This window comes from Pseudoalteromonas sp. SWYJZ12, assembly GCF_015864395.1.
Taxonomy (GTDB): Bacteria; Pseudomonadota; Gammaproteobacteria; order Enterobacterales; family Alteromonadaceae; genus Pseudoalteromonas; species Pseudoalteromonas arctica.
The window spans coordinates 1-57,671 of sequence record NZ_JADYXH010000019.1; the positions used below are offsets into that span (position 1 = coordinate 1).

Sequence of the window (57,671 nt, forward strand, 5' to 3'; positions counted from 1 at the left end):
TGGAAAGATACCAAGCGCACAGGGCGTGCATCTGTGAAAGTGTTATGGCAAGGATGGCTTAAGTTACAAGCCATCCTGGAAGGCTACGATTTAGCAAAATCTCTTGAGTCAGACTTGTGATCAAGAGACAGCTTTAAAAGCGCCTTTCTTTATGAGCTAAAATTAATTATTCAACAGTTTGTGTAGCCGTTGGTAAGTTAAGTTCAGCATTGGCTTTAAGCGCTTCAATAAATACCATGTAGTTTTTATTAGCTTGCGCCATAGTAATGCTTTGTTTTGCTTGAGGATCAATATTAGCTGCAACTTGTGCATCTGTTACCGACTTAAGCGCAACAATTGCTGCATCACCATTATTTAAATTAACAAGCTCAACTACCGCAGAATCTGCTGGGTGAGCCATTTTAAATGCTTGAGTCACAATAGCAGGTGAAACAGTGTAGCTTTGACGTGTTAACTGCGCTTCTTGACGAACCGTCAAGCTTTGCTCGTTTGCTACATCGTTTAAGCTCTTACCTGCTTGTACTTCTGCAAATAAGCTACGCGCTTTTTCTTTAGCAAGCTCAGACGATTTTTCATTAACTAAACGCGCTTTAATTTGCTCGCTTACTTCATCCAGCGCTTTAGTAGCAGCAGGTTTATGCTCGTTAATACGAACAATAATTGCATGCTCCTCACCAAGCTCAATCACTTCAGAGTTTACTTTATCTTCAAGTAAATCAACTGATGTTAGTGCTGTTACAACTGCAGGGCTGTTTAAAGGCTCTGGTAGAGCATTAAGTGCTAAAAGAGGTGTAGATTTAACTTCCACTTCAGCAACTTCTGCAGCGTCGTCTAAGCGGTCTGAAATTTCAAATGCAAGTGCGCCCATTTCTGTTTGCTTTTCGTAAAACGCATCTACTTTTTCAGCTTGTTCTAATTCAGCACGTAAGTCAGCTTTAACATCGTCATACGCTTTAACTTGTTGTGGTTGAATGTCTGTAAGTTTAATTATGTGATAACCAAACTCAGAAGCAACAACCTCAGAAATGTCACCTTTGTTTTGCAGTGCGAAAGTCGCATCTTCAAATGCAGGGTCCATTACGTCACGTTCAATCCATTCAAGGTCGCCGCCCATTTCGCCACTAACGATATCGTCAGATGATGATTGTGCTAACTCAGCAAAGTCTGCACCTTGCTCTAGTTGTGCATGAAGTGCATTGGCTTTTTCTTTTGCTGCATCATCGTCTTCACTGTTATCAATTAAGATATGTGATACGCGACGCTTTTCAGGTTCTATGTACTGCGCTTTGTTTTGCTCGTAATACGCTTTAACGTCATCCTCGGTTACCGATTCAACATTAATATCTGCTGCTTTAAGCTCAATATAACTTACTGAAATAAGCTCTGGAGATAAAAATTGTGATGCGTTTAGCTCGTAGTAATCAGACACTTCTTGCTCTGATACTTCTACGTCCGCGGCAAGCGCTTCTTTATTAATGACTAAGTAGTCAATACTACGAGTTTGCTGCTGCAGAGCAATTGCGCTTTTAAGCTCGCTCTCTAGGGCAAAGTCTGTACCTGCAACAGCAGATACTACCTGACTACGTGTCATATCTTTACGTAAGTATTCACGAAAAGCATCTGGTTGAAAGTTCATTTGACGAATTACTTGTAAGTAACGATCGTTATTAAACTTTTCACCAATTTGAAAGTACGGTAGTTCTAAAATTGTTTTACGTACACTTTCGTCGCTTACGCGAAGGCCTAAATCAGCCGCTAGCTGTGATTGCAATTCTTGTTGTACTAAGCGGTCAACTACACCTTGGCGAATTTGCGCCATGTAATTTGGATCAGCGGCAATTTGTGTGAAATATTCACCAAATTGTTGCTCTAAACGGCTACGTTCATTTTGGTAAGCACGGTTAAAATCGGTTTGACTAATTTTAATTCCATTTACTTCAGCAACGGGTTGTTCTGTGGTTTGACCTAAGTAACTACCGATCCCTGCTAAGGCAAAAGATAAAATCACCGCGCCTAAAATTATTTTGGCTACAGGTCCTTGCGAACCTTCTCTGATTTTCTCAAGCATTTGTTTATCTCTTTTTGATCAAGGTATTTTACCTTGTCACATGTAAAAAAAGCGTATCTTACCAGATACGCTTTTTCACTTGAAGTAACTGGCGGTAAAGTTACTTAATTCATCTGTTGTGGTGAATCAGTAACTTTACACTCGCCATAACTAATGTGTTTAAAACAGTGATTAGTTTACTGCGTCTTTAAGCGCTTTACCGGCTTTAAAAGCAGGAATAGTTGCAGCAGCAATTTGGATTGTTTCACCAGTTTGCGGGTTACGGCCTGAACGTGCAGCACGGTCACGTACTGAGAAAGTACCAAAACCAACAAGTGCAACTGAGTCGCCTTCTTTTAGCGCGCCAGATACAGATTCGATGAATGAATCTAGTGCACGACCTGCAGCCGCTTTAGAAATGTCAGCATCAGCTGCGATTTGATCGATTAATTGAGATTTATTCACAATATCATCCTCTTTCATTGTTATTATCAAGAGCGATGGTTTTTTAAACTAACATCACTTTTTTGAAAATTGTAGAGCAAACTTTTAATGCTCACATGATTATATTTTTCTTAAGCCTACGCCCCATAAGGGCTAGGCTTGAAAACCAGTGCTTAACTTATCATACCGTTTAGATTTGAAAAGCCCTAAAAAGCACTTTTTTTAGCTTTTTTCTTGGTTTTTAGGTGTTTCGACCGAAAAACTCTCAACAGGATGCACTAAAGCAAGCTTTAACACCTCGTCAATCCAAGTAACTGGGTGAATATCAAGACCTGCCAGCACGTTCTCTGGAATCTCTTTTAAGTCACGTTCGTTAATTTTTGGAATGATGACTGTTTTAATTCCACCACGATGCGCCGCCAATAATTTCTCTTTTAAGCCACCAATAGGAAGTACTTCACCACGTAGCGTAATTTCACCGGTCATTGCAACATCTGCTCGTACAGGGTTACCCGTTAAGCTAGATACAAGACCTGTTACCATTGCTGCGCCCGCACTAGGACCATCTTTCGGTGTTGCGCCCTCTGGTACGTGAACGTGAATATCACGTTTTTCGTAAAAGTCGCTATTAATACGAAATGTATCTGCGCGATTACGTACTACCGTCATTGCCGCTTGAATCGACTCTTGCATCACATCGCCCAGTGAACCGGTATAAGTAAGTTTACCTTTACCTGGTACAGCCGCACATTCGATTGTTAGCAAATCACCGCCAACTTCTGTCCATGCTAAACCTGTAACTTGACCAATACGGTCGCCATCTTCAGCTTTACCATAATCAAAGCGTTGCACACCTAAAAAGTCTTCTAGGTTATCTTGATTGATAGTCACTGTTTTAGTGTCTTTTTCAAGTAAGATATTTTTAACTGCTTTACGGCATAGTTTTGAAATTTCGCGCTCTAGGTTACGTACACCCGCTTCACGTGTGTAGTAACGAATAATGCCAATAATTGCACTATCTTCGATAACTATTTCAGACTCTTTTAAGCCGTTACGTTTTACTTGTTTAGTAATTAAGTGCTCTTTTGCAATGTTTAGCTTTTCATCTTCGGTGTAACCCGATAAACGAATAACTTCCATACGGTCCAATAATGGGCCAGGAATGTTAAAGCTGTTTGATGTTGCTACAAACATAACATCAGATAAATCGTAATCTACTTCAAGGTAATGATCGGCAAAGTGGCTGTTTTGCTCAGGATCAAGCACTTCTAATAGTGCTGATGCTGGGTCGCCACGCATGTCTGATGACATTTTATCGATTTCATCTAACAAAAATAATGGATTTTTAACGCCCACTTTTGTCATGTTTTGAATTAGCTTACCTGGCATTGAACCAATGTATGTACGACGATGACCACGGATCTCAGCTTCATCACGTACGCCGCCAAGCGCCATACGAACATACTTACGACCAGTTGAACGCGCTATAGATTGCCCAAGCGATGTTTTACCAACACCTGGTGGCCCAACTAAACATAAAATTGGCCCTTTAAGCTTATTAGTACGCTGTTGTACTGCGAGATACTCAATAATGCGTTCTTTTACTTTATCTAAGCCGTGGTGATCGCTATCAAGAATTTTTTGCGCGCCCGCTAAGTCTTTTTTCACTTTAGAGCGTTTTTTCCATGGCACATTAATTAATGTGTCAATGTATGAACGCACTACAGTCGCTTCTGCAGACATTGGCGACATCATCTTAAGCTTATTAAGCTCTGTCGTCGCTTTGTCTTGTGCCTCTGCTGGCATACCCGATTCTTCGATGCGTTTTTTAAGTGCTTCAAATTCATCAGGTACATCGTCAAGCTCACCCAGCTCTTTTTGAATGGCTTTCATTTGTTCATTGAGGTAATACTCGCGCTGAGACTTTTCCATCTGCTTTTTAACGCGAGTACGAATTTTCTTCTCAACTTGCAGTAAGTCTATTTCGCCTTCCATTAATGCCATTAAATATTCAAGACGTTCTGTAACGCTTGAAATTTCGAGCACTTTTTGCTTTTCAGGTACTTTAAGCGGCATATGGGCTGCCATTGTGTCGGCAAGGCGTGCTGGCTCATCAATACCTGAAACTGAAGTTAGTACTTCAGGTGGAATTTTTTTGTTTAGCTTTACATAGCCTTCAAACTGGCTAATTGCGCTACGAATAAAAATATCTTGTTCTTTATCATCTACCGAATCAGATTCAATAAATTGAGCATTAGCAACAAAAAAGTCATCGTTATCTACAAATTCTTCAATTTGTGCGCGCTGTGTACCTTCAACTAAAACTTTAACTGTACCGTCTGGTAATTTTAATAACTGAAGTACAGTGGCAATAGTACCGATACGATAAATATCATCTTGCTCTGGTTCATCTACAGTTGCATCTTTTTGTGCAACCAAGAAAATTTGTTTGTCTTTGTCCATTGCCGCTTCTAGGCATTTTATTGATTTTTCACGGCCAACAAAAAGCGGGATCACCATGTGCGGGTATACCACAACATCGCGCAGTGCAAGGACTGGGATTTCGACTCGGTCGGTTCTCTCAAGCGTCATTATAGTTTCTCTTCGCACTTCATTTATTTTAAAGATTACTCAAGTATATGGGGATAACCTAATTAAAGTTCAACAATTTTCCCATACTCGATTAAATTAATTATAAAAAAAGGAGCCTAAGGCTCCTTTTTTCATTCAAATAGCTTAAAAACTATTCTGATGCAGCTTTATCTTGTTTATTATTTTCATAAATCAAGATTGGGTCTGACTCACCTTTAATAACGGTTTCATCAATAACCACTTTGCTTACGTCATCCATTGAAGGAAGTTCGTACATAGTATCAAGTAACACACCTTCAACGATTGAACGAAGACCACGTGCACCTGTTTTACGCTCCATTGCTTTATGGGCAATTGCAGCTAAGGCATCATCGCGAAACTCAAGTTCAACGTCTTCCATACCAAACAATACTGAGAACTGTTTAGTAATCGCGTTTTTAGGTTCACTCAATATTTGCACAAGAGCAGCTTCGTCAAGTTCTGTTAACGTAGCAACTACTGGCAAACGACCTATAAACTCAGGAATTAAGCCGTATTTAACTAAATCTTCTGGTTCTACGTCTTTAAAAGTTTCACTTAAAGAACGACTCGCCGCAGATTCTTTTACGCTAACGCCAAAACCGATACCGGTATTTTTATGGCTACGTTGCTCAATTACTTTATCTAGGCCTGAAAATGCACCACCACAAATAAACAAGATTTTAGATGTATCTACTTGTAAAAACTCTTGTTGTGGATGTTTACGACCACCTTGCGGTGGAACAGAAGCAACGGTGCCTTCAATCAGTTTAAGTAGCGCCTGTTGAACGCCCTCGCCCGATACATCACGTGTAATTGACGGGTTATCTGATTTACGAGAAATTTTGTCAATTTCATCAATGTAAACAATGCCACGTTGCGCTTTTTCAACATCGTAATCGCATTTTTGTAAAAGCTTTTGAATGATGTTTTCAACATCTTCACCTACATAACCTGCTTCGGTTAATGTAGTGGCATCGGCCATAGTAAACGGCACATCAAGTAGACGCGCTAATGTTTCTGCAAGTAATGTTTTACCACTACCTGTTGGGCCGATAAGCAAAATATTACTTTTACTTAATTCAATGTCTTGCTTAGTCGATTGGTTACGTAGGCGTTTATAATGGTTATAAACGGCAACAGACAATACTTTTTTAGCATGATCTTGACCAATAACATAATCGTCTAAGTGTTTACGAATTTCTTTTGGTACAGGTAGTTTGTCAGACGTATCATGCTTAGGAGCAATGTCTTTGATCTCTTCCCTGATAATATCGTTACACAACTCTACACATTCATCACAAACGTATACTGAAGGGCCTGCAATTAATTTACGCACTTCATGTTGGCTTTTGCCACAAAAAGAGCAGTATAACAATTTATTACTTTTGTCGCCGTCTGTAGGAGTGTCAGACATTCAGCTACCTCATTTTATTACGTTGGCCACCAAAACTGTTGGCGGCTATTTCAATACGCTTTAACTATACCAAAATTTATTGGTTTTCGCATAGTAACTCAAAGTGGCAAACAGGCAATCCTGCTCGCCAAGCGCTTACTTTTTGTCGCGATTTGTAAACACAGAGTCTACCAAGCCGTAATCTACAGCTTGCGTGGCACTCATAAAGTTATCACGATCTGTGTCTTTAGAGATAATATCTAATGGTTGGCCTGTATGCTCAGCCATTAAGCGGTTAAGCTTATCTTTAATAGACAGAATTTCTTTAGCATGTATTTCAAAGTCAGATGCTTGACCTTGGAAACCACCTAATGGTTGGTGAATCATCACACGTGAGTTTGGTAGGCAAAAACGCTTACCTTTAGCGCCAGCAGTAAGTAAAAAAGCACCCATGCTTGCAGCTTGACCTACACATATTGTACTTACATCTGGTTTGATGAAGTTCATTGTGTCGTAAATAGCCATACCCGCAGTTACTGAACCACCTGGTGAGTTGATGTATAAAAAGATATCTTTATCAGGATTTTCTGATTCTAAAAATAGCATTTGCGCTAAAATCAGATTTGCCATGTTGTCTTCAACTTGACCTGTTAAAAAGATAATACGCTCTTTTAATAATCTCGAATAAATATCATACGAGCGCTCGCCTTTCGGTGTTTGTTCAACAACCATTGGGACCAATGCATTTAGGGGATCTGTAATACCAGTATTCATACTTATTTAATTCCTTATGCGCTTATACTTATCCTTATTATAAGGAAGCATAGTTATCGTTTTTCGCAAATTTAGAGCCAAAAACTAAAATGGCCCGGGCACGCTGTATAAACAGAGTAGCACGAGCCATTTAATCGTTAGCGAGAGCTTAAGTCAATGACTTATTAAGCACCTTGCTGTGGATTCATGATGTCATCAAATGCTTTTTCAACATCAGTAACAACTGCTTTAGCTAAAATAGCTTCAACAGCTTGCTCTTCCATTGCTACATTACGCATTTGCTGCATAAGTTGATCATTACCTTTGTAGTATTCTACTACTTCAGTTGGATCTTCGTATGCAGAAGCTACCGTTGCGATTAATGCTTCAACTTTAGCGTCATCAACTTTAATCTCGTTAGCTTTAATCACTTCACCTAATAAAAGGCCAGTTTTAACACGTGTTACAGCTTGCTCGTGGAACAATTCAGCTGGAAGCTCTGGCATGTTTTGAGCGTCGCCGCCAAAACGTTGAGCTGCTTGCTGACGTAGAGCATCAACTTCTTGATCAACAAGTGCTTTAGGCACTTCGATTTCGTTGTTAGCTAAAAGACCTTTGATTGCTTGGTCTTTAACGCTTGCTTTAACCGCTTGGTCTAGCTCACGTGTCATGTTCTTTTTAACTTCTTCTTTAAGCGCGTCTACGCCGCCTTCGGTAACACCGAATTTAGTTGCAAACTCTTCGCTTAATTCTGGTAATTCTTGCGCTTCAACTTTTTTCACTGTGATAGTGAATTGAGCCGCTTTACCTTTTAAGTTTTCAGCGTGGTAATCATCAGGGAAAGTTACATCAGCAACTACTTCTTCGCCTGCTTTTTTACCTACGATGTTATCTTCAAAACCTGGGATCATACGACCTTGGCCAAGTTCTAATGGGAAGTCTTCAGCTTTGCCGCCTTCAAATACTTCACCGTCGATAGTACCTACGAAATCAACTGTTACACGGTCGTTTTCGCCAGCAGCTGCATCAACATCAGCCCAAGCTGCGTGTTGCTTACGAAGTGTTTCTAGCATGTTAGCTAAATCTTCGTCAGTCACTGTTACCGCTGGTTTCTCAACAGTAATTTTATCTAAACCTTGAACTTCAACTTCAGGGTAAACTTCAAACGTTGCTGAGAATTCTAAATCTTTACCTGCTTCAAGTGATTTAGGTGCGAATGTAGGCGCGCCAGCTGGATTGATTTTTTCAGAAACGATTGCTTCAATGTAATTACGTTGCATTACTTCGCCAGCAACTTCTTGACGAACTGCAGGGCCAAAACGCTTGTTAATTACAGATACTGGAACTTTACCAGCACGGAAACCATCTATACGCTGTGTTTTTGACAGTTGTTGTAGGCGTTTTTTTACTTCGGTCTCAACGTTCTCTGAAGGAACGGTGATAGTTATACGGCGCTCAAGGCCTTGGGTCGTCTCAACAGAAACTTGCATGATTTACCTCAATATTCAATTTTGGCGACTGTTCGCCTTCCTTTACAAACAAAGTGATCTGCATGAGTCTTGATAAAGTTTAAGCGGTTTTTCACACTTAAAAGCATCCGTCGCTACCATGAGATACCATTGCTGCTTTGCCCTTCGGGCACTATGTTAAACAATAGACGCGGCATTATAACCTAATATTTATGATAGTCGAGTATAGGGGGCAATTATTTGGACTAGATAAGGGACTATAGAGACTAACTGAATAAAAAACAGGCTAACTAGGCATTGAATGGATTAAAGTAGAAATTATTTAATAGAATTATAGGCTAACAGATTTAGATTTATAACTTAGAGGAATTTACTTATTATTCTTATTAGATAAGAAAATGGTCGGCGATGCAGGATTTGAACCTGCGACCCCTTGGACCCAAACCAAGTGCGCTACCAAACTGCGCTAATCGCCGACATTGAAGAGTTAACTTCTTTTTTCATACTGAACACTTAAACTGAGAGTTTAAGACCATTTTAAGAAAATGGTCGGCGATGCAGGATTTGAACCTGCGACCCCTTGGACCCAAACCAAGTGCGCTACCAAACTGCGCTAATCGCCGAAACTTATTATTGTTAGCGAGTGACCTCGTTGACAACGGGGTGCATAATAGTGATTTGACGGGGTTAGGTCAAACGTTTTTTTAATAAAACCAATCAAGTGCTCATTTTTAGTGCACAATGGTTAAATATTACAATAGTAGGCTGAAATTTAAACTATTTAATAACTCAAATGTTATATACATTAAAAGCAACTTGGCGCTGCTATGCTTTTCTGCGAAAATAGTAGGCACATTATAAAACGAGTTAAATAAAGAGTATGTTTTCTTTATTAGCATTTTTACCCCTATTTTATTATGCATTCGTTTTTAGAGTATCGGTATCTAGTTAATTAACCCCAATTAAAGGTCACCCATGACGGCAAACATCATTGATGGTAAGGCAATCGCAAAACAAGTACGTAGCGCTGTAGCAGAACGCGTAAGTGAACGTGTAGCAAATGGTTTACGTGCACCAGGACTTGCAGTAGTACTTGTAGGACTTGATCCAGCAAGCCAAGTTTATGTTGGTTCAAAACGTAAAGCCTGTGAAGAAGTAGGTTTTATCTCCAAATCATTTGATTTACCAGCAGACACGCAAGAGCAAACTCTTTTAGATTTAATTGACGAGCTAAATAATGATGCCGAAGTTGATGGAATTTTAGTGCAGTTACCACTGCCAAAAGGTCTTGATGCTGAAAAGATTTTAGAACGCATTACCCCACATAAAGATGTTGATGGATTTCATCCATATAACATTGGTCGATTAGCACAGCGTATGCCTGCCCTTCGTCCATGTACCCCTAAAGGTATTATTACATTACTTGATTCAACGGGTGTACGTTATAAAGGGATGCATGCAGTTGTCGTTGGCGCGTCAAATATTGTTGGTCGTCCAATGTCGCTAGAGCTTTTATTAGCGGGTTGTACTACCACAGTATGCCATAAGTTTACTCAAGACTTAGAAACGCATGTTCGCCGCGCTGACTTATTAGTTGTGGCTGTAGGTAAACCTGAATTTATACCTGGAGATTGGATAAAAGAAGGCGCTATAGTCATCGATGTAGGCATTAACCGTTTAGACACGGGTAAATTAGTTGGTGATGTTCAATACAGTGTGGCTGAACAAAAAGCGCATTTTATTACACCTGTACCAGGTGGCGTTGGCCCGATGACGGTCGCGAGCTTAATTGAAAACACACTTGAAGCGTGTGAGAAATATCACAGCTAAGCTGTTAAAAAACAAAAAAAGGGTTGCCATTTGGCAACCCTTTTTTTGTTTAACGTGTATTACTTTAAACGCTTACGCTTTACGCCACGTTGTTTTACCGGCTGAATCTTCAAGTATTACACCTAACGCATTAAGCGCATCACGTGCTTCATCAGCAGCAGCCCAGTTTTTACTCGTACGTGCTTCATTACGTTTTACAATTAATGCTTCAATTGTCGCAACTTCGTCGTCATCTTGCCCGCCTTGTAAAAAAGCTTCTGGTGCTTGTTGAGCAACCCCTAAAACGTTACCAATACTGCGTAATATAAACGCAAGTTGCCCAGCTTGAACTGCGTCACTTTCTTTTACGCGGTTTAATTCTTTAGCAAGTTCGAACAACACAGGTAGTGCTTCTGGTGTATTAAAGTCGTCATTCATTGCTTTTCTAAATTTAGCAACAAACTCATTACCTTCTAAATCGCACTCTACCGGTTCGACATCACGAAGCGCTGTATAAATGCGCTCAAGTGATGAACGCGCTTGGTCTAAATTTTCTTGTGAATAATTAAGTTGGCTGCGGTAATGACCTGAAATTAAAAAGTAACGAACAGATTCAGGATCGTATGCTTTTAAAACTTCACGCACTGTAAAGAAGTTATCTAACGACTTAGACATTTTTTCTTTGTTTACTTGAACCATGCCAGTATGTATCCATGTATTTACATACTTGCCGTTGTTTGCACAGCACGATTGGGCAATTTCGTTTTCATGATGTGGGAACTGTAAATCAGACCCCCCACCGTGAATATCAAAATGCTCACCTAAGTGCTTTGAGCTCATTGCCGAACATTCAATATGCCAACCCGGACGCCCTTCACCCCAAGGTGATGACCATGATGGTTCACCTGCTTTTGCTTTTTTCCATAACACAAAATCAAGTGGATCGTCTTTATCTTGCGCCACTTCAACGCGAGAACCTGATTGCAGCATAGTTAAATCTTGCTGAGAAAGTGCACCGTATTGCTCAAACGTTGATACATCAAACAAAACATCGCCGTCGGCTGCAACATAGGCATGGCCTTTTTCAATCAAGCGCTTAACCATAACGATAATTTCATCCATATGGCTTGTAACTGTTGGCTCAATATCTGGGCGTAGCATATTTAGGCTATCAAAATCTTCATGCATCGCTTTAGTCATGCGCACAGTTAAGTCGTTTATTGACTCACCATTTTCGTTCGCACGTTTAATTATTTTATCGTCGATATCTGTAATGTTACGTACATATTTTAAATCGTAACCAATATGGCGTAAGTAGCGCACAATTACGTCAAAACCTACAAAAGTACGAGCGTGTCCAATATGGCAGTAATCATAAATGGTGATACCACACACATACATGTCGATTTTTCCTTCGACCATAGGTTTAAATTGCTCTTTTTGTCGCGTGAGTGTGTTGTATATATTTACCATTTACTTTGAGTCCTTGACTATTTACTTGAACAGTTATGTTACCACTTGAAAAGCCCCTGCTCTAGCGCTTTATAACAAACCAAACATCTACTTTGTTAATCTTAGCCAACTACGATAAAATAGCGCCAATATTTAAACCGGATATAGGAAAACACATGGTTGTTCTACACACTAATTTTGGTGATATCACCATTAAAATGTTTGAGCAAGAAGCTCCAAACACAGTTAAAAACTTTTTAGAGTATGCAAATGCTGATTTTTTCAACGGCACTATCTTTCATCGTGTAATCGATGGTTTTATGGTTCAAGGCGGTGGTTTTGTTCCAGGTATGGAACAAAAAGAAGTAAACGACCCAATTCAGAATGAAGCTAATAATGGCCTGTCTAATAAAGTAGGCACTTTAGCTATGGCACGTACACCTGATCCTCATTCAGCTACAGCACAGTTTTTCATTAACGTGAACAACAACGACTTTTTAAACCACAGCAGCGAAACATCGCAAGGTTGGGGTTATTGTGTTTTTGCTGAAGTAGTAGAAGGCATGGACGTAGTAAATAAGATTAAAGCAGTTGCAACAGGTAGTACTGGTTTTCACCAAGACGTACCTCTTGAAGATGTGATTATCGAAAGCGTTACTGTTAACTAGTAACGTTTACTCATATTATGTGAGTATATAAGCGGGTGTATACTATTAGTATATGCCCGTTTTTTTAAAACTAGAATAGACTGACCTATGACTCGCCAAACTTACTTTATTGCAGATTTACACCTAAGCGAAAACCGCCCCGACATTAGCGCTGCATTTTTTGACTTTTTAAAAACACATATATTAAATAAAGATGTAGATGCACTTTATATTTTGGGTGATTTTTTTGAAGTATGGGTTGGAGATGACTACATTACTGCACTGAGTGCCGATGTAGCAAAACATTTAAACGCCGTTAATGATGGTGGCACACCTGTTTATTTTATACATGGCAATCGTGATTTCATTATGCGCAAGCAATATGCCGACATGGCCGCAATGACATTACTCGATGAACAAACAGTCATTGATTTATATGGCACGCCTACCGTTATTTTACATGGCGACGAAATGTGCACTCAAGACACTGAATATCAAAACTTTCGTAAAAAGAGCCGTGGTTGGTGGTGGCCAAAGTTGATGCTTGCAATGCCGCTTTGGTATCGTAAAAAAATAGCGCGTAATGCCCGCGAAAAAAGTAAGTTAAGCCAAGCTGATAAACCTATCGAAATTTTAGACGTTGTCGATGAGGCTGTACTTGCCACCTTTGCCAAACATAACGTTACAAATATGATTCATGGTCATACTCACCGCCCTAATGTTCATACGTATAAAGTTAATGAACAAACACTTACTCGCACAGTGCTAGGTGACTGGTATACCCAAGGCTCTTATTTAGTCGTTACCCCTCAATCACAAGAATTAATTAGCACGCCTTTCGCATAATTTAAAATTCTGACTATTATTTATCTATATATATGAATAATAGTGAGAGGTTGAATGATTAAGCTGTTAATTTTCATCGTAGTAATTGCCATTCCTACACAAGTATTTAGCAAGCAAACATGGCAAATTGTTACAGAAAACTATCCTCCCTATTTTAGCGAAAACCTACCTAGTAATGGCTGGCTATATGAAATAGCCGAATCAGCTCTTAAAACGCAAGGTATTAATAGCGAACCAGAATTCACGACATGGGATCGCGCTTTAAAGCTATTAGAAAAAAACAGAAAAACCGCTATTTTAGGTGCTTTTTATTCATTAAAAAGAAATGAAGTTTTTTACTACTCTCGTCCACTTGCAGTTGCTCACTCAGGAGTTTTCAAACGAAAAGAGAGTGTTATTAATTTCGACGGTACAGTTCAATCATTAACACCTTATAGTATTGGCACAGAAGACAATGCCTTTGTAAGCCAAGAGTTTGCTAGAAATAGGGAGCTGGCAATAACGTCCACTAAAAGCCTTCCTACAAGCTTATATTTACTACAACAAGGGCGTATTGATTTAGTCGCGGGTACTAAAGAGGTTGGAAATTATTGGCTTGAACACACTAAAACCGAAGATTCAGATGATAATAATATTGAGTACTTATCGCCAGATCTTGCTTCTCATAAACTATATTTAGTTGTCTCTAAATCAAATTATAGAGCCAAAGAATACTTACAAAAATTTAATAGAGGAATTGATATAATAACTAAAAATGGACGCATTGCTAAAATTATGAAAAAACATAATTTCAGCAATCAGAAAATAGCAGAGTATATTAATTTCTTAAAAGAAAATTAGCTTTGCGCTATTGGAACACCGCTGTGAAATTTAAAATCAGTATCGGTTGTAGAAATTAGCTCTTTTTCTTTTTCACCAAAAAAGTTTACGCGTTCGGTAATATCAAAATCAGCAATTTCTTGCGCTAAAGTTAAATAATCTTGGTAATGACGCGCTTCTGAACGTAACAACGAAATATAAAAATCACCTAAACGTTTGTCAACATGCGGTGCAAGCTTTGCAAAACGCTCACACGAACGCGCCTCAATATAAGCGCCTACTATTAGCTTATCGACTAATGCATCGGGCTCGAACGTTTTAACATGACGAAGCATGCCTTTTGCGTAACGACATGGTGTAATACTTTGATACTCAACACCGTACTCGTCCATAATTTCGAGCACTTGATAAAAATGATGCAGCTCTTCTTTTATCAGCAAAACCATTTTATCGATTAGACCTTGCCCGTATGGAGAACTCGATTTAGGAATTATTGATTTAGTGAGTTTATTTTTAGCAGCCAGATCGCGCCAATTCCCTTCTCGTTTATAAATAAGCGTTTCAAATGGCTTTAGCCACTCGAGTAATGCATCACTACCCTCTTTATCTACCGCGTATTTACGTATTAAAAACATCGCACTTTGAGCTGCTTTCAATTCACAAATTAAGTGATCTATTAAAATGACTGATAAGTTTTCTTTTTTAATTGCTTGCTCCACCCATTGCTCTGGGGTGGTACACAATAAAAAGTTATTAATCGGCTCTAAAAGTTGGCTATGTGGCACGTTGACTGCTCATTACTAAATAAATTTGATAGACCGTTATTTTAACACGAAATTTTGCTTGGGATAAATCAAAGCCCTTATCTGCGTCTAAATGTTAATAACGAGTTAACTTGACTTTGCAAAATAAGTGAACCATAACTGTACATAGACTGTATAAAAATAAACCAACCAAAACAATAATACGTTCCTTTTATGGAGTAAGTACTATGATACTAAATCACCTCTGGGGCATCTATGCTCACCCACTTGAAGAATGGCAAACAATAGATAATCGCCATGAAAGTTTAACCTATAGTTTGTCGCATATTTTACTGATTGCTTTATTTCCTTCAATAATGGGCTACTACTCATCTGTTTATTTAGGATGGAGTATAGGTGCAGGCAATCCCGTATTTTTAACGCACGATAGTGCACTGCTAATTGCAGGTGCAATGTATTTTGCTTTAATAGCGGGTGTTTTTGCATTGGCGTATTTAGCCCATTGGATGGCGGTTACATTTGGCTCTAAACCTACATTTACACAAACACTTGAACTTGCAGCATATACTGCAACACCAGTGTTTATGTCGGCACTCGCCGCTTTTTGGCCTGTACTTTGGTTTGTAGTGTGTATTGGAATTATTGCACTGGCTTACTCGGTTTATTTACTCTACACCGGCGTACCAATACTTATGCATATCCCAGAAGAGCGTGGCTTTATTTACGCCAGCTCGGTGGTAACGTGTGGATTAATATTACTGGTTATTATTTTAGCTGTAACAGCTATGCTTTGGACAAATGGGATTGTTAGCCCAATGTTTACTTAATAAATTTCACCTAAAAAAAGAGTCATGTTTGATAGAAATGTTCCCTTTCTTTCCTTCGCAAAAAAGGAGCTAATTAGCTCCTTTTTTTTGTGTAACGACTTTTTATTAACTAATCATTAATCAGCTTCATTTTCGTCTTGGTTGTGTATTTCTAAACCTGAAGACATCGCACTTTCGCGGGTGCTTTTTGCTGAATCGTTACGTAGCTTATCAATACGATTTAAATAGTTTTGATCAATATCGCCTGTAATATATTGGCCATCAAATACTGAAGTTTCAAACTTAGTAATTTCAGGATTTTCTTGGCTAACCGCAGCAATTAAATCTTTTAACGATTGAAAGATTAAACCGTCAGAACCAATACTTGCATTAATATCTTCTACTTCACGTCCGTGAGCAATAAGCTCAGCTGCTGAAGGCATATCAATACCGTACACATTAGGGAAGCGTATTTCAGGTGCCGCTGATGCAAAGTAAACGTTTTTAGCGCCAGACTCTCGGGCCATTTCAACAATTTGTGCTGATGTTGTACCACGAACAATTGAGTCATCAACCAATAATACGTTTTTACCTTTAAACTCGCGATCAATTGCGTTTAGCTTTTGACGCACTGATTTTTTACGCATCTCTTGGCCAGGCATGATAAATGTACGACCAATATAACGGTTTTTAACAAAACCTTGGCGATACGGTAAATCAAGTACACGTGCGATTTCCAGTGCTACATCACATGAAGTTTCTGGGATTGGGATAACTACATCAATATCTTTGTCAGCCCATTCACGTGCAATTTTTTCGCCTAGTTTAGTCCCCATGTTTACGCGTGTTGCGTACACAGACATACGGTCTATTGTTGAGTCAGGGCGAGCAAAATAAACAAATTCAAAAATACACGGCGAGTAAGATGCCTTATCAGCACAACTAAGTGAATGGAATTCACCTTCTTCTGTAACATATATAGCTTCACCAGGGGCTACATCACGTACAAACTCAAAACCGTCCGGTTTCAACGCAACGCTTTCTGAGGCAAACATGTACTCAGTACCTTTTTCGGTTTCGCGTTTACCAAATACAAGTGGGCGAATACCATTAGGGTCGCGAAAAGCAACAATGCCGTGGCCGATAATCATAGCAATAGTTGCATAACCACCGCTTACTTTATTGTTTACTTCGGTTACCGCAGTAAAAATATCTTCAGGGTCTAAATGCAACTTATCAGATTTGCTTAATTCATGTGCCATGATATTAAGTAAAATTTCAGAGTCTGATGTTGTATTAACGTGACGACGTGCTTCTGAGAATAACTGCTCTTTTAAAGCTTCTGCATTAGTAAGGTTGCCATTATGGGCAAGTGCTATACCAAACGGTGAGTTAACATAAAAAGGCTGTGCTTCAGATGAGCTTGAAGATCCTGCTGTAGGATAGCGCACATGGCCAAGACCAATTGTACCTTGTAGTCGTTTCATATGACGTGTGTGAAAGGCATCTTTCACTAAGCCATTTGCTTTGCGTAAGCTAAACGTATTATTCTCAATGGTAATGATACCCGCGGCATCTTGACCACGGTGCTGCAAAACAGTTAAGCCATCATAAATCGCCTGATTCACAGGGGATGTTCCGACTATTCCAACGATACCACACATGTAATTTATCCTCGCCGATTAACGGTTTACTGAATTTAAAAAGCTCGAGTTGTTTTCTAGGTACGAAAAGAACCATTCAACAACAAAGCCAAATTCTGGAATCAAAATAGAATTGCCCCACCAGTGCGTATTGGGTGCACCAGTAAAAGCATCAAGAAAGAAGAGTAACGCGCTCACGACCAACACGCCTCGTAGAGCACCAAACACTATGCCAAAGACACGGTCGGTACCCGATAAACCAGTACGATGTACAAGCTCACCTAAAATATAGTTTAGTAAACCGCCTAACAGTAGCGTCGCAAAGAATAATATGGCTATGGCCGCAGCATTTCTTAAAAGGGGTTCAGAAATGGTTGTTAGGAAGGAAGCTAAATATTGGTAAAATAAGCTAGAGATGATAAAGGCGCCAGCCCATACCGCTAATGACATTGCTTCTTTTACAAAGCCGCGTATTAAACCGATGATGGTAGACAATGCAATGATGCCAATAATGGCGTAATCAACCCAGATCATAAGAACCAATTAGTCGCTAATTTGGGGCGCATTCTATACCCAAACATCGTTAGTATGCAAGTTTAAACGGGAGATTACTGGGTTGTAGTCAATACAAAAAATTAACATTATAGAATGGGTATTGTGAGATAAAGATAATGATAAAAACAAATATAAATAAATAAAAAAAGGCTTGTGATACAAGCCTTTTATAATTATTTTGTTACTTCGTATTGCGTAACTTTACCATTTAATTTAGTAAGCTCTTTCAGCTGGGGAAGCTGCTTTTGTAATTCATTTTTATCAAGCGAAGGACCAACAAATACCTTGGTTAACGTCCCATTTGGGGTTTTAATCGGTTTAGTAAACGTTTTAAACCCTTCAACTTTTAATTTAGCCTGTAATGCTTTTACATTTGCAACATGTGAAAAACTACCTAATTGAATAACGTAAGCCATACTTGTTAGGTTTTCATCACTTTTACGAGGCGCAATAGGTTTTGGTTTAGCCTGAACCGGTGCCTTAGTGATCGGTGTAGCTTTGGGTTCAATAGTCGCTTCAACAACTTTATTCTCTACAGCGTAGTCACTCTCATCCATAGCGTTTTGCTGCTCAAAAGCTTCATCGTCAGCTTGAATATCTTCAATTTCATCTTGTTTTAGTGGCTCAGCATTAGCCATGTTTTCATCAATTGACTCTTGAAGATCGATTGTTTTGAACTCAGGGCGATCAGGTATCGCTTTAAAGCCTTCTTTATAATGCACTTTTTCGCCATCGAGTATATTAGGGATAAACACAATTGCTGCGATCACTACTATACTTGTTCCGACTAAGCGATTAATAAAACTTGAGTTCACCGACATCCTCTCTATTTTTTAAAGTAATTAATAGCGCCGGCCACTGTAAAAAATGAACCAAATACAATCAACATAGTATCACTTTGTTGTTTTGGTAAAATTACACTCAGTGCCTGTGCCACACTATCATAGCTATTGATAGTATTATGATGAGATATACCCTGCAGCGCATTTTGTAAATTACTTGCAGTGTCGCCTCGCGGACCACTTAAGTTCGCTAATGACCACTCATCGACCAAGTGACTTACTTCTTTAAGTACACCCACTTTATCTTTATCAGCAAGCATAGCGGCTAATGCATGAATTTTAAAGCCTTTATCTTTATAGCTTGATAACTTATTGGCTAAATAACGCGCCGACTCAGGGTTATGTGCTACATCGGTAAAGACTAAAGGCTCAGCGCTTAACTGCTGAAACCGCCCTTCTACAACTAAATTAGCGAGGCAACTTCGTATGACTTGCTCACTTGGTAATAAGCTTAAAACACTTAGCGCAGTTAACGCCGTTGCTGCATTTTGACACGGTATTGCTGGCTTATCTATTACAAGATTATGCTCTTTATATTGCCAATTAAAGCTCTCAGCATTCTCTTTGAAAATAAAGTCACTGCCCGACAACGTCATATTGGCATTAATTTCTTTGCCGTAATCAGTCATTGTGTGAGGAATATTTAAATCCCCTATAATAGCAGGCGTGTTTTCACGAAAAATACCGGCTTTATCATAAGCCACTAACTCTCGTGTATCACCTAGGTACTCTTTATGATCTAAATCGATAGTGGTGATCACGCTTGCAAAGGGAGTTACTATATTTGTAGCATCAAAGCGCCCGCCTAGACCAACCTCTAGTAATACATAATCGACCTTACAGCGTTTAAAAATTGCCAACGCACCCAAAGTACCATATTCAAAATAAGTCAAAGGAGTGTCTTTACGGCCTTGCTCAAGCTGGTGAAAAGCATCTATATGAAATTGGTCTGCCAGTTCTTCGCCATTAACTCGTACACGCTCGTTATAACGAATTAAATGAGGAGATGCGTAAGTACCCACGCTAAAACCTTGCGCTAGCAATAGCGACTCTAAGCAACGTGCAGTGGTGCCCTTACCGTTTGTACCGGCAATAAGAATAATTTTACTTGGAGTGTTTAAAAGGCCAATATTGTTGGCAACATTAGCAACTCGTTCTAGGCCCATTGCAATGTTAGCGGGGTGAACACTTTCTAAATAAAAAAGCCAATCATCAAGGCTTGATGATTGGCTAGGAATTGTTTTTGTCATAGCGTGTAATCAGTAAAGCTGAAATTTACGCTACTCTATGCTCTTGTTCCGTAGAAGGCAAGTTCATAAATTTAGCTAAAATGCGTGCAAGGGTATCGCGCATTTCACGGCGGTCAATAATCATGTCAATTGCACCATGTTCTAGCAAAAATTCACTACGCTGAAAACCTTCAGGTAATGTTTCGCGAACAGTCTGCTCAATAACACGAGGACCTGCAAAACCAATTAACGCTTTAGGTTCAGCAACGTTAATATCACCCAGCATAGCAAGTGATGCAGATACACCACCCATTGTCGGGTCGGTCATTACTGAAATAAATGGAAGACCTTTTTCCGTCATTTTTGCAAGTGCAGCACTTGTTTTAGCCATTTGCATAAGCGACATAAGCGCTTCTTGCATACGTGCTCCGCCTGATGCAGAAAAACAAATAAGCGGCATGTTATGCTCTAAACATTGATCAACAGCATCAACAAAGCGAGCGCCAACAACAGAAGCCATTGAACCACCCATAAATGAGAACTCAAATGCTACCGCTGCCACTGGAATACCTTTTAATCGGCCTTTCATAGCTACAAGTGCATCTTTTTCACCACTTGCTTTTTGGGCTGCACTGATACGGTCAGAGTACTTTTTAGAATCTTTAAACTTAAGAATGTCTTTAGGCTCATGTTGTGTACCAAGCTCTTGACGATCACCTTCATCTAAAAAGTGCTCTAGGCGCTTACGGCCACTAACACGCATGTGATGGTCACACTTAGGACATACGTTTAATGACTTTTCTAATTCAGCTTTATATAAAATTGAATCACACGATGTACACTTAGCCCAAACACCTTCTGGGATTTCTTTACGACCTGATGATTTTGTCGTTTTAGGTAAGATTTTTTCTAGCCAACTCATTTGCAACTCTCTTAATACTGTTCTGTGTCGCGAGCCTGCTAATAGCAATTAGCAGACAAATTTTTTCAATTAAAACATGAATTACACTAACGCGGTATAAAAAACTGGTCTTAGTAGTTAAAAGTGCTCATAAAAAGTACTTATACCACATCTATATCAGGCAAAAATAAAGGGCCTAAAGGTGTTTGAGGAATATTAAATTGCTCAGGGTAGTCAACATCCACTAAATACAAACCAGCAGCCTTAGCGGTAGCACTGGCCTTTGCGCGTTCTTTACAATCAAGTAGCTCTTTTATCCATATAGGTTGTTGTTTATGTAAACCAACATCCATTAAGCTGCCTGTGATATTACGTACCATGTGATGTAAAAATGCATTCGCTTTAATATCAATAATAACGTAAGTACCTTGGCGCTGTACCGACAGATGATGAATTGTTCTTGTCGGTGTATTCGCTTGGCAATGTATCGCTCTAAAAGAGGTGAAATCGTGTTTACCTATTAAGTACTGACACGCCTCTTGCATCTTTGTTTCATCAAGATGATGATGAAAATGCGTAACACCCTCGTTTAATACCGCACCTCGTAGAGGGGAGTTATAAATAACATAGCGATAACGACGAGCTGTAGCACTAAAACGGGCATGAAAGTCATCAGCAACCGGTTGGGCAAAGCGAATAGCAATATCTTTAGGCATTAAAGTATTCATACCTAGTGTAAATGCGACCATATCGCGATCGGCTTGCGTTTCAAAGTGTATTACTTGGCCTGTACCGTGCACACCAGCATCTGTACGCCCTGCACATATAACTTCAACAGGATGATTACAAATACGCGACAACGCTTTTTCTACTTCTTGCTGTACGCTATTTACATGTGATTGACGCTGCCAACCACTATAACGTGCGCCGTTGTATTCAACTCCAAGTGCTACTCGCATAATTACCGTTTTACCTACTGTGCTAATGAACGAGGCATTTTATGCTATCTAACGATGCAATAAAAGGAGACCTGTCGTAATCAAACCAATACACATAAAAAAACCCGTATTTAGCTAAGCTAGATACGGGTTCTTATAAACATTTTAATTATTTTAGTTTAGCTTTTAAGCTAAGTGCTTCCTCTTGAACTTCTTCAGGACCTTTGTTAATGACATCCTCAATAACTTTAAGCGCAGAATCAAAATCATCAATTTCAATATAAGCACGCGCTAAATCAAGTTTAGCTGAGTAGCCACCACTTTCAGCATCAACATCCGTTGGGTTATCACCTGCAAGTAATGCATCAAACTCACTCAAACCGACATCCATATTAACGTCGGTGTAAGGTTCGTGTTCAAGTTCAGCGTCGTCACTTTCTTCTAATAATGAATCAATATCTACAAATTCGTCATTATCAAGTTGCTCAACATCACTACCTTCAACAAGTGACTCTTTTGTAGTTAATGAATCATCTGTCTCTAAGTCTTCTTTTAGCAAGCTGTCAAAGTCAACATCAAATTCACTGCTGTCATCAACACTTAACTCTTCAGGCTCTGCTAACTCACTAAGTAATGAATCAAAATCAGTTTGCGTCAAATTCGACATAAACTCTTCATCAAGTTCGTCGTCAGAGCTAATATCAGTGCTACCCACTTCATCTAAGCTTGTTAACTGTGCTTCGCGCTCTGCATTTGTTTGCTCTTGCGATTCGTCTGATAACTCATCAGTTAGCGCTTGCTCTAAACTATCTTCGTCAAATTCAGCATCTAATTCAGAAAAATCATTTTCAATTAAAATCTCATCATCAAAATCATTTTCTAAACTATCTAAATCAGCATCTGCCATAAGTGCGTTTGCTAAATCTTGCTCAGCTTGGCTGGAAGCGACTCCCGGTGCCTCACCATCTAAATCATCCCCTTGTAATTCTTCAGGGGTAAATGGCAACTCACTTTCTAATGTTTCTTGAACTTCATCAAGGTTAAGAGGTTTGATGTCATCTTCAATACTTGGTGGTTCAACAGAATCAACCTCATTATTAATTTCTTGAAGTAAATCATCATCAAGCGACTCATCTTCAATCTCCGTTTCAGTTTCTAATTCAGAGAAGTCATTATCAATTAATAGTTCATCATCAAAATCATCTTCTAAACTATCTAAATCACCATCTGCCATAAGCGCATTTGCGAGATCTTTCTCTGTTTGACTAAGTGCTACTGCATTTTCATCACCCGATGCATCTCCTTTAAGCTCTTGCGGCTCAAACGAAGGCTCATTCTCTAATAATGATTGATCATCGTCTAATTCAAGTTCAGGATATTCATCCAACTCTTCACTTGGAGTTACAAGCTCGCTATCAAGCTGCTCTTCAATTTCAGTAAGATCTGAGTCATCGTCGCCCGCTAGCGGATCGTCACCAAGATCTACTTCTATTTCTTCAAGATCATCATCAAGCTCATCTAAAGACCAATCAGGTGTTTCTATATAGTCGTCATCAGTGGCCTGTTGTAGCTCACTTAAAAGCTCATCAACGCTCTTTAAAGTATCATCTGTATATTCTTCAAGTGCATCTTCAGGATCAAGAAGCGACTCTGATGTGTCTGAAAAATCATCAACCGTTACATCTATAAGTTCAGGTTCTTCTATAAGCTTAGGTTCTTCTGCAAGCTTAGGCTCTTCTTCAAGTTCTGGTTCTTCTTCAAGCTCTGGTTCTTCTTCAAGCTCAGGCTCTTCTTCAAGCTCTGGCTCTTCTACAAGTTCTGGTTCTTCTTCAAGCTCTGGCTCTTCTTCAAGCTCAGGCTCTTCTTCAAGCTCTGGCTCTTCTACAAGTTCTGGTTCTTCTTCAAGCTCTGGCTCTTCTACAAGTTCTGGTTCTTCTTCAAGCTCTGGCTCTTCTTCAAGCTCAGGCTCTTCTAAAGGCTCAAGTTCTTCTAAAAGCTCTGGCTCTTCTTCAAGCTCTGGCTCTTCTTCAAGCTCAGGCTCTTCTTCAAGTTCTGGTTTTTCTTCAAGCTCTGGCTCTTCTTCAAGCTCTGGCTCTTCTACAAGTTCTGGTTCTTCTTCAAGCTCTGGCTCTTCTTCAAGCTCAGGCTCTTCTAAAGGCTCAAGTTCTTCTAAAAGCTCTGGCTCTTCTTCAAGCTCTGGCTCTTCTTCAAGCTCAGGCTCTTCTTCAAGTTCTGGTTTTTCTTCAAGCTCTGGCTCTTCTTCAAGCTCTGGCTCTTCTTCAAGTTCTGGTTCTTCTTCAAGCTCTGGCTCTTCTTCAAGCTCAGGCTCTTCTAAAGGCTCAAGTTCTTCTAAAAGCTCTGGCTCTTCTTCAAGCTCAGGCTCTTCTTCAAGCTCTGGCTCTTCTGTAAGTTCAGGCTCTTCATTTAATGATGAAGCAATCGACTCAATATCATCAACATTTAATTCTTCTTGAGCATCTGCTAAATCCTCAACTGAGTCTGCTAATGCATTATCAATTTCTGAATCTCTTACATCTGAATTTTTTAGTTCATCATCAATTAGGTTATCTATGTCGTCTAAATCAAAGTCGTCACTTTCCTCAACTAATGATTTATCTGCAGTATCAACCGCTGCCTCATCAATTAAGCTATCTATGTCGTCTAAATCAAAGTCGTCACTTTCCTCAACTAATGAATCATTTGCAGTATCAACTGCTGCCTCATCAATTAGGTTATCTATGTCGTCTAAATCAAAGTCGTCACTTTCCTCAACTAATGAATCATTTGCAGTATCAACCGCTGCCTCATCAATTAAGCTATCTATGTCGTCTAAATCAAAGTCGTCACTTTCCTCAACTAATGAATCATTTGCAGTATCAACTGCTGCCTCATCAATTAGGTTATCTATGTCGTCTAAATCAAAATCGTCGCTTTCCTCAACTAATGAATCATCTGCAGTGTCAACCGCTGCTTCATCAATTAAGCTATCTATGTCATCTAAATCAAAATCGTCGCTTTCCTCAACTAATGAATCATCTGCAGTGTCAACCGCTGCTTCATCAATTAAGCTATCTATGTCATCTAAATCAAAATCGTCGCTTTCTTCTAGAAGTTCATCTTCGTCGAGTAACTCTGCATCAATTGAGTCATCTGCCACATCACTTTTTGGGTCATTCGCTTCATCAATCAAGCTATCTATATCGTCTAAATCAAAGTCGTCGCTTGTATCAAGTTCAGCTGAAGTGTTATTTGAGGTATCTAATTCTGTTGATGTTTGATCTAATAATTCATCTATATCAAAATTATCATCATCTGCAAGCTCCTCACTTAAAGCCGCCATTTCATCATGAGACTCTAAGCTATCATCCTCTAAAGCTTCGCTTGTTTGCGGTGCATCAAACTCAGGTAGACTATCGTCTTCATCAAACAAGCTATCTAAATCGTCATTAGTTAGAATTTCATCATTGTTTATTGAGTCATCAGATAAGTCTAAATCAATATCTTCAGCGTTTTCATCTGAAGGTTGATCAAACCCTTGCTGCATAAAAATATCGAGTTCATCATCGTCATCGGTATTTTCATCATCAAAAACAATGTCATCACTTAGTAGACTTTCAAGCTCATCCTGATCGAGTAAATTTTCACCACCTGAAAAATCATCTAGGCCGTCATCTAAATCATCATCAGGCAACATATCATTTTCAAGATTATCATCAAGTTGAACACTCAAGTCATCTAAAGGGTCGGGTACAATTGGATCGTCATTTAAACTTGGGCCTAAATCATCATCGCCAGTGTAAATTGGAGTTTGTGGTAAAAAGTCATCATCGTTTTGTGGCTCTTCTTGATTACTTGCTCGTTTGCGTAAAAACATAACAATTGCAAAAATAATTAGTAGCCCAGGAATAAACATTAATAAACCTAGCACTATCGGATTTGAAAATAATGAGCTTAAATCAAACGATTCTTTTGGTACTATCTCTTGTTTTTTTTGTTGTGCAATAATCTCGTTTTGCTTAACAATTAGTTCTTTTAATTGATTTTGAATTTCACTGTCTTGTCCTAACTGTAAGCGTAAGTTTTCGAGTTCGTTTGAAATACCTGATAATTGTTTTTTAAGATTATTATTCTCAACTAAAATTTCTTCTACATTGCTTACAGAATTTTTAAATTGTTGTTGTAACTCAACCAGCTTAGTACTTTGCTCTGTTTTTATTTCATTTAATTCTTTCTGTATCTCTTTTTTGGCATCGTCTACGTCGACTTTACGAGCTTGGGTTACTTTTGTTTGTGCTGAGGTAATTTCGCTTTGCGTAAGTGTGCCATTTTTTTTCTTTTCCCATAATGCATCATCTTGCTCTGAGCGTTGTTTTGCAAGCTGTGTATTTACACCTTTTATTTCGGCTAAAGTAGGGATTTTTAAATAGGCACCATTTTGAATATGATTAAGATTTTGTTCTAAAAATGAGTTGGGGTTTTTGTTATACAAGGCCTGCATAACTTGATAAATGCTGACGGAGTTATCTGGGCGCACTTTAGCCGCTATACGCCAAAGTGTATCTGTTGGTTTAATTGGCCCAATAGATCGCCCTTGCGCACCATAGTCAACGCCTTTAGGTCCCTTTAATTGGGTACTGTCTTGAGAGTAAACTGGCGTTACTATCAATGCAGACGCTAATATAATAAGTGTAACTAAACCGCGCATGCTGATCCTTTAATATTTAAATATTAACAAAACACTTAAAGCTTAAGTGCATAAATATTGTTGATTATTGCTGTTATCAGCCAAATGACTGACTCGCATTTATTATTACAATCTATTTTTATTGCAAGCTCTATTCCAATTACAAACTATAAACCAGTTAAGGCTTAATATCCATCGCAACACCTTGAAAATAAATGCCTTAAAACATCTTTATAAATATTAATTTATTGAGTGTTATCAATCAGTTTTTATACTTTTAAAAATAAACGGCAAAAAACTGACAAGCTCATAAACAAAAAGCGGCAAACAAATAATGTTTACCGCTTCGAAAGTGTGTTCAGCGCTATTAACTATTACATGTAATTAGCAATAAGCTCTTCTGCAATTTGAATACTGTTAGTTGCAGCACCTTTGCGAGTGTTATCACTTACAACCCACATGTTTAATCCATGAGGATGAGAAATATCAGCACGTAATCGGCCTATATAAACAGTATCGTTACCACTAGCGTCAGACACTGCTGTAGGGTAATCACCTTCATCATCAATTAGCTCGACACCAGGCGCGTCTTTTAAAAGTTGCTTAACGTGTTCAAAGTCATAAGGCATGCGCGTTTCAATATTAATTGATTCTGAGTGACCAAAAAACACGGGAACACGTACACAGGTAGGATTTACTGCAATAGTGGTATCACCCAAAATTTTATGAGTTTCATTTACCATTTTCATTTCTTCGCGTGTATAGCCATTATCCTCAAAGCTATCAATTTGAGGAATAACGTTAAATGCAATTTGCTTTGGAAATACTTTATTATCCATAGGGCGTGCATTCATCAAGTTAGCTGTTTGCTTTGCAAGTTCATCAACCGCTTCTTTACCTGCGCCCGATACAGCTTGGTAAGTAGATACGTTAATACGGTCTATTCCGTAAGCATCATAAATTGGTTTAAGTGCTAACATCATCTGAATAGTTGAACAGTTAGGGTTAGCAATAATATTACGATTCCTAAAATCAGCTAGGCTTGAAGCATTAACTTCTGGCACCACTAGTGGGATTTCAAAATCATTTCTAAAGTGCGATGTATTATCGATTACAATACAGCCGGCATCAGCAGCAATAGGAGCATATTTTTCAGATACACTACCACCAGCAGAAAACAAACCTATATGCGCTTGGCTAAAATCAAAGCCTTCAACGTCAAGTACTTCAATGGTCTCACCACGAAACTTTATGTCTTCACCTGCGCTGCGGCTGCTCGCAAGTAAAAAAAGCTGATCTACAGGAAACTTACGATCTGCTAGCGTTTCAATGATTTGACGGCCTACTAAACCAGTAGCGCCAAGTACGGCAACGTTATATTTTTGCGACATATTTCTTCCTCTATAAACGACATTAAAACAACATCGTTAGTTAAATAATTATTTAGCTATGCTAAAGCCAAGTTGACTAAGTGCTGCTAGTTGTGGGCTATCACCTTGTAGGAATAAGGTGCTAAATTCTCGCCTTACCGGATAGTTTTTACGTAAACTATCAAAGCCCTCACCTTCTAAATGACGAAGTAAAATTCCGTCATCGCGGCGTACGTCATAAATTAAATGCACCAAACGGGCAATATCTTGCTCGCTTAGGCTTTGCGTAACAGTTGCATTTGTAATAGCAGGTATTGGTAAAAAATCATCCAACGATTTACTCACCTCTACACCTTTTAGGTCACACAATTTTTGATACAACATTTGTGTACCTCGTGCTTTCCCCTCAAGTGTATGCCCTGCGATATGCACACTGGCATAACGCACATGCTCTAGTAATTCAGTTAGAATATTGGGCTCTTTTTCCCATACATCAAGTACTATATCTAAATCAGCCCCAGCTTCCATTACCTCAAGCAATGCTTGATTATCAATTACGTCGCCTCGGCTTGCATTAATTAGCGTGGTTCCTGGCTTAAGTGCTTGTAATCGCTCTTTATTCATCATGTGCAGCGTTTTGTGCTCGCCACTTTTAATAAGTGGAACATGAAAAGTAACAACATCTGATTGCGCTAATAACTCATCAAGCGCTACATGCTCTTGTAGTAAGCCCTGTTCGTGCTTAATTGGATCGCATAACAGTACGTCGACATTTAATGCTTTTAATTTTTGCGACAAACACGTGCCAATGTTACCCATTCCTACAATACCAATTGTTTGACCACACAATGGGCGCGCATTTTCTTGGCTTAATGCAAATAAACTACTAATTACATATTCAGCTACAGCAACTGCATTACAACCAGGAGCACTGGTAAAAGCAATATTTCTATCATGTAGTAATTGCGTATCAATATGGTCAATGCCAATTGTCGCAGTGCCCACAAAGCTCAGCTTGTTAGCTTGTGCCAATAGTTCACGATTAACATTAGTCACTGAACGAGTAAGGAGTACATCTACATTTATTAATTGTTCAGGCGTTAATTTACGACCATCAAAACGCTCAACCTCACCAAAGTCTGCAAAGTACTGCTCAACTAAAGGCATATTTTGATCGGCAAGAATTTTCATCACTGAGTCCGTTTGGCAATTAAGTGTCGCCATTGTAACGAACAACCAAGCCTTTACACAAACTAAAAAGGCGCATTTTAGCTGATACAAATACTTAAAAGTGGTTATGTTGATTGTTTTAAATCAGCAATTTAAATTAGGGGTTTAAATTATGCGGATAATAATTTTACTATTGAGTATATAAAGGCCGAATCACAGCATGATTCGGCCTTTATTATGAAAAACAAACTTCAATCACATTGAATTTTATTTACTTGATTTTAGTTTATAGCTCAAAATCTTTTTTGAATTTCAAACCAAATTCACTGCGGTCATTACTACGCATTACACCAACAAAACCTGATTGTTGTAGGCGACCAACATCGTAAACTTCGTTTAGAACGTTTTCACCATACAGTGTAACTTCCATATCGCCATATGGATTAGTGTACGAAATATTAAAACCAACTAGTTCACGAGAATCAATAGTCTCACTTTGGTTGTAAACTGATTGACCTTGCATTTCACTGCGATACGAATAATTAGCATTGAACGCAAGTGTTGCGCCACTCTCTAAATCCATAAAGTAAGAAGGTGCAACCATGACAGTCCAGCGTGGCGTCAGTGCTGGTGAATCACCTTTACCTATACCTTGTACGCCCTCAGCCACTTCTGTTATTTCAGAATCTAAATAACCAACTGCACTACGAATAGTAAAGTCATCGGTAATAGCAACAGTTGTTTCAAGCTCAATACCTTGCGCTTTAGATTGACCCGCATTTTCTACAATTGTTACAAAGCCACCACCCGCTGTTGGATCTGAAAACGGTAATGCTAAATCGGTGTAATCAGTCACAAATACCGCAAGCATCATAGATACATTTTCGTGTACTTGGCCTTTTAAGCCCATTTCGTAGTTAATCGCTTTTGTTTCGTCAAACGATACAAATTGGTCTGGCCCACTAAATGGACGCGGCGGAAAACCACCTGTTTGATAGCCTTTTTGAACCTGGCCATACACATTCATATTATTGCTAAGCTGATAAGATGCATTTACATCCCACGTAACAGCATCAAAGTCGGCGCTTACATACTTACGAGTTGGAAATGATGGGAATATAGCATTTGCATCTTTTTTGTCTTTTGAATAACGAAGACCACCACCAACCGTTAAATCGTCAGTTAAATCGTAGCTGGCATTTATATATGCTGCATACGAATTAGTTTCTTGGTTAATTTCAAATTCGCCGTAACCGCCAAATGATTCTGTTACACCATCATTCAACAAGCCATTAGGTGTATTAAATGGGCTAAATACAAACGGGCCTGAACGTGTAAAGCCATCTTCATTAAAAAAGTAAAGACCAGATACAAAGTCCATATTATCGAATGTTGCATTTAGCTGAACTTCAAATGAGTACTGATCAGCACCGCCCTCCTCTGGAAACTCAGACAAGTTTAAAGGTGATGCATCATCATCTAGGCCACCTTCATACTCAGATGTACGGTAGCTTGAGATAAACTTAGTGGTATAAGTATCGTTAATTGCCCAATCGGCTGAAAACGATGTGCCCCAACCTGAGTAAGAGGTAGATTCAATACCCGCAACAGTTGTGCCTAAATCATCAGGGTCTGATGGAATTAAATCTTGAGTCAATAATGGGAAGTCACCATTAAAAACATCATTTGAGTCTAGTGGGTCTGTCAATTCAATTGTATAAGGCGATTGGCCAGATTCGTTATCAACACCATCTAAAGAAAAAGTGAATGCTAAGTCGGTATTTGCTTGCCATTTAAGTGCAACACGACCGCTAAATTCTTCTTCCTCACCAATTTCTTTTTCTGGGTTTGCTAAATTAACAGCTTCGCCCACACCATCACGTGTTTTGTACGATGCACTTGCAGACATACTTACATCATCTGTTAGTGAGTTATTAAAATAAACATCACCGGCAATACGTCCTCGGCTTCCCAGCTTAGCTGCAGTAGTAACAATACCTTCATCACCAGGTTGCTTTGTAATTACATTTACAGCGCCACCTAATGTATTACGGCCATATAAAGTACCTTGTGGGCCACGAAGCACTTCAACACGCTCAACATTAGGTAATGATAAGTTAGAACCCATTTGACGACCTAAGTACACACCATCAAGATACACACCCACACCCGGATCGGTAGTTATTATGTGATCTTGCAAACCTATACCGCGGATAAATACAGACGCATGCGCAGAATTGCCCACGCCATAGCGGGTAATATTCAAGTTTGGAACATATTTACCAATATCTTCTAGGTTACTCATATTAGCTTTATCAATTAGGTTAGCCCCAATTGAAGTGATAGCGGTTGGAGATTCAAACAGGCTTTCTGTACGTTTACGAGCTGTGACTTCTATCTTTTCAAATGCGTCTTGTTTAGCTGTTTTTTTAGTTTCTTCGGCGTTTACAGAGGTAGTGAGTGCAGCAAAAATTGCTAGACTTAACTGTGAGAGGTTACGTAATTTCAAAATATTCTCCAAAGGATACCGTGTGATTTAGTTATGCATTTATACTTAAAAGTATAAATTTCAGGCATAAAAAAAGATGCGTAATGCATCTTTCCTCTGGATGGGTATTATATTACATAATTGTGAATAAATGTATAAATTATTTGAATAAACGCATGAAGCAACAGGTGAATTTAAAGTTTTCACTTCAATTAAAGACATTGAATCACATTAACCCATTGTATTATAATAAAAAAAACAAAAAATTTAATTTAGCGATATAAATAGACAACCATCTTGGCCACTCGCTTTCCAAAAACAAAAAAAGAACAATAAAAGAACATAAATGAATTAGCCTATCATTGAATTTAACCAAAAATAAGAATATAGTACTAAAATGTAGTCTATGGATAGAATATTATGAATATTGAAAACACAGCTGATAAAAGCCTCAAATGCTTCACAAATCCAAATTACACTTCACTTTTTTGTGTTGCAGCTGACTTCAACGTTTTACTTGTTAATTATCAAGCTTTAAACGTCATTACCAATTATGAACTTATTAATCAATTCATGCTAAAAAATGGTCACCAAGGACTGGTAATTTTTGATGTCCCAAAAGACTGCGATGTACTAGCATTAAAAGAGTGGCCAAATTTAAAAGGATTGTTTTACGAAGGCACTGACGAAGTACTACTTCAACAAGGATTAGAAGCCATTGAACAAGGAAAGTTATGGTTCCCTCGTGCAGTAACCGATGATTGGATGAGGCAAATGCTAGCGAGTGAACAACAAACTACGCTGCAATCAAACAACTTAACCTGCAAAGAAATGAAAGTATTAAACTTATTATTTTCTGGCTTACATTCAAGTGCAATTGCCGACACTTTATTTATAAGTGAAGCTACTGTTCGCGTCCACCTACACAAGGTTTACCAAAAAATTGCTGTGAAAAATAAGCAACAAGCATTACTTTGGTGTCAAAAAAACTTAAATAGAATTAATAGTTAAGTGGGCTTATTTGAAACCTTATTATGTCAGAATATTCACCGGCAGCTTGCCTTTCAAAATCATTTAGCTGAATTTTTAAAGGTAATAAATAAACGGTTTGCCCTGAATATGAGAATTTATGTTGTGATACGTTATTTAGTTCAAGCCAACTTCCTGCCAGATCTAGACTGTAATTAATTGCATATTTATCTCTATAGAGACTGTGTATTAATTTACCATTATTATCTGAACTTACAGATAATTGAATATCTGAATTAGTAACAACTTGTAAACTAGGTAACATAGTGTATTCCTTACCCGGTATTAGCTCTCCCAAATTAATAGTATTTGAAAATGTATTATACCCAAGTACAGAAAGACTTGTTCTAGGCACAATATTTTCTTGAATGCTATATTCTCGTTCATCTAACAACTTGCTCCCCTGATCGTATAATTTCATTTGGAGTCTATCTGTATAGACACCAGCTTTAATCGGCGTTCCTGATGGTATTAGTAATGACAATATCGTCGAAGAATTAGTAAAGCTCAACTTTAAAGTTGATGTGCTAACTAACTGACTCTGTATACTTTGCATTTGGTACGGAACACTTTGAAATTGCCCTTTTAACTGAGCTTGGTTCTCACTTGTAATCACGAGCTGTAATTGACAACTCTCATCATTAATAACGCTTATACGTAACTCTTTCTTAGAGTCTACTTGCTGTAAGGCATGGTAGCTTTCAAAATCATCATAAATATGTTCAACCTTATCGAACCTAGCAGCACATTGCGCATGAATTAAAGGCGTAAAAATAAATAGTGCTAAACCACCCAATAATAAACTTACTTTTTTATTGTACATAAATAGCTCCTTTGCGCTGTAATTGTTCACCTTCGGATACTTCAATCGTAAAATGTGACTTTTCTGCATTCTTAAGTGTAATTTCATAATTACAGGCGGTTAAACCTGTTAATGCAAATCGTCCTTTTTTATTCGTAAAAAATGTATGCTCTTTCTTACTACTATTATCTAAACAAATAGCCGTTCCAACCTGTAACGATAGTGGCTTTTTTTGTTGGTCGTACAGCGTTGCAATGACTGATATGTTAGCGGCAGTCCCTATTGTAATTGCATGACCCGTTCGATAAGGTGAATAAAGAGTAATAATACCAGAACCTATATCATACCCTGGCGCTAAGTTATCAATATCGACTGCAACGTTGGTTGAGGCGTATGAACTTATATCGTTCAATAAAATAGTCTCGAAGTCTTCATTATCGGCCCTATATTCATCTTCATATTGCCCCAATATAACTTTTTTTCCTTTAAGGCTAGAGTGAGGTTTTACTAAAGCGAAGCTATCGTATATGGGTTTCCCAACAGCCCAGCTCTTATCTGCAAATGCTATACTTGACGCCAAGCTTAATCGGCTCTGATGGTAAGCTGAGTCCTCATTAAATTGCTCGTAAAAACTCCCATGATCAAAGTTCATAACAAAACGATTCGCGTTATATTGAGTATTTAAATCAAAAATAGCTTCATTTTGATCATTTTTTTCAAGCCCAGCTCTTATGTTCAAAGCTCCAACATAGCGCTGATTACTATCTTGAGAGAATTCTAAACGTGTTTTGTCACGCCTAGATTGGTGAGATAATTTAGCCCGTCGAGTATTAGAAAACTTATAAGTGACAGACAACCTTACATCCCATTGACTTTCTTCAGCGAGACCCTCCCACTGCCCACCTAAACTATATCTCCATTGGCTATTATCGATCTCACCAGAAAGACTAACCCCAATTGATTTATCAAATTGAGCTTCATCATATGACCTTGATAAGCTTGTAAAAAAAGATGTTTGCGTATTATCGCCCCAAAAAAAACTATAATTAGCCTGAATATAATGCTCTCTTAAGCGAGAACTAGATTGAGAATCAGGCCGATAACCAAGGCCTGTAAAATATCTTGATGAGTATTCATAACCCACCGTAATGTCAGTGTTATTATCACTATGATTTCTATAGTTACTATAAACAATGCGATAAGCATGGCCTGTTTTTTCATTGAAACTTATCGCATTTTCAAACGCAATCTGTCCAATTTTAGCTGCATAAATATTTTTAAAACCAACCTGCTGAGAATACTCATCACCCTGTACTGCCGCACCCGCTGTCCAGCTAGGTGTAATGCCATAATCAAGATAAAAGCTGGCTAGTGGCTCGTCGTAATCATAATCTAGCTCACTACCTAAGCGTGAAGGAACGCCTAAATGAAACTCATATTCAAGTTGCCTTTGAGCAAAAAGATCTAAACCTGTCGTTACGTCAAAATCAACAAAACGCACAACTCCTGCTATATCAGTGATCCTCAAAGTAATATTATTGCTTCCTTCATTAAGGGGAATATCATCAAGAGAATATATACCTGCGGCTAAATTAAGTTTTTGTACTATCCGCTCGCCAACTAACACCTCTACAGAGGATGGACTCTCTAAGGTAAAGCTACGAGAAGCACTGGGTCTGATAGGTCTGTCAGAAACTAGCGAAAAATCATGTGAAAGCGACAAACCTAGTACCCGTGCTGTTGATTGAAAATAACTACCTGAACTATAATTATCACCGACTGATATACGTAACCCACTAAGCGGTAGGTCATGTATTATACGAGTACCTAAGCGACTAATATTTGATGAAGTAGGAGCTACTTCAGATAAATACTCCACTTCGTTTTCTAAAACCCAGTCTTCCCAGCTCACTACCATTTCAGAGCGAATAGCTAAGAGCTCATCTGTTGTGTCCTCGCCTTTATCTTGCTGATAAAAATAACTTGAATAAGCATTAACAAATCCACTTAGTTTAGCGGGTTCCGATGCTGTTAAATTCCTTGAATCAGATTTTAAACTTAGCTGTTGAGGGCGAGTCAGTGTAAGAGGTACTGATATTTCTAAGCTAAAATCACTCATATCGAATGAAATATTATATCCAAATGACTCTAATGCTTTTGTATCAATAACATTCTTATTAACTTTAGACTCTAAAGAATCAAAATCTTCTGAAAATAAAAGTCGTTCGAATGAAACTTTAATTTCACTCCATTTGAGTGATAAATTATCATTTGGGTCAACTGCAAGAGTTAATTTACCAATAGCATTTTTATTCAGTTCTGCTTCAACACTGAGTTCGATGGTTCTTTTAGACGGGTTAATTTTTGAATAACATAATTGAGTAAAGCTCAATAAAAATATGCATAATAAAACTCGCATAACTAGCGAGCCAGCACTAAACGTAGATGATTTAAACTTCCTTCCTGTAAAGATTGTGGCATAGGGACTTTTATGACACTGGTGCTATGAGGAGCAAAAAAAACATCGTATCCGTTTGCTTTTAATTGATCTTTTAAAATTCGATCGCTCAGGGTTTTATTTTTAGTGATTTTTATTTCATAATCACTTAATCGTCCTGCCCCTTTTCCTTCATTTAATACTTCAGTGACGATAAAGCCATCCTCAACATGAGGTTCTTTTATAGTCAGTTTAGGAACTAATCGAGGTTGATCCAAATGAACAATTAAATTTACATTTAACAGCATCGTAAGTTGTGACTGTTTATTTATAGACTGTTTATTTATAGACTGCTTTACAATGGGCTGCTCAATCAAACTAACTTGATAGCTTTTATCTGTACTAGGAAGTTTTTTATCTAACCATCTAAATTGCAACTGCTGGCTTTGCCCTGGTTGCAAAAATAGCGATGGAGGAAAAACCCACAATGGAGAGTCATCTAAAGAAATTAATTTAGGCGTGCCTTGAGAAAAGTCAATTTCGTAAATTTGGATATCAAAAGCAATGTCTCTTGGTAACTGATTGTGAACCAAGCTAGAAGCGTTACTTGAACGACTATCAGGGGAGAAAGTAACCACCATAGGCGTTACTTCTACAGCAAAGGTCGGTGCAATTACAATTACATATATAAGAAAGTAACTGCATATCCGCAGCATTAAAAATTGACCTCTAGATCACTACTAGCTGCATTAAACTTTGTTGGAATTTTTATTGAGACCTCACGGCTAGATTTTGGTAATAAAATTTTTCCAGTCAATGCTTTACTCAATTCGGTCCCTTCTAATAATAGCTCTTGATCATCGCCTTTAATAAGCCACTGTGCCTGCGATAAGCGAATATATTTATTGCCTGTATTTTCCAGAAGCACATTCCATGTTTCTGTATCTACTTGGCGTTTATTTTTAATTAATAATTTTGCCTCAGCACCTTTAGGCACCACATTAAACAAAGTTCTAAAGCTAACTGACATACCAACGCCTGATTGCCCCGCTTTCTCTAAATCAACAGATACCTGATCAATAGCTATTCGGTATGCTTTTGAGTTTTCTAACATTGGTTCGCCAATATATCGAACAATTACCGACTGACTTTTCCCGGACGGAATAATTGTAGTCATGGGAATAATTAAAAAGTCTTCTTCATTCGCTTTTAATGTTTCATCACCGTTGGAAGCTATTAGTAAATCAAAAGCTGATATCTCAATAGTTAAAGAACTATCTGAAGGGTTAGATATACGAATTGTTTGTTGTGATTGGCTACCTGATGATTCAAGCTCTGCGACCATTGGTTTAACTTGAAAAGCCAGTGTAGAATAAGAGCTGAGTAAAAGTATCATTAAAAAGATATAACGCATATAGAGTCCCTCCTGCTAAATTAAAAGGCAGTAATTACTGCCTTTTATTATGCTAATTAGTTAGCTGTTATTGCCAACATCAGCGTATCTGCATAAGTACCGGCATAAACAGGCTCTTGAGTCACAGTTAATAAAATATTACCTGTGACTCCTCCTGCAGCAAGCGTTGACGAACCAGGCTGACTTTGCGATTCTGTCTGATCATTTTGACCATTTTCAGCTGAAAGTGTAAAATTAAATGCGTCTGCAGTTAACATTGCTGTGTAGCCAACACCTTGATTTTCTTGATCAGCATTCTGTAAATGCCCTTCAGATGTCGTTAATGACATAGTAGCACCATCGGCATCGTTACATTGCAAATCAAAGCCTACGTTTTTAGTCGCACCATTTGTTAATGTTTGGAAGAATTGTGTTGTGTTAATATTACTCACTGCACAAACCGATGACACTGCACCACCAACATTAAGGTTTTCAGCAAATGCTGCGCCAGATGTTAGAGTTGCAATTGCTGATAACACGATTAACTTTTTCATTTTAATATTCCTTATCCATGTGACATATTTGTTTATATTTTATAGTTAGTGTTTACCAAACTCCACCAGATACAACCGATGGTGTCATTTCTATGCGAAGCACATCCTGGTAGCTTCCGGCATAAATTAAAGGCTCATCTAGTTTTAACTGTAATTTAGCTACGCTGTTAAATAAAATATTATCAACATCAAAATTGTACATAGATTTGAGCTCAAGTGCTGTTGCAGAAACGTCGCTTGAAACCCCCTCTATTGACCAATTAATGTTATAAGCATTTATTTGAGTACTTTGCTGATGGCGCAGGCCACCATTTTCAGATTGCATTGATACTCGCATAGGTGAATTACAATTAATCACTAGCTTTGTACTCGCAAGGCCATCTGAAGAAAACTGAAGATTATTATTTTGTGTAGTAAAGCCGCACACTGGTGAGATATAACCTACCAGAGTTAAACTTACTTCATCGTTACTGTATGCATTCATTGCAAAGCAACATAATAAAAACCAAGTTAGCTTCTTCATCCGCGCCATTTCCTTTGAACAACCTCGCTAAGACAAGACTAATCCTATAATAAAATCGCCGTTTAGAAAGTTGTTATTTGCTTATGACTAGCTTTACTTATTGATAATTTCGACTATGCAGCAATATAGAATATAAACATTTGAACTAAATAACTTACGTAAAACACATAGAATTAAATGCTAACAAATCTATATGACAGCGAATACAATACTTACGGATTGTAAGTTACATTGAGACGTTATAAACAATAATTCCGAGACGTATATTTTATATCCAATCCCAATACTAAACATTTTTAAACACAAACATTCGCACCTGATTAATTTAAAAAACAAAAAAACAAAATAACATTAACTAAAAAGTTAAATAAAAACCTCAAACCGTTCTATTTATTAGATAAATACTCATTGTCCACTTATACTAACAAAGAAATCAACATGTAAATAACAAATAGGAACAACATATGAAAAAGCTATCTGTAGCAGTGGCGGTATGTGCAGTTTTAGCATCTAGCTATACTAGTGCTGAGGTAAGAATTAATGGTTTTGCATCAATTATCGGTGGTAAAAGTCTGGATAGTGACAGTACTTTGTACGGTTATGATGATGATATTACCTTTAAAAATGAAAGCGTTTTTGCATTACAGTTATCTGCAGACCTACATGAGAAGCTTACTGCAACAGCTCAAATTGTAGCTCGAGGAGAAAACGACTTCGATGCTGAGTTTGAATGGGCGTATATTACATACGAATTTTCAGATGAACTACAATTAAGCGCAGGTAAAATGCGTATACCTTTTTATCGCTACTCAGATTTTTTAGATGTAGGGTACACTTATCGATGGGTTCGTCCACCTCAATCAGTTTATAACTTACCATTCTCTACTTATGAAGGATTGAGCTTATTACACAATAGCCAAATAGGTGATTGGGATTCAACCTTACAAGTTATATATGGAAGTTTTGATGACAGTATTGCTGTAGTTTCTGTTAATGGGGATACAGAACTTAATAACATAGCCGGTTTAAACTGGACTTTAACTTATGACTGGTTCAGTGCTCGTGCTGCTTACTTTATTGCTGATACTACAATTGACATTGAAAATGATACTGATGCAGGTATAGCTCTTAACTCTCTTGAGCAAACCTTACGTGGTGCGGGTTTCTCAGAGCAAGCCGATGATATTGATGTTAATGAAGATGATGGTGCTTTTTTTGCTCTTGGTTTTTCAATCGATTACAACAATATTCTATTTGATGCTGAGTACACTGAATTTGAGGTTGATAACAGTGCATTAGCTAAGCAAACTCAGTACTATACTTCTGTCGGCTATCGCATGGATGAATGGATTATTCACCTTACATATGAAAACAACGACGATAAGCACGATAGTAACCGCTATAATACGCTTCCAGCCGTACCTCAATTAAATGAAGGTATTAACCGAGTGCTAGAAGGCGTAAAAGCGAAAAGTAACGTATATACTATCGGTACACGTTACGACTTCCACCCTTCAGCTGCATTCAAAATCGACTTTAGTCGTTTTGAAGATGATGTAACCGATACAGAAACCGATGTTGTAGCTGTTGGCATAGACTTGGTATTTTAATTGGAGCTTATGATGAAAAAATTAATTTTAGTTAGTGCACTTTCATTGTGTTCAATTAATGTATTCGCAGAAGTTGCAGTGATTATTAATCCAAGCAACGTTAGCTCTGTAGATGCTGACACAATAAAAAAGATTTATTTGGGAAAAAGTAAGTCATTTAGTAATGGCGATAAAGTTAATCCAGTAAATCAAGATGGTACATCTGTAGCCGATGAATTTAACGACAAAGTAGTTGGTAAGTCTAGCAGTCAGTTAAATGCATATTGGTCAAAGCTTGTATTTACAGGTAAAGGTACCCCGCCTGAAAAACTAACATCTGACCAAGCTGTTATTGATTTTGTTGCAGCTAATGGAAATGCAATTGGCTATGTTGATAGCGCTAAAGTGACCGATAAAGTAAAAGTTATTGCGACCTTTTAGCAGTGAAATTGATATAAAAAACCACCCGGAGGTTAATACAGATAGGTTGAGAAATATTTAACTAATCGATAAACCGGCCTTCGGGTTCCTTTATAAAGGCTTCTGAATTTATTCAGAGGCCTTTTTTTTGCAACCCACTACAACACTTTCTCTAGCCAATAGCTACGCACCCAATTCAGAAGACTTCTGTCAACTGGGTGTTACGACGTGTGCAATTAATATTATTAACTTAATTCAGACTATGTTAATTGAGATCTCAGGGAGCATCCCTAAATAAATAGAGCAATAGTAAGCTAAAGTAGAGCATCACATATTACTAATAAAGCGAGAGTGGACATATACTAGGTATGTCAAACCAATTATCCAAACAAAAAAGCCAGTCAGCTGTTAACTAACTGGCATCAACCCTAGGGTAGATTTTTATACTGGCTCAGTACTAAGCTTTACTCGATTCTAAATTTAGCTGTTGCATCTAATAGATTATCAGATAAATAGTGTAGATTTTTAGCTACATCACGTACAGCTCGTAAAGACTCCATAGTATCTTCGAATGATACATGCATATTTGACACATTATCTACTACCATTGCAGCTACGGATGTTTGCTCCTCAGTCGCTGCTGCTATCTGCGAATTCATACCATTAATTTCTAACATTTGCTCTGCAATTTTCTCTATTGAAATACCTGTTTTCTCTGCGGCAGTAGCGTTATCTGTTGCCATATCTCGTGCTGAAGTCATCGCAGCTACAGACTCATTTGCGGCAGTCGTTAATGATCCTAATAATTCACGTATTTCATTAGTAGAATGCGCTGTACGAGAAGCGAGTTCACGTACCTCATCAGCAACTACGGCAAACCCTCTTCCGTGCTCACCAGCACGTGCAGCTTCAATTGCAGCATTGAGAGCAAGTAAATTTGTTTGATCTGCAATAGACGTAATTACATTCAAAATCTGTGATACATTTTTTGTATCATCTGCAAGCTTATTTATGGTGCTTGCTGCTCGGTTAATTTCATCACTAAGCGTACGAGAAGCGGTAACTGACATCTGTACTTGCGTACGACTTTGCTCTACTTCTTTTTCGGCCGTTTCAGCTGCATGAGAAGCGTTAGCTGCAGATTCTGAAATATCGCCAACGCTTTGTTTCATTTCTTCCATAGATTGTTTAACAATTTCAGCATCAGTGGTCTGCTTTGTTGTAGCACGTTCTGCTTGTTCCATACCTTGAACTAGTCGTGTTGAGTTTTCCATTAAAGGTTCACACACAGCAATAACTTCAAGCACGGTTTCTCTTAACAAAGAAATAAACGCGTTAAAGTTAATAGAAACTTGGCCTATTTCGTCTTCTGAATTAACAGATAGTTGTGTACTTAAAGAGCCATTACCACTTGCTAATAAACTCAAATTATTAGCTGCATCACTAGCAGATGAGCCTATATTTTTAGCAATCCAAATAGCCATAAATAAAAGTAAAATTAATGAAACAATGGAAACCGCTAACATTAAAGTTAATGCTTCATCAGAACGTGTTTTAGTATTGGCAACCAGTTCAAAAAAACGATTATCCGCTTTTTGTTGAGCACCTTTAAAGCTTTCTAAAACAGATCCATATAAGCTTGTTTTAAGCTGTGCTTGTTGCTGAATTTTACTAAAATCAGCAGTACCGTTAACCATACCTGTAGCAATACTTAAGGATATTTTTTCATAATCTGATAACTCATTAATAATATCGTTGCTAATGTAGGAGCTATTCAGTCGGGTTATTAAAGTAATATTAGACTCTATCGTTTTATAAACCTCATCTGCTTTAACGATAAGTTCTTGCTCACCAAACGTAACAGCTTGAGTATAAAGCTCGTCAAGCTTTTCTAGGAGTCCTACGTTTTGCGAGGTTATTTTTACTACTTTATACGATGAACTACTCATTTCATCGAGAGAAACTTTGTTGTCATTCATAGCTAAGTAGTTTATCAATACGATCACTATAAAGGCCACTACCGCTATGCACGTAATTGCATGTATTTTTTTTGTTATGCTTAGGTTTTGAAAAGAGAAGCCTGAAGCCATACTGTGCTACCTTATTTTATTGTCTATATTTGTTATCGGCTTGATATCTATAAGTGTGAGCTAAATTTTTAATATTTCTAGTTTTTTCTAATAAATAGAAGAATTATTTTACGACAAACAAGTTGTGTTTAAAAAACACTCACAATATATTTCAGGCACAAAAAAACCAGTAGCATCACTGTTACTGGTTTTTGCAATTTGGTGCGGATGGGGGGACTTGAACCCCCATGCCCGAAAGCACCACCCCCTCAAGGTGGCGTGTCTACCAATTCCACCACATCCGCATTTTTTAAGCTTCCGCTTAATTGTTAAACATATGATTTATTTGAGGACTATAAATCGTTTAACGATAGCTTTACGCTAAATTAGTTTGGTACGTCAGAGCTTTGCTCTTTAGTAGATGTTACTGGAACATCTTCTTCAACAGGAACTACTGTTTCTACTGCTGGAGCTGCTTCTAGATTTTCCCATTCGTCAGTCTTTTTAATTTGACCAGCAGTTAGGTTTCCTAACACAATGCTTAATACAAAAAATACCGTTGCTAAGCTTGTGGTTGTTTTTGTCATAAAGTTACCTGCACCTGACGAACCAAAAACTGTGCCTGATGCACCAGCGCCAAATGAAGAACCCATATCTGCGCCTTTACCTTGTTGAATTAAAACCATTCCAACTAGAGCCAAAGCCACAACTAAATAAACTACTAATAAAATTTCGTACATCTTATACAGTCCCTTTTGCACTGTTACAGATTGCAGTAAAAGATTCTGCTTTTAGACTTGCGCCGCCAATTAAGCCGCCATCTATATCTGTTTGTGCAAATAATAATTCGCTATTTTTTTCATTAACGCTACCACCATATAAGATGGTAAGCCCTTGTGCTAAATTGCTATCAAGTGATGCAATTTTGTCACGGATAAATTTATGAACAGTTTGTGCCTGCTCTGGCGATGCAGTCTTACCTGTGCCTATGGCCCAAACGGGCTCGTATGCTATCACAGAATCTTTCAGTGCTGCTACACCTAATTTCTCTATTACTGCATCAATTTGTGCAGCAACTACTTGTTCGGTTTGACCGTTTTCTTGCTCACTTTCGCTCTCGCCTACACATAATATTGGTGTTAACCCAACTTGCTGTGCTCTAGCAAACTTTTCAGCGACTGTTGCATTACTTTCGTTATAAATACTGCGGCGTTCAGAATGACCAACGAGTACGTAAGTTGCACCTAAATCTTTTATAAGCTGCGCATCAACTTCACCAGTAAATGCGCCAGGTGTATTTTCAGAAACAGTTTGAGCTCCTGTAGAAACACCGCTAGCTACCATTGCTGGTACAAGTGGGAATGGAGGAAATAAAACAATGTCCATCTCTTGTGATTTTACATCGTTAATAGCGTCAGACATTTGTTTAACTAACTCTAAAGAGCCATTCATTTTCCAGTTGCCTGCGACCATCGCCTTGCGTATTGTCATTATCCACTCCACATTAGAAAGCGGGCGAGATATTAACTTTTCTCGCCCAAAGTTACAAGAGATTATTGTTATTAATCAGTTTGTTTGCTCATAGATTCTACAACAGCTGCAATTTTTTGAGCGCTGTCTATTACAATCTTTTCTTGCTCGGCTTCAACCATAACACGAACCACAGGTTCAGTGCCTGACTTACGCAGTAAAACACGGCCTTTATCGCCTAAAGCAAGCTCTACTTCTGCTACAGCTGAAAGCACTTCTGGTGCTTTTGTCGGGTCAGTTCCAGCTGTATAACGCACGTTAATCATCTTCATTGGATACTTGGTAAAACCAGCGCCTAAGTCTTGCAATGTACGATTTTGTGCAACCATAGCAGCAAGTACTTGTAAGCTTGAAATAATACCATCACCCGTGCTAATTAAGTCTAGATTTAGTACATGGCCTGAGCTTTCACCGCCAATTTTCCAGCCTTTTTGCTGTAGTAATTCCATAACATAGCGATCACCCACTTTACTGCGAGCAAACTCGATACCTTTTGCTTTTAAAGCGTTTTCAAGGCCCATATTAGACATAACAGTACCAACTACACCACCACCCAAATTATCATCTTGGGCTGCTTGGCAAGCTATAATATAAACCAGATCATCACCATCAAAAACACGGCCATTATGATCAACCATCATCACGCGGTCACCATCACCATCGTATGCAATACCTACGTCGGCTTTAAGTTCAAGCACTTTACGTTTAAGGGTATCTACGTGAGTAGCGCCACATTCATGGTTGATATTAACGCCGTTAGGCTCACACGCATGTGTTATTACTTCTGCGCCAAGTTCACGCATAACAGAAGGTGCAATATGATAAGTTGCGCCATTTGCGCAATCGACAACAATTTTAAGACCTTCTAAAGACAGGCCTTGCGGGAACTGGCTCTTACAAAACTCTATATAGCGGCCATCCGCACTGACTAAACGCGATGCTTTGCCTAATTTATCTGAAGCAACACATGTCATTTGCTCATCAAGCATCGCTTCAATTTCAAGCTCTACTGCATCATCAAGCTTTAAGCCTTGACCATTGAAAAACTTAATACCGTTATCGTAATACGGATTATGTGAGGCACTAATTACAATACCTGCCTCAGCACGAAATGTTTGCGCTAAATAAGCAACGGCAGGTGTAGGCATAGGGCCTAGTAATACAACATCAATACCAGCAGCAATTAAACCAGCCTCAAGTGCGGTTTCAAGCATATAGCCCGAAATACGCGTATCTTTACCAATAATTACTTTTTTAGTACCACTTTGCGATAATACACGCCCAGCAGCCCAGCCTAGCTTCATTGCAAATTCAGGGTTTATTGGAGCAGCGCCTACAAGTCCACGCACGCCATCGGTGCCAAAATATTTTCTTTCTTTCATTGTGAAATTCCTTGTTCGCAGGCTTGATATACACCAAGTACATCTGCGGTTTCTTTTACGTCATGTACACGAATAATTTTTGCGCCATTTTGCGCTGCGATTAACGCACCCGCTAAGCTGCCCGCTAACCGTTCATTTGTATTTCTGTTTAATAAATTACCTATCATCGATTTACGTGATAATCCGGCCAATAATGGCAAACCTAATTTATTAAAATCGTCAAACTTAGCCAATATTTGATAGTTATGACTAAGCGTTTTTCCAAATCCAAAACCTGGGTCTAGAATAAGTCGTTCAAACTTAATCCCAGCTGTTTCACATGCTTTAATACGTTCACTAAAAAACATACTTATATCTGCAAACAAATTATCGTAATGAGGTGACGATTGCATGCTCCGGGGCTGCCCTTGCATATGCATTAAACAAATTGCTACATCTTCATACTGCGCAACCGTTTCTAAGGCGTCTATCTCTTGTAAAGCTCTAACATCATTGACTATATCTGCCCCTGCAAGTATTGCTTGTTCCATTACCTGTGCTTTACTGGTATCAATTGAAATAACGCAATCACTGTGCTGACGTATCGCTTTAATAGCGGGGATTACTCGAGCAAGTTCATCTTCTAAGCTAACATCTGGCGCGCCTGGGCGAGTAGATTCTCCCCCTATATCTAAAATTGTCGCACCGTCATCTAATAATTGCATTGCGCGTTTTAGCGCTATTTTGGGATCTAAAAACTGCCCACCATCAGAAAATGAATCCGGCGTTACATTTAGTATTCCCATAATAACGGGCTTTTCAAGATTAAGCGTACGCCCTCTCGGAAGCTTTAATATGTTAGTCATTGCCAACCTTTATTCTTTTTCTAAATAGCTGATACAAAAAAGCCCCGAAGTTCGGGGCTTTCATTACTATTTTAACGATTATTCAGCTTTGTCATCAAGGTTTGTTTCATCTTTTTTTGATGAATCATCAGTCTTTTGACTTTCATCAGCAACTGGTTCTTGAAGTTCTTCCGCTTTTACCGGTTTAGCTTCATGACGATCATGTGCATCACGCGGTTCACGTACTGGTTGGCGTGCCATTAAATCATCAATTTGCTTAGCATCAATAGTTTCGTATTTCATTAACGCATCTTTCATTGAGTGAAGAATATCAATGTTTTCTTTTAATATTTCTTCTGCTCTTTGATAGTTACGATCTGAAAGTAATCGAACCTCTGCATCAATTACTTTTGCCGTGTCGTCCGACATGCTAGATGAACGACTACCGCCACCACCCATATACATTTCGTTCTGATCTTCAGCGTAAAGTAACGGACCTAGCTTTTCACTTAAACCCCAATGTGTAACCATTTTACGCGCTATATCTGTAGCTCGTTCAATGTCATTACTTGCACCCGTTGTTACTTTATCTGCGCCGTAAATAAGCGCTTCAGCAATACGGCCACCATAAAGGCTAGAAATCATTGATTCTAAAAGCTCTTTTGAATGACTAACACGATCTTGCTCAGGCAAGTACATTGTTACACCCAGCGCACGGCCACGTGGAATAATAGATACTTTATAAACTGGATCATGTTCTGGCACCATACGACCAACAATTGCATGGCCAGCTTCATGGTACGCTGTCATTGCTTTTTCTTGCTCGCTCATCACCATCGTCTTGCGCTCTGCGCCCATCATGATTTTATCTTTAGCAGCGTCAAATTCAGCCATACTTACAACACGTTTATTACCACGCGCTGCATAAAGTGCAGCTTCGTTTACTAAGTTTGCTAAATCCGCGCCAGAGAAACCTGGAGTACCACGTGCTATAAGAGCAGCTTCTACGTTATCGCCTAATGGCACTTTACGCATGTGTACTTTAAGTATTTGCTCACGACCACGAATATCAGGTAAACCTACTTCAACTTGACGGTCAAAACGACCTGGGCGAAGTAATGCAGGGTCTAATACATCTGGTCGGTTAGTTGCTGCGATAACGATAATACCTTCGTTACCACCAAAACCATCCATTTCTACTAGCATTTGGTTAAGTGTTTGCTCACGTTCGTCGTTACCGCCGCCCATACCGGCACCACGTTTACGACCAACAGCGTCAATCTCATCTATGAAGATAATACAAGGCGCCGCTTTTTTAGCTTGTTCAAACATGTCACGTACACGTGACGCACCAACACCCACAAACATTTCAACAAAATCTGAACCAGAAATTGTAAAAAATGGCACTTTAGCTTCACCAGCAACAGCCTTCGCAAGTAACGTTTTACCGGTACCTGGAGGACCAACCATTAGTACACCTTTAGGAATACTACCGCCAAGTTTTTGAAACTTAGAAGGATCTCTTAAAAAATCTACCAGCTCAGTAACATCTTCTTTTGCTTCATCACAACCTGCAACATCAGCAAACGTTGTTTTAATTTGATCTTCACTCATTAAGCGAGCTTTACTCTTACCAAATGACATAGCGCCTTTACCGCCGCCGCCTTGCATTTGACGCATGAAGAATATCCATACACCTATGAGCAGTATCATCGGGAACCAAGAAATAAATATACTTGCTAAGAATGATTGTTCTTCAGGTTGTACGCCCTTCACATTTACATCATTTTTAAGTAAATCATTTATTAAGTCTTCATCGTACATTGGCATCGTTGTTTGAAAACGCTCACCACTGCTCTTAGTACCAGTAATATTTCCTGTACCGCGGTCGATAACAACTTCTTGTAAAGAGCCACTGCGGACATCTTTTACAAATTGAGTGTAACTTGTTTGACGATCAACTTGCTCGCCGCCATTAAAGCTCTGAAAGACTGACATCAGCACAACTGCAATCACCAGCCATAGTATTAAATTTTTCGCCATATCGCTCAAGGGGTTAACCTCTTGTATCCAATTAATTTAAATTCAACTAAACGCCAAGCAACTGTACTACAGTTTGTATCCAGTCGCTACTATATATACTTCCCGAGAACGGGCACGTGAGGCATCAGGTTTGCGTATTTTCACTGCTTTAAAACTATTACGTACATCTTGCAAGTATTGATCAAAGCCTTCTCCTTGGAAAACTTTAACAATAAATGCGCCATTTTTCTTTAGTACTTGACTACACATATCCAGCGCAAGTTCTACCAAATACATACTACCCGCTTGATCTACTGAGTTATTGCCACTCATATTTGGTGCCATGTCAGAGAGTACCACATCAACATTTTTACCATCAATACGTTTTAACAACGCATTTAATACAGCCTCCTCACGAAAGTCACCTTGTAAGAAGTCAACACCCGCAAGTGAATCCATCGGTAATATATCACACGCGATCACTTGGCCTTTGTCACCTACTTTTTCAGCCAAATATTGAGACCAACTTCCTGGAGCTGCCCCTAAATCAACAACTGTCATACCTGGACGAAGTATTTTATCTCTATTTTGTACTTCATCTAATTTAAAAACCGCTCGGGAACGCCAGCCTTTTTTTTGCGCTTCTTGAACATATTTATCATCAAAATGTTCTTTCAGCCATCGCTGTGAACTGGCTGACTGTTTTTTATTTGTCATAAATTAACACGCAACTAATTAGTAATATTCTCTAGATGGCGTTAGAATACCCTTAATTCAAGCCATATTCAGCAAAATTTGTATAAACATGACATTATCAAACAAACAAAAGCAATTTTTAAAAGGTCAGGCACATAGCCTTAAGCCTGTAGTTTTACTAGGTTCTAACGGTTTAACCGAAGGCGTAGTAGTAGAAATTCAAAGTGCATTAGAAATTCACGAATTAATCAAAGTTAAAGTTCCAACTGACGATCGTGAAACAAAAGCACTAATTTTTGAAGCAATCGTACGTGAAACTGGTGCGACTAAGCTACAAACGATAGGTCACACTATTGTGCTTTATCGTCAAAGCGTTGAGAAAAAAATACATTTACCGCGTAACTAATTATTCCTGTTAAAGGATTTAGTGCGTTTAAATTAAAAAAACCAGCTTAATGCTGGTTTTTTATTATTTAACGTTTTAAATCAAAAACTCATTTTATGATGGGTTACATCATATTCACTGCCATTACTACTGGGCTTCTTATTCAATATAAAGTACTGAGTAAATTGTGTTTCACTCATTGCTGGCACTTTTTCATTCGAAAGTAGCTCGGCTAGTTGCGGTGTTGTATTACTGTGCCCAATAACAACAACTACACCTTTTAGTTTTAGTAACTCATTTTTTAAATCACTTAGCTCACCTGCGTTATACACATTTACGTCGGTATTAAAATATGCCTGCAAAGGGGCCGCTGTTTGTAACGTGCGTTTATAGTTGCTGCTGAAAATATGTATATTTTGATACTCTTTGAAAAAAGTAACTAAATTATTTGCACGTGCCTTTCCCACCTCTGAGAGCGCTGGATTTTTACCCGTTAACTTTTCGCTATGACGAAACAAATATATCTCATCAGGTGCTGCAAACACTAAACTACAATTGAATGACATGACTAAAAAAGTGATTGCTAATATTATTTTATTATTCATATTTTTTTACCTCGTTTGTATTCTAATAGCCTGTCGATAAATTCAGTCGTTAGCTCATTGATTACACCGGTTTCAGCATTAACTATTAAGCTAAAACCAATATTTAAGTGAGGAAATACAACCACATCACTTCTATAACCTTGCACCCAGCCACTATGATAGTAAAGTGTTTCATCAGCATAGTTATAAACGCGCCAACCTAACCCGTAATAAGCTTCATTAAGGTGTTTTTTCCACACCCTGCGATGCATTTCTTTTTTTGTATGTGTATAAGGGCGTGTTTGTTTTGCTAGAGTATCCAATGATAAAACATCAGGATATTGGCCCAGCTGCGCTCTTAACCAAATAGCCATATCACTTGCGCTAGCGTTCACACCCGCTGCAGGTCCCACTTTATAATAATTTTTTTTAAGCTTAGCGCTATACCAACGCTTTTTACCCCGCACATGAGGTAGAGCATAATTATTGTCATGCACCATTTGTTCAAAACCTAAGCTCGCATCACTCATTTTTAATGGCTCAAAAATAGCTTCTCGTAACCACTGTCCGTAACTTTTATCGGTGCTTTGTAATATCACATCGCCTATAAGACTAAACATAACGTTTTGATAGCCATAACATTCGCCGGGTTTGCAAATTGGTTTGACGCTAAGCAGCTTTTCAACAATACCTGGGTAATCCATACGAGATTCAATTAAATTGTCGTATGCATTAGGAACTAATCCACTTGAATGGCTTAAAAGATGAAACACCTTTAAATCATCTTGATAAACAGTCCCTTTAAAATCAGTTATGTATTCGCTAACAGGTTTATCTAATTCCAGTAGGCCGTTAGCAGCCAATTTAGCTGATAACGAGCCTGCAAATGTCTTCGAAACAGACGCGAGTCTAAACCGAGTATGCTTATTAACTTTTTGTCCACTTCGTGATTTAGTTACGCCCATGGTGTGGATGTAGTCTGAGTTGTTTATATTTACAATCGAAAGCGCTGCACCGGGTATACCTTTACTTTTTAATTTTTTTTGTGCGTAACGGCCGTACTTTTTTACAAATGCATCCCAATCAGGATCCGCTTTTGCTGCAAAACCCACAGAACTAAACAGCAAACACAAAGCAGATAGGCAATACGATAAAGAGTTGAGATACTTCATTTTTTATAAAATTTATCTTTTTAACTACATCTGCGCAGATAATATCATGAAGTTTTGTTTGTACTAACGTACAATACGACGATTATTTGGTTTTAAGCGAGTGTTTAGTACTTATGCGTTTTTTAGTTGTGTCACTTTTTATTTTATTATCAACTGGTTGTGCTATTACAAAGCAACCGGCCGAACCACTGGATATGCCATTAAAGCCAACATTAAAAAGTCAGACCTATCAACTTGAGTACACTACAGAGCACTCATCTCCAAAAGTTAAATCGGTTCAACTTCCTGCACATAAAGTAGTTAGAAACCAAACAGTAAAAATCATTACCGATAAGGCAAGCGTAACCGATAAACTTCTATCGCAAATTAGCCAAGCACTGAACGATAAACAACTAAAAGTAACAACTAAAAATAACAGTGACTACACACTGACTATTCAGCAACTCGATCTAACTTTCACAGACGATACTAAGTACGCAATAAAGCAACCAGAGAAGCCATTTAATTTATATTCAAATGTTGCCCAGCAATACCCAACACAGCAGTGCGCTGCAATATTTGCACAAGTTAGTATGCGTCTCACGCACAAGTCATCGGGTGATGTTGTTTGGTTTGCTAAATCTTCAATCGACAGCGCAAGTTTTCATCGTGAACCACTAATTTACAATTTCACTGAAGAGCAAAAAATCACAAATGAGCTTGAGGTTGTCGCTTTTATTCATCAGCAAAACACTGACGAGGCCCGTATTGAAAGACTTGGCAAAGATATTCAAATCCCTCAGTACAAAACGTTGTCAAAACTATCTAGCCTTACCAAACTTAGCGGTCCATGTAACAGAACAGAAGTAAGTGCATTAACACCTATGATGCAGTTTTACTTGAGTAGTATATTAATCGATAAAATTAAAGTTCAGTAAATTAGGGTCTGTTGATCTTTACGGATTAAAATTTGTTCAAACTAGGGGCTATTTAATCGCGGCGCGAGGTTTGTAACCTAGTGGGCTCGGTAACTGCTCCTGCGTTACCCTACTGGCTTACATCCATGTAAGAATAAGTAAAAACCGAGTAACAAAGAGTAAATAGCCCCTAGGAAGAACCCTTTGGGCAGCGCCTGTTTGGCATTAATGCTACGTTATCGCCCATTTGTGGGGAATAGCCACACTGCATAGGCTCTGCCTTGCCTAAATACCAAACAGACTGCTGCAAATTTAACCTTGAAAGATCAACAGACCTAACACTTACTACATTTTTTTACAGATTAAAGGAACGAATTAACAATATACTACGCTTAATAACAAATAATAATTAGGCCCTAAGGGATGAGAAACGCTTTGCTTAACCATACTTTACTGAGCATAACACTGCTTTTTTGCTGCATTTTTAGCACGTCGAGTATGGCAAGTAACCGCTATTATGCAGATAATACGTTAGAGCCAACCCAAGGCTTTGCGTGGGATTGGAGTGCTGGTGCGGGCTTTTATATTGAAGATTCTTACCTTGTCGGCATTGAGTCTTACGATAAAGGCGTTGAGCTCGACTTAAGTCTTGCTGTTTCCTACGATAAATTTTATCTTGATTTCGATCACAATCAACTCAGTGGCGGCCTTGTAATAGGCTACAGTCTTATAGATAAATTTGATTGGGGCCTAGATATATTAGGCACAAATACTCAAGCTGGATTTGACGAAAAAGGCCTCGGATTTTATAACCATGGTGTTATAAAAGAACTCCAAGGTATAAAAAAACGTAATTACGACTTTGACGTCGGCCTTCGACTTTCTCGTCGATTTGAAAATTCTCAATTCTCTTTTGAATACCTTCATGATGTATCTGGCGCGCACAATGGCTGGGTTATAAACAGCTTTTTTAGTCACATTTTACCATGGCGAAACTGGGAGTTTAGATCTGGTGTTGGTTTAAGCGCCTACTCTGCTGACTTTACCAATTATTACTTTGGCATTGATAGCGATGAAGCCACCAGCCTTCGCCCGATTTATAGCAGCAATGCCAGTACTAGTATTATTTTTGAGTTCCATGCTGAGTACCCAATAAGCCAAGATTGGGTGTTTTTATCCGGCTGGCTTACCACATGGTTTTCAAAAGAGATTGACGACAGTCCAATTATTTCCCAAGGATATCAACACAAAGCCAAGGTAGGCCTACGTTATGTATTTTAGATGGATCTGTGTATTACTGATCTTCCCCAGTACTTTTACTGTTAAAGCTCAGGAACCTCCTGAAGCACTCATAGCAGTTCCCGATACCTGCGTTGCATTGCGCGAAGGGCGAAATTGCTATGCTGACGTTACGCTAACGTGGGAGCAACCTATCATTGGTAATTACTGCCTACGTGACGCCACCTCAAAGTACATAATGCAATGTTGGCTCAAGCAACAGAGCGGTACTTTTAATTATGCATTTGATTCACAGCAAAGTATTTCATTTGAACTATTTGACAGCAATACCTCTAAAATAATTAGTATTGCCGAAGTAAAGCTTCAATGGGTATATCAAAACAGGCAAAAAAAGCGCCGCTGGCGACTATTTTAATACCAATCGCATTAAGGATATTTTCATGGATAACTATGGCACTATTTTACTCGTTGAAGACGATGTATCACTTGCTCAATGGGTTGCTGAATATTTAACAGAGCAAGGCTACACAACGCATGTTTGTCACAGAGGTGACGAAGTAATTAGCCAAGTCAAAACGTTAAATCCAAATATCGTGCTCCTTGATATTATGCTTCCAGGGCAAGATGGTATAAGCGTGTGTAGAGAACTTCGTAGTTTTTATAATTCGCCCATTATAATGCTCACCGCACGCGATGAAGAAATGGATGAGGTCATTGGTCTAGAAGTAGGTGCAAGCGACTACATAATGAAACCTGTACGCCCTCGTGCATTGCTAGCGCGTATAAAAGCAGCCCTTCGCCAAAATAATGAGCCAAATACTCCACACGTTAACGAGAGTGTTATTAATGTTGGTGCGCTTAGTATTGATACCGAATCTAGAAATGTAAAACTCAACGAGCAAGACGTAAACATATCAAGTGCTGAGTATTTACTGCTTCATTACCTTGCGAGCAATGCAGGCCAAGTGGTCTCGCGTGACGCTGTATTTAAAGCAACCAAAGGCAGAGAATACGATGGGCTTGATAGAAGTGTTGATGTACTTATTTCTGCACTTCGTAAAAAGTTTAATGATGATCCACAAAACCCTGAAAAAATTAAAACTATTTGGGGCCGTGGATATTTACTTGTTTCTACTGCGTGGTAATAAAGTGATGAATAAATAAATGAAAAAGTTTTATATATCGCTTCTAGGCAGTGCACTTTTATCTATTGTGGTATTGGGCTGGCTTATTGATGCTTTTAGTCAACAAGCGCATACCCCACAGGATGAATTTAGTCAGCAAAGTAAAATGATCATGGGTTTTAGCAAGCAGTTAGCTAACATACCCACATCTGAGCGCAGCGATTATGTAAAACAACTGGCGCTAGAGTTTGATGTTTTAATTGATTACAAACCTAATGAATCACTTGCTTTACCGCCTTCTTTATTATTACAAATGCACACGCCGGGTGGGCTGATTTTAGAAGATCAGCAAGGCTTTTATATGCTTTATAGCAGCGCTGTTTTAAATCCTTTTCACTTATCAATGCGTTTAGATAAAATTTTTGATAGCGAGCAACATAACGACATTATATTAACCTTGCTCTTTTACGCAGGCTTATGTGTATTTATGGGGTTTATTATTGCGCCCTTAGCTAAACGATTAACCGTGTTAAATGAAGCCGCTAAAAAGTTTGCCTCAGGTAATGTTCAAGCCCGAATAAAAGTATCGCATTTTACTTACATAAAAGACGTAGAGCTTACCTTTAACCGCATGGCCAGCCAAATAGAGAAACTTGTCGCCGAAAACAAGCTAATGGCTTCAAGTTTATCTCATGATATACGCACCCCTATCGCGTGCCTGCGATTTGGTTTAGATGCGGCATTAGATAGCCATGATGAGCAAAAAGTAAAACAGTATTTAACCCGTATGGAGAACGATTTAGACCATATGGAATCGATGCTTAGTAGCTATTTAGCTTTTGCTACTTTAGAGCAAAATGCTAATAAGCTGACCTATTCATCAACCAATATTAAATCCTACCTTGAAGATATTTTAGTGCAGCTTGCACCTAAGCTTGAAATGCAAATGCTCAACGTACAACTCAATAGTACCGATAAAACAATAAATGCAGATCTTCACTGGCTTGCTCGCGCAATTACTAACTTATTAACTAACGCATGTGATTTTGCAAGCCAGCATATTTACTTGAGCGCAAAGTTACACGAGCAACAGCTTATAATAACGGTAGAAGATGACGGCCCGGGTATCGCTCGAGAAAATTTTAGTAATGTATTTAGCCCATTTTTTAGGGAAGAAGATCACCGTAACAGAGCTGATAAAAGTTACGGCCTTGGTCTAGCTATTGTTGAAAAAGTAGCCGACTGGCATCATGGCAGTGTTAAAGTAAGTAAAAGTACCCAGCTAGGTGGTGCGTGTTTTACTCTCACTATTGCACAGCATCATAATTCGTAAAGCAATAGTTACAGACTGTAATTAACAATTATTAAACAAAATCAACTCGTTATTTTAAACGACTCGATAACAACAATTAAAATCGATGGTTATAACACACACTTTACTTATTAAATTGTGCTAGATCAGCAAATAAGCACTTTTTATTTTTTAACATTTCCAGTAGATTGTCACCGCCGTCACACAATAGAGAAGTACAATAATATGAGCGCAGTTAGAGGCGAGTTCAGCTCTCGCTTTGGTTTTATTATGGCCGCCGCGGGTTCTGCCGTTGGTTTGGGCAATATTTGGGGATTCCCTACACAAACAGCAAGTAATGGCGGTGCTGCATTTTTAGTCGCATATTTAGTGCTTGCGTTCTTTTTAGCCTACCCCGCTTTAATGGCTGAACTGATGATTGGTCGTCATGGCCAAGCAAATGCGGTTTCATCACTTCAAAAAATATCTAATAAGCCATGGCAAAAACACTTTGCCTTTATTGTTGGTTTTGGCGGTATTTTATGTGCTGGCTTTATATTAAGTTTTTACGCCATTGTTGCTGGTTGGATGCTCAGCGCTACAGCTGAACCCATAGCTACTCTTGTCGGTGCCGACACAGCATCGACATGGTTAAGTGATCAATCACTTACCCGAAACATCATATTCACTCTCGCCTTTATCGTACTAACTGTCGCTATTATCAGTAGAGGCGTTGAGAACGGTATTGAAAAATGGTCAAAACGTTTAATGCCCGCTCTTTTGGGGATTTTATTTGCACTTATTGCTTATGTAATGACCCAAGATGGCGCAATGGAGGGTTTAAAGGCTTACTTAGTTCCTGATTTTTCGTCTATTTTTGACGCAAAACTATTAGTTAGCGCACTAGGACAAGCTTTTTTCTCTTTATCGCTAGGTACTAGCGTAATGATTATTTACGGCTCGTACATTAGCAAAAAAGAAAATCTTGTTTCTTTAGGTGCCTATGTAACCCTTATTGATGTATTTATAGCCTTTGTAGCGGGTTTACTGATTATTCCGGCGATGTATGTAGCGCAAGCTCAAGGCGTTGAAATATTCTCGGCCTCAACAGGTAAATTACTCTCTGAAGATACGTTAGTATTTCAGGTACTCCCTGCTTTATTTGATGGAATGGGCGAAGTTGGCTTATTTGTGGGCTTTTCATTTTTTGCGTTAATGAGTATTGCCGCTTTAACGTCATCTATTTCAATGTTAGAGGCGCCAGTATCATACACTGTAGAACGCTTTGGGATGAAACGCGTTCAGGCAACCTGGTTGATTGGAGCTTTAATTGCTATCGTTAGCATTATAATTGTGTGTAATCTTAGCAGCTTATTTGGCTTAGTGATTACTTTAACTACAAAAGTAGCTCAACCTTTGCTTGGCCTGATGTGTTGTATATTTGTAGGCTGGATTTGGTACAGAAGCTCATTACTTAAAGCAATTAAAGAAGGTAATCCTGAGGTCCATAACACATTGTTTTGGAAAATATGGCCTTGGTATACCAAGTTTGTGTGTCCACTTGCTATTGGTATGGTGTTTTTACACTCACTCTTGAGCTAAATAATACCTTAACCTTAAAATAGTCTTAAATTAAAATAGCCCACATTAGTGGGCTTTTTTATAGCTGCTTAAATTGGATTTATTTAGTGAGTTTTAAAATCATATCTTGATGAGGTATACCGTCTTCTAAATATTCACTTTTATAATCCTCAAAGCCAAAAGAGCGGTAAAAATCAAGTAAGTAAGTTTGTGCACCTATATAAATATCTCGCTCAGGCCATTGTGCTTTGCAGCAGTCTATAGCTTTAGTAATAAGTAAAGTAGCATACCCATTACCACGCGCTCCTTCACTCACTAGCACGCGACCTATTGCGCTGTATTGCTCACTTTTGTCATAACAACGCGCATAAGTTTGTAGTTGCTCATTATCCAATGTATATAAATGCTGTGTATTTAAAGCAATATCTACATCATCAAGTTCAGGGT

49 protein-coding genes and 3 tRNA genes (1 of these 52 running past the window's edge) are annotated in these 57,671 nt (G+C 38.5%); 15 read left to right on the forward strand and 37 right to left on the reverse strand.

The annotated features are described in order from the left end of the window. Positions 1-166: 166 nt before the first annotated feature. The 8 genes from I6F42_RS16335 to I6F42_RS16370 all read right to left on the reverse strand — a co-directional run bounded on the left by I6F42_RS16335 (position 167) and on the right by I6F42_RS16370 (position 9,342). Complete coding sequence (locus I6F42_RS16335) at positions 167-2,068, reverse strand: SurA N-terminal domain-containing protein (RefSeq protein WP_197116710.1); 1,902 nt, start codon at positions 2,066-2,068, stop codon at positions 167-169. A 171-nt stretch (positions 2,069-2,239) separates the two neighbouring features. Beyond that, positions 2,240-2,530 carry an HU family DNA-binding protein gene (locus I6F42_RS16340; protein ID WP_157823336.1) on the reverse strand — a complete coding sequence of 97 codons (291 nt, stop codon included), beginning with the start codon at positions 2,528-2,530 and terminating at the stop codon, positions 2,240-2,242. 183 nt (positions 2,531-2,713) lie between these two features. Next, positions 2,714-5,083 (reverse strand): endopeptidase La, encoded by a 2,370-nt coding sequence (lon, locus tag I6F42_RS16345; protein ID WP_197152826.1) that lies wholly within the window; start codon positions 5,081-5,083, stop codon positions 2,714-2,716. 151 nt (positions 5,084-5,234) lie between these two features. After that, a complete protein-coding gene (gene clpX / locus I6F42_RS16350) occupies positions 5,235-6,518 on the reverse strand; it encodes an ATP-dependent protease ATP-binding subunit ClpX (RefSeq protein WP_002958344.1) in 1,284 nt (427 codons plus the stop codon). Positions 6,519-6,653: 135 nt separating this feature from the next. Then, entirely contained in the window at positions 6,654-7,271 is a 618-nt protein-coding gene (gene clpP, locus I6F42_RS16355) for an ATP-dependent Clp endopeptidase proteolytic subunit ClpP (protein ID WP_007580937.1), read from the reverse strand. Positions 7,272-7,435: 164 nt separating this feature from the next. Beyond that, on the reverse strand, positions 7,436-8,740 hold the full coding sequence (tig, locus tag I6F42_RS16360) for a trigger factor (RefSeq protein WP_007580935.1): 1,305 nt from the start codon (positions 8,738-8,740) through the stop codon (positions 7,436-7,438). 378 nt (positions 8,741-9,118) lie between these two features. Next, positions 9,119-9,195: transfer RNA gene (locus tag I6F42_RS16365), tRNA-Pro, on the reverse strand. Between the two features lie 70 nt (positions 9,196-9,265). Continuing rightward, a tRNA-Pro gene (locus tag I6F42_RS16370) sits at positions 9,266-9,342 on the reverse strand. A 352-nt stretch (positions 9,343-9,694) separates the two neighbouring features. Here I6F42_RS16370 and folD point away from each other — a divergent pair. After that, positions 9,695-10,549 (forward strand): bifunctional methylenetetrahydrofolate dehydrogenase/methenyltetrahydrofolate cyclohydrolase FolD, encoded by an 855-nt coding sequence (folD, locus tag I6F42_RS16375; protein ID WP_002958348.1) that lies wholly within the window; start codon positions 9,695-9,697, stop codon positions 10,547-10,549. A 72-nt stretch (positions 10,550-10,621) separates the two neighbouring features. Here folD and cysS read toward each other — a convergent pair whose 3' ends face one another. Further along, on the reverse strand, positions 10,622-12,001 hold the full coding sequence (gene cysS, locus I6F42_RS16380) for a cysteine--tRNA ligase (RefSeq protein WP_024592761.1): 1,380 nt from the start codon (positions 11,999-12,001) through the stop codon (positions 10,622-10,624). A 155-nt stretch (positions 12,002-12,156) separates the two neighbouring features. Between cysS and I6F42_RS16385 the strand changes: the two genes are divergently transcribed. The 3 genes from I6F42_RS16385 to I6F42_RS16395 all read left to right on the forward strand — a co-directional run bounded on the left by I6F42_RS16385 (position 12,157) and on the right by I6F42_RS16395 (position 14,313). Then, positions 12,157-12,648 (forward strand): peptidylprolyl isomerase, encoded by a 492-nt coding sequence (locus I6F42_RS16385; protein WP_007580931.1) that lies wholly within the window; start codon positions 12,157-12,159, stop codon positions 12,646-12,648. A gap of 87 nt (positions 12,649-12,735) precedes the next feature. Continuing rightward, a complete protein-coding gene (locus tag I6F42_RS16390; protein ID WP_197152828.1) occupies positions 12,736-13,473 on the forward strand; it encodes a UDP-2,3-diacylglucosamine diphosphatase in 738 nt (245 codons plus the stop codon). A 54-nt stretch (positions 13,474-13,527) separates the two neighbouring features. Continuing rightward, the gene (locus I6F42_RS16395; RefSeq protein ID WP_197152830.1) at positions 13,528-14,313 is read left to right on the forward strand and encodes an ABC transporter substrate-binding protein; all 786 of its coding nucleotides are present in this window, start codon (positions 13,528-13,530) and stop codon (positions 14,311-14,313) included. On the opposite strand, the gene miaE is transcribed toward I6F42_RS16395, so the two are convergent. Beyond that, the gene (miaE, locus tag I6F42_RS16400) at positions 14,310-15,077 is read right to left on the reverse strand and encodes a tRNA isopentenyl-2-thiomethyl-A-37 hydroxylase MiaE (protein WP_024608612.1); all 768 of its coding nucleotides are present in this window, start codon (positions 15,075-15,077) and stop codon (positions 14,310-14,312) included. The genes I6F42_RS16395 and miaE overlap by 4 nt on opposite strands. Before the next feature lie 206 nt (positions 15,078-15,283). Between miaE and I6F42_RS16405 the strand changes: the two genes are divergently transcribed. Further along, positions 15,284-15,883 carry a Yip1 family protein gene (locus tag I6F42_RS16405; protein WP_007580923.1) on the forward strand — a complete coding sequence of 200 codons (600 nt, stop codon included), beginning with the start codon at positions 15,284-15,286 and terminating at the stop codon, positions 15,881-15,883. Positions 15,884-15,999: 116 nt separating this feature from the next. Here the strand turns inward: I6F42_RS16405 and purF are convergent, their stop codons facing one another. From purF to I6F42_RS16455, 10 genes are all read right to left on the reverse strand, one after another. Beyond that, positions 16,000-17,526: an amidophosphoribosyltransferase gene (purF, locus tag I6F42_RS16410; protein WP_007580920.1), complete on the reverse strand. Its 1,527-nt coding sequence runs from the start codon at positions 17,524-17,526 to the stop codon at positions 16,000-16,002. Between the two features lie 18 nt (positions 17,527-17,544). Next, entirely contained in the window at positions 17,545-18,039 is a 495-nt protein-coding gene (locus tag I6F42_RS16415; protein ID WP_007376853.1) for a CvpA family protein, read from the reverse strand. A gap of 194 nt (positions 18,040-18,233) precedes the next feature. Beyond that, a complete protein-coding gene (locus tag I6F42_RS16420; protein WP_024590975.1) occupies positions 18,234-18,875 on the reverse strand; it encodes an SPOR domain-containing protein in 642 nt (213 codons plus the stop codon). 11 nt (positions 18,876-18,886) lie between these two features. Continuing rightward, positions 18,887-20,152 (reverse strand): bifunctional tetrahydrofolate synthase/dihydrofolate synthase, encoded by a 1,266-nt coding sequence (gene folC / locus I6F42_RS16425; RefSeq protein ID WP_197152831.1) that lies wholly within the window; start codon positions 20,150-20,152, stop codon positions 18,887-18,889. 25 nt (positions 20,153-20,177) lie between these two features. Then, entirely contained in the window at positions 20,178-21,053 is an 876-nt protein-coding gene (gene accD, locus I6F42_RS16430) for an acetyl-CoA carboxylase, carboxyltransferase subunit beta (RefSeq protein ID WP_007376856.1), read from the reverse strand. A gap of 140 nt (positions 21,054-21,193) precedes the next feature. Then, positions 21,194-21,991 (reverse strand): tRNA pseudouridine(38-40) synthase TruA, encoded by a 798-nt coding sequence (gene truA, locus I6F42_RS16435; RefSeq protein WP_007584098.1) that lies wholly within the window; start codon positions 21,989-21,991, stop codon positions 21,194-21,196. A 148-nt stretch (positions 21,992-22,139) separates the two neighbouring features. Beyond that, on the reverse strand, positions 22,140-26,675 hold the full coding sequence (locus I6F42_RS16440; protein ID WP_197152832.1) for a FimV/HubP family polar landmark protein: 4,536 nt from the start codon (positions 26,673-26,675) through the stop codon (positions 22,140-22,142). 353 nt (positions 26,676-27,028) lie between these two features. Next, a complete protein-coding gene (locus I6F42_RS16445; RefSeq protein WP_007586655.1) occupies positions 27,029-28,045 on the reverse strand; it encodes an aspartate-semialdehyde dehydrogenase in 1,017 nt (338 codons plus the stop codon). 48 nt (positions 28,046-28,093) lie between these two features. After that, complete coding sequence (locus tag I6F42_RS16450; RefSeq protein WP_197152851.1) at positions 28,094-29,215, reverse strand: 4-phosphoerythronate dehydrogenase; 1,122 nt, start codon at positions 29,213-29,215, stop codon at positions 28,094-28,096. Positions 29,216-29,480: 265 nt separating this feature from the next. Further along, on the reverse strand, positions 29,481-31,703 hold the full coding sequence (locus I6F42_RS16455; RefSeq protein ID WP_197152833.1) for a TonB-dependent receptor: 2,223 nt from the start codon (positions 31,701-31,703) through the stop codon (positions 29,481-29,483). Between the two features lie 399 nt (positions 31,704-32,102). Between I6F42_RS16455 and I6F42_RS16460 the strand changes: the two genes are divergently transcribed. Continuing rightward, positions 32,103-32,693, forward strand: a complete 591-nt coding sequence (locus tag I6F42_RS16460; RefSeq protein ID WP_010553852.1) for a LuxR C-terminal-related transcriptional regulator — start codon at positions 32,103-32,105, stop codon at positions 32,691-32,693. On the opposite strand, the gene I6F42_RS16465 is transcribed toward I6F42_RS16460, so the two are convergent. From I6F42_RS16465 to I6F42_RS16490, 6 genes are all read right to left on the reverse strand, one after another. Beyond that, on the reverse strand, positions 32,683-33,534 hold the full coding sequence (locus I6F42_RS16465; RefSeq protein WP_010553853.1) for a hypothetical protein: 852 nt from the start codon (positions 33,532-33,534) through the stop codon (positions 32,683-32,685). The genes I6F42_RS16460 and I6F42_RS16465 overlap by 11 nt on opposite strands. Next, positions 33,524-35,932, reverse strand: a complete 2,409-nt coding sequence (locus tag I6F42_RS16470; RefSeq protein ID WP_197152834.1) for a fimbrial biogenesis outer membrane usher protein — start codon at positions 35,930-35,932, stop codon at positions 33,524-33,526. Before I6F42_RS16470 ends, I6F42_RS16465 begins: the two co-directional genes overlap by 11 nt. 2 nt (positions 35,933-35,934) lie before the next feature. After that, a complete protein-coding gene (locus I6F42_RS16475; RefSeq protein ID WP_231616386.1) occupies positions 35,935-36,591 on the reverse strand; it encodes a hypothetical protein in 657 nt (218 codons plus the stop codon). Between the two features lie 74 nt (positions 36,592-36,665). Further along, positions 36,666-37,364, reverse strand: coding sequence for a molecular chaperone (locus I6F42_RS16480; protein WP_024590966.1), 699 nt, complete (start codon positions 37,362-37,364; stop codon positions 36,666-36,668). Positions 37,365-37,420: 56 nt separating this feature from the next. Continuing rightward, positions 37,421-37,897 (reverse strand): hypothetical protein, encoded by a 477-nt coding sequence (locus I6F42_RS16485; protein ID WP_010553857.1) that lies wholly within the window; start codon positions 37,895-37,897, stop codon positions 37,421-37,423. 52 nt (positions 37,898-37,949) lie between these two features. After that, on the reverse strand, positions 37,950-38,420 hold the full coding sequence (locus I6F42_RS16490) for a hypothetical protein (RefSeq protein WP_010553858.1): 471 nt from the start codon (positions 38,418-38,420) through the stop codon (positions 37,950-37,952). Between the two features lie 464 nt (positions 38,421-38,884). Between I6F42_RS16490 and I6F42_RS16495 the strand changes: the two genes are divergently transcribed. Continuing rightward, the gene (locus tag I6F42_RS16495; protein WP_197152836.1) at positions 38,885-40,030 is read left to right on the forward strand and encodes a porin; all 1,146 of its coding nucleotides are present in this window, start codon (positions 38,885-38,887) and stop codon (positions 40,028-40,030) included. Positions 40,031-40,042: 12 nt separating this feature from the next. Further along, positions 40,043-40,450, forward strand: coding sequence for a phosphate ABC transporter substrate-binding protein (locus I6F42_RS16500; protein ID WP_197152838.1), 408 nt, complete (start codon positions 40,043-40,045; stop codon positions 40,448-40,450). A 443-nt stretch (positions 40,451-40,893) separates the two neighbouring features. On the opposite strand, the gene I6F42_RS16505 is transcribed toward I6F42_RS16500, so the two are convergent. From I6F42_RS16505 to rlmE, 8 genes are all read right to left on the reverse strand, one after another. Further along, entirely contained in the window at positions 40,894-42,519 is a 1,626-nt protein-coding gene (locus tag I6F42_RS16505) for a methyl-accepting chemotaxis protein (RefSeq protein ID WP_197152839.1), read from the reverse strand. Between the two features lie 199 nt (positions 42,520-42,718). Beyond that, positions 42,719-42,803: transfer RNA gene (locus I6F42_RS16510), tRNA-Leu, on the reverse strand. 81 nt (positions 42,804-42,884) lie between these two features. Then, positions 42,885-43,238: a preprotein translocase subunit SecG gene (gene secG / locus I6F42_RS16515; RefSeq protein ID WP_002962769.1), complete on the reverse strand. Its 354-nt coding sequence runs from the start codon at positions 43,236-43,238 to the stop codon at positions 42,885-42,887. Position 43,239: 1 nt separating this feature from the next. After that, a complete protein-coding gene (gene tpiA, locus I6F42_RS16520; RefSeq protein WP_197152840.1) occupies positions 43,240-43,989 on the reverse strand; it encodes a triose-phosphate isomerase in 750 nt (249 codons plus the stop codon). 71 nt (positions 43,990-44,060) lie between these two features. After that, positions 44,061-45,410, reverse strand: a complete 1,350-nt coding sequence (gene glmM / locus I6F42_RS16525) for a phosphoglucosamine mutase (protein WP_007586638.1) — start codon at positions 45,408-45,410, stop codon at positions 44,061-44,063. Continuing rightward, on the reverse strand, positions 45,407-46,255 hold the full coding sequence (folP, locus tag I6F42_RS16530) for a dihydropteroate synthase (protein ID WP_010553862.1): 849 nt from the start codon (positions 46,253-46,255) through the stop codon (positions 45,407-45,409). Before folP ends, glmM begins: the two co-directional genes overlap by 4 nt. 78 nt (positions 46,256-46,333) lie before the next feature. Further along, entirely contained in the window at positions 46,334-48,277 is a 1,944-nt protein-coding gene (ftsH, locus tag I6F42_RS16535) for an ATP-dependent zinc metalloprotease FtsH (RefSeq protein ID WP_231616387.1), read from the reverse strand. A gap of 66 nt (positions 48,278-48,343) precedes the next feature. Continuing rightward, entirely contained in the window at positions 48,344-48,973 is a 630-nt protein-coding gene (gene rlmE / locus I6F42_RS16540; RefSeq protein ID WP_007586629.1) for a 23S rRNA (uridine(2552)-2'-O)-methyltransferase RlmE, read from the reverse strand. Between the two features lie 88 nt (positions 48,974-49,061). Between rlmE and yhbY the strand changes: the two genes are divergently transcribed. Further along, positions 49,062-49,358: a ribosome assembly RNA-binding protein YhbY gene (yhbY, locus tag I6F42_RS16545; RefSeq protein ID WP_002963153.1), complete on the forward strand. Its 297-nt coding sequence runs from the start codon at positions 49,062-49,064 to the stop codon at positions 49,356-49,358. 80 nt (positions 49,359-49,438) lie between these two features. On the opposite strand, the gene I6F42_RS16550 is transcribed toward yhbY, so the two are convergent. Both I6F42_RS16550 and I6F42_RS16555 read right to left on the reverse strand, forming a co-directional pair. Next, positions 49,439-49,942 (reverse strand): histidine phosphatase family protein, encoded by a 504-nt coding sequence (locus tag I6F42_RS16550; RefSeq protein WP_165739750.1) that lies wholly within the window; start codon positions 49,940-49,942, stop codon positions 49,439-49,441. Continuing rightward, a complete protein-coding gene (locus tag I6F42_RS16555) occupies positions 49,939-51,093 on the reverse strand; it encodes a serine hydrolase (protein WP_197152842.1) in 1,155 nt (384 codons plus the stop codon). Before I6F42_RS16555 ends, I6F42_RS16550 begins: the two co-directional genes overlap by 4 nt. 113 nt (positions 51,094-51,206) lie before the next feature. Here I6F42_RS16555 and I6F42_RS16560 point away from each other — a divergent pair, with 113 nt between their 5' ends. From I6F42_RS16560 to I6F42_RS16585, 6 genes are all read left to right on the forward strand, one after another. Continuing rightward, complete coding sequence (locus I6F42_RS16560) at positions 51,207-52,010, forward strand: hypothetical protein (protein WP_021031980.1); 804 nt, start codon at positions 51,207-51,209, stop codon at positions 52,008-52,010. 477 nt (positions 52,011-52,487) lie between these two features. Then, positions 52,488-53,270 (forward strand): MipA/OmpV family protein, encoded by a 783-nt coding sequence (locus I6F42_RS16565; protein ID WP_010553867.1) that lies wholly within the window; start codon positions 52,488-52,490, stop codon positions 53,268-53,270. Then, complete coding sequence (locus I6F42_RS16570; RefSeq protein ID WP_007586617.1) at positions 53,260-53,643, forward strand: DUF3019 domain-containing protein; 384 nt, start codon at positions 53,260-53,262, stop codon at positions 53,641-53,643. Before I6F42_RS16565 ends, I6F42_RS16570 begins: the two co-directional genes overlap by 11 nt. 25 nt (positions 53,644-53,668) lie before the next feature. Beyond that, entirely contained in the window at positions 53,669-54,373 is a 705-nt protein-coding gene (locus tag I6F42_RS16575; RefSeq protein ID WP_010553868.1) for a response regulator transcription factor, read from the forward strand. A 19-nt stretch (positions 54,374-54,392) separates the two neighbouring features. After that, positions 54,393-55,685 carry a HAMP domain-containing sensor histidine kinase gene (locus I6F42_RS16580; RefSeq protein WP_165736184.1) on the forward strand — a complete coding sequence of 431 codons (1,293 nt, stop codon included), beginning with the start codon at positions 54,393-54,395 and terminating at the stop codon, positions 55,683-55,685. A 204-nt stretch (positions 55,686-55,889) separates the two neighbouring features. Further along, entirely contained in the window at positions 55,890-57,245 is a 1,356-nt protein-coding gene (locus tag I6F42_RS16585; RefSeq protein WP_197152843.1) for a sodium-dependent transporter, read from the forward strand. Positions 57,246-57,324: 79 nt separating this feature from the next. On the opposite strand, the gene I6F42_RS16590 is transcribed toward I6F42_RS16585, so the two are convergent. After that, positions 57,325-57,671: the 3' portion of a GNAT family N-acetyltransferase gene (locus I6F42_RS16590; protein ID WP_010553871.1), read on the reverse strand. Its footprint extends 103 nt past the window's final position; only the last 347 of its 450 coding nucleotides appear in the window; its start codon lies beyond the right edge, outside the window; its stop codon occupies positions 57,325-57,327.

Excerpts from the sequence above, each read along its gene's own strand:
- I6F42_RS16395 (WP_197152830.1), top strand. The coding sequence starts at position 13,528 with ATGATTAAGCTGTTAATTTTCATCGTAGTAATTGCCATTCCTACACAA.
- folC (WP_197152831.1), bottom strand. The coding sequence starts at position 20,152 with ATGACAAAAACAATTCCTAGCCAATCATCAAGCCTTGATGATTGGCTT.
- I6F42_RS16585 (WP_197152843.1), top strand. The coding sequence starts at position 55,890 with ATGAGCGCAGTTAGAGGCGAGTTCAGCTCTCGCTTTGGTTTTATTATG.
- glmM (WP_007586638.1), bottom strand. The coding sequence starts at position 45,410 with ATGAAAGAAAGAAAATATTTTGGCACCGATGGCGTGCGTGGACTTGTA.
- I6F42_RS16565 (WP_010553867.1), top strand. The coding sequence starts at position 52,488 with ATGGCAAGTAACCGCTATTATGCAGATAATACGTTAGAGCCAACCCAA.
- I6F42_RS16460 (WP_010553852.1), top strand. The coding sequence starts at position 32,103 with ATGAATATTGAAAACACAGCTGATAAAAGCCTCAAATGCTTCACAAAT.
- folD (WP_002958348.1), top strand. The coding sequence starts at position 9,695 with ATGACGGCAAACATCATTGATGGTAAGGCAATCGCAAAACAAGTACGT.
- tig (WP_007580935.1), bottom strand. The coding sequence starts at position 8,740 with ATGCAAGTTTCTGTTGAGACGACCCAAGGCCTTGAGCGCCGTATAACT.
- I6F42_RS16495 (WP_197152836.1), top strand. The coding sequence starts at position 38,885 with ATGAAAAAGCTATCTGTAGCAGTGGCGGTATGTGCAGTTTTAGCATCT.
- tpiA (WP_197152840.1), bottom strand. The coding sequence starts at position 43,989 with ATGACAATACGCAAGGCGATGGTCGCAGGCAACTGGAAAATGAATGGC.
- I6F42_RS16555 (WP_197152842.1), bottom strand. The coding sequence starts at position 51,093 with ATGAAGTATCTCAACTCTTTATCGTATTGCCTATCTGCTTTGTGTTTG.
- cysS (WP_024592761.1), bottom strand. The coding sequence starts at position 12,001 with ATGGTAAATATATACAACACACTCACGCGACAAAAAGAGCAATTTAAA.
- I6F42_RS16480 (WP_024590966.1), bottom strand. The coding sequence starts at position 37,364 with ATGCGTTATATCTTTTTAATGATACTTTTACTCAGCTCTTATTCTACA.
- secG (WP_002962769.1), bottom strand. The coding sequence starts at position 43,238 with ATGTACGAAATTTTATTAGTAGTTTATTTAGTTGTGGCTTTGGCTCTA.
- I6F42_RS16340 (WP_157823336.1), bottom strand. The coding sequence starts at position 2,530 with ATGAAAGAGGATGATATTGTGAATAAATCTCAATTAATCGATCAAATC.
- I6F42_RS16570 (WP_007586617.1), top strand. The coding sequence starts at position 53,260 with ATGTATTTTAGATGGATCTGTGTATTACTGATCTTCCCCAGTACTTTT.
- purF (WP_007580920.1), bottom strand. The coding sequence starts at position 17,526 with ATGTGTGGTATCGTTGGAATAGTCGGAACATCCCCTGTGAATCAGGCG.
- accD (WP_007376856.1), bottom strand. The coding sequence starts at position 21,053 with ATGAGTTGGCTAGAAAAAATCTTACCTAAAACGACAAAATCATCAGGT.
- yhbY (WP_002963153.1), top strand. The coding sequence starts at position 49,062 with ATGACATTATCAAACAAACAAAAGCAATTTTTAAAAGGTCAGGCACAT.
- I6F42_RS16550 (WP_165739750.1), bottom strand. The coding sequence starts at position 49,942 with ATGAATAATAAAATAATATTAGCAATCACTTTTTTAGTCATGTCATTC.
- lon (WP_197152826.1), bottom strand. The coding sequence starts at position 5,083 with ATGACGCTTGAGAGAACCGACCGAGTCGAAATCCCAGTCCTTGCACTG.
- I6F42_RS16385 (WP_007580931.1), top strand. The coding sequence starts at position 12,157 with ATGGTTGTTCTACACACTAATTTTGGTGATATCACCATTAAAATGTTT.
- I6F42_RS16450 (WP_197152851.1), bottom strand. The coding sequence starts at position 29,215 with ATGAAAATTCTTGCCGATCAAAATATGCCTTTAGTTGAGCAGTACTTT.
- I6F42_RS16465 (WP_010553853.1), bottom strand. The coding sequence starts at position 33,534 with ATGTACAATAAAAAAGTAAGTTTATTATTGGGTGGTTTAGCACTATTT.
- I6F42_RS16580 (WP_165736184.1), top strand. The coding sequence starts at position 54,393 with ATGAAAAAGTTTTATATATCGCTTCTAGGCAGTGCACTTTTATCTATT.
- I6F42_RS16335 (WP_197116710.1), bottom strand. The coding sequence starts at position 2,068 with ATGCTTGAGAAAATCAGAGAAGGTTCGCAAGGACCTGTAGCCAAAATA.
- I6F42_RS16505 (WP_197152839.1), bottom strand. The coding sequence starts at position 42,519 with ATGGCTTCAGGCTTCTCTTTTCAAAACCTAAGCATAACAAAAAAAATA.
- clpP (WP_007580937.1), bottom strand. The coding sequence starts at position 7,271 with ATGAATACTGGTATTACAGATCCCCTAAATGCATTGGTCCCAATGGTT.
- I6F42_RS16500 (WP_197152838.1), top strand. The coding sequence starts at position 40,043 with ATGAAAAAATTAATTTTAGTTAGTGCACTTTCATTGTGTTCAATTAAT.
- clpX (WP_002958344.1), bottom strand. The coding sequence starts at position 6,518 with ATGTCTGACACTCCTACAGACGGCGACAAAAGTAATAAATTGTTATAC.
- I6F42_RS16575 (WP_010553868.1), top strand. The coding sequence starts at position 53,669 with ATGGATAACTATGGCACTATTTTACTCGTTGAAGACGATGTATCACTT.
- I6F42_RS16415 (WP_007376853.1), bottom strand. The coding sequence starts at position 18,039 with ATGATCTGGGTTGATTACGCCATTATTGGCATCATTGCATTGTCTACC.
- I6F42_RS16445 (WP_007586655.1), bottom strand. The coding sequence starts at position 28,045 with ATGTCGCAAAAATATAACGTTGCCGTACTTGGCGCTACTGGTTTAGTA.
- truA (WP_007584098.1), bottom strand. The coding sequence starts at position 21,991 with ATGCGAGTAGCACTTGGAGTTGAATACAACGGCGCACGTTATAGTGGT.
- I6F42_RS16560 (WP_021031980.1), top strand. The coding sequence starts at position 51,207 with ATGCGTTTTTTAGTTGTGTCACTTTTTATTTTATTATCAACTGGTTGT.
- I6F42_RS16490 (WP_010553858.1), bottom strand. The coding sequence starts at position 38,420 with ATGAAGAAGCTAACTTGGTTTTTATTATGTTGCTTTGCAATGAATGCA.
- I6F42_RS16440 (WP_197152832.1), bottom strand. The coding sequence starts at position 26,675 with ATGCGCGGTTTAGTTACACTTATTATATTAGCGTCTGCATTGATAGTA.
- rlmE (WP_007586629.1), bottom strand. The coding sequence starts at position 48,973 with ATGACAAATAAAAAACAGTCAGCCAGTTCACAGCGATGGCTGAAAGAA.
- I6F42_RS16470 (WP_197152834.1), bottom strand. The coding sequence starts at position 35,932 with ATGCGAGTTTTATTATGCATATTTTTATTGAGCTTTACTCAATTATGT.
- I6F42_RS16390 (WP_197152828.1), top strand. The coding sequence starts at position 12,736 with ATGACTCGCCAAACTTACTTTATTGCAGATTTACACCTAAGCGAAAAC.
- folP (WP_010553862.1), bottom strand. The coding sequence starts at position 46,255 with ATGACTAACATATTAAAGCTTCCGAGAGGGCGTACGCTTAATCTTGAA.
- I6F42_RS16405 (WP_007580923.1), top strand. The coding sequence starts at position 15,284 with ATGATACTAAATCACCTCTGGGGCATCTATGCTCACCCACTTGAAGAA.
- I6F42_RS16485 (WP_010553857.1), bottom strand. The coding sequence starts at position 37,897 with ATGAAAAAGTTAATCGTGTTATCAGCAATTGCAACTCTAACATCTGGC.
- ftsH (WP_231616387.1), bottom strand. The coding sequence starts at position 48,277 with ATGGCGAAAAATTTAATACTATGGCTGGTGATTGCAGTTGTGCTGATG.
- I6F42_RS16475 (WP_231616386.1), bottom strand. The coding sequence starts at position 36,591 with ATGGTGGTTACTTTCTCCCCTGATAGTCGTTCAAGTAACGCTTCTAGC.